At 62.5% G+C, this 55,741-nt stretch carries 53 protein-coding genes and 1 pseudogene (2 of these 54 running past the window's edge); 24 read left to right on the top strand and 30 right to left on the bottom strand.

The window, feature by feature from the left end:
• Nucleotides 1-1,265, top strand: the 3' portion of a protein-coding gene (locus ACN9MO_RS07960) for an ATP-binding protein (RefSeq protein WP_057248930.1). It extends 253 nt beyond the left edge of the window; 1,265 of the gene's 1,518 nt are visible here — the last part of the coding sequence; its start codon lies off the left edge, out of view; its stop codon occupies nucleotides 1,263-1,265.
• 62 nt (nucleotides 1,266-1,327) lie between these two features.
• On the opposite strand, the gene ACN9MO_RS07955 is transcribed toward ACN9MO_RS07960, so the two are convergent.
• Nucleotides 1,328-1,501, bottom strand: a complete 174-nt coding sequence (locus ACN9MO_RS07955; protein ID WP_425987041.1) for a cupin domain-containing protein — start codon at nucleotides 1,499-1,501, stop codon at nucleotides 1,328-1,330.
• 276 nt (nucleotides 1,502-1,777) lie between these two features.
• Here ACN9MO_RS07955 and ACN9MO_RS07950 point away from each other — a divergent pair, with 276 nt between their 5' ends.
• The 5 genes from ACN9MO_RS07950 (at nucleotide 1,778) to ACN9MO_RS07930 (ending at nucleotide 6,071) form a co-directional block, all read left to right on the top strand.
• On the top strand, nucleotides 1,778-2,305 hold the full coding sequence (locus tag ACN9MO_RS07950; protein ID WP_057248931.1) for a MarR family winged helix-turn-helix transcriptional regulator: 528 nt from the start codon (nucleotides 1,778-1,780) through the stop codon (nucleotides 2,303-2,305).
• A gap of 227 nt (nucleotides 2,306-2,532) precedes the next feature.
• Complete coding sequence (gene rpsD, locus ACN9MO_RS07945) at nucleotides 2,533-3,150, top strand: 30S ribosomal protein S4 (protein WP_057248932.1); 618 nt, start codon at nucleotides 2,533-2,535, stop codon at nucleotides 3,148-3,150.
• A 136-nt stretch (nucleotides 3,151-3,286) separates the two neighbouring features.
• A complete protein-coding gene (locus ACN9MO_RS07940) occupies nucleotides 3,287-4,234 on the top strand; it encodes a glutaminase (RefSeq protein ID WP_057248933.1) in 948 nt (315 codons plus the stop codon).
• Between the two features lie 131 nt (nucleotides 4,235-4,365).
• A complete protein-coding gene (ttcA, locus tag ACN9MO_RS07935; RefSeq protein ID WP_057248934.1) occupies nucleotides 4,366-5,250 on the top strand; it encodes a tRNA 2-thiocytidine(32) synthetase TtcA in 885 nt (294 codons plus the stop codon).
• Nucleotides 5,247-6,071 (top strand): inositol monophosphatase family protein, encoded by an 825-nt coding sequence (locus ACN9MO_RS07930; RefSeq protein ID WP_057248935.1) that lies wholly within the window; start codon nucleotides 5,247-5,249, stop codon nucleotides 6,069-6,071. Before ttcA ends, ACN9MO_RS07930 begins: the two co-directional genes overlap by 4 nt.
• 79 nt (nucleotides 6,072-6,150) lie before the next feature.
• Here ACN9MO_RS07930 and ACN9MO_RS07925 read toward each other — a convergent pair whose 3' ends face one another.
• From ACN9MO_RS07925 to ACN9MO_RS07890, 8 genes are all read right to left on the bottom strand, one after another.
• Nucleotides 6,151-7,443, bottom strand: coding sequence for a multidrug effflux MFS transporter (locus tag ACN9MO_RS07925; RefSeq protein ID WP_057248936.1), 1,293 nt, complete (start codon nucleotides 7,441-7,443; stop codon nucleotides 6,151-6,153).
• A gap of 49 nt (nucleotides 7,444-7,492) precedes the next feature.
• Nucleotides 7,493-8,731 carry a multidrug effflux MFS transporter gene (locus tag ACN9MO_RS07920; RefSeq protein ID WP_057248937.1) on the bottom strand — a complete coding sequence of 413 codons (1,239 nt, stop codon included), beginning with the start codon at nucleotides 8,729-8,731 and terminating at the stop codon, nucleotides 7,493-7,495.
• A 461-nt stretch (nucleotides 8,732-9,192) separates the two neighbouring features.
• Nucleotides 9,193-9,531, bottom strand: coding sequence for a Grx4 family monothiol glutaredoxin (gene grxD / locus ACN9MO_RS07915; protein ID WP_057248938.1), 339 nt, complete (start codon nucleotides 9,529-9,531; stop codon nucleotides 9,193-9,195).
• A gap of 234 nt (nucleotides 9,532-9,765) precedes the next feature.
• Entirely contained in the window at nucleotides 9,766-10,011 is a 246-nt protein-coding gene (locus tag ACN9MO_RS07910; protein ID WP_057248939.1) for a hypothetical protein, read from the bottom strand.
• Nucleotides 10,012-10,017: 6 nt separating this feature from the next.
• Complete coding sequence (locus tag ACN9MO_RS07905) at nucleotides 10,018-10,251, bottom strand: BolA family protein (protein ID WP_057248940.1); 234 nt, start codon at nucleotides 10,249-10,251, stop codon at nucleotides 10,018-10,020.
• A gap of 234 nt (nucleotides 10,252-10,485) precedes the next feature.
• A complete protein-coding gene (gene purL / locus ACN9MO_RS07900; RefSeq protein ID WP_113132888.1) occupies nucleotides 10,486-12,717 on the bottom strand; it encodes a phosphoribosylformylglycinamidine synthase subunit PurL in 2,232 nt (743 codons plus the stop codon).
• Nucleotides 12,718-12,912: 195 nt separating this feature from the next.
• Nucleotides 12,913-13,494, bottom strand: coding sequence for an acyloxyacyl hydrolase (locus ACN9MO_RS07895; RefSeq protein WP_057248942.1), 582 nt, complete (start codon nucleotides 13,492-13,494; stop codon nucleotides 12,913-12,915).
• A 91-nt stretch (nucleotides 13,495-13,585) separates the two neighbouring features.
• Entirely contained in the window at nucleotides 13,586-15,004 is a 1,419-nt protein-coding gene (locus tag ACN9MO_RS07890; protein WP_113132887.1) for a PLP-dependent aminotransferase family protein, read from the bottom strand.
• 82 nt (nucleotides 15,005-15,086) lie between these two features.
• Between ACN9MO_RS07890 and ACN9MO_RS07885 the strand changes: the two genes are divergently transcribed.
• The gene (locus ACN9MO_RS07885) at nucleotides 15,087-15,341 is read left to right on the top strand and encodes a DUF1127 domain-containing protein (RefSeq protein ID WP_192494708.1); all 255 of its coding nucleotides are present in this window, start codon (nucleotides 15,087-15,089) and stop codon (nucleotides 15,339-15,341) included.
• A gap of 90 nt (nucleotides 15,342-15,431) precedes the next feature.
• Here the strand turns inward: ACN9MO_RS07885 and ACN9MO_RS07880 are convergent, their stop codons facing one another.
• The 4 genes from ACN9MO_RS07880 to purC form a co-directional block, all read right to left on the bottom strand.
• On the bottom strand, nucleotides 15,432-15,839 hold the full coding sequence (locus ACN9MO_RS07880; protein ID WP_057248958.1) for a hypothetical protein: 408 nt from the start codon (nucleotides 15,837-15,839) through the stop codon (nucleotides 15,432-15,434).
• A 56-nt stretch (nucleotides 15,840-15,895) separates the two neighbouring features.
• Nucleotides 15,896-16,567 (bottom strand): phosphoribosylformylglycinamidine synthase subunit PurQ, encoded by a 672-nt coding sequence (purQ, locus tag ACN9MO_RS07875; protein ID WP_043614510.1) that lies wholly within the window; start codon nucleotides 16,565-16,567, stop codon nucleotides 15,896-15,898.
• A gap of 165 nt (nucleotides 16,568-16,732) precedes the next feature.
• On the bottom strand, nucleotides 16,733-16,975 hold the full coding sequence (purS, locus tag ACN9MO_RS07870; RefSeq protein ID WP_057248959.1) for a phosphoribosylformylglycinamidine synthase subunit PurS: 243 nt from the start codon (nucleotides 16,973-16,975) through the stop codon (nucleotides 16,733-16,735).
• A gap of 18 nt (nucleotides 16,976-16,993) precedes the next feature.
• Nucleotides 16,994-17,758: a phosphoribosylaminoimidazolesuccinocarboxamide synthase gene (purC, locus tag ACN9MO_RS07865; RefSeq protein WP_057248960.1), complete on the bottom strand. Its 765-nt coding sequence runs from the start codon at nucleotides 17,756-17,758 to the stop codon at nucleotides 16,994-16,996.
• A 336-nt stretch (nucleotides 17,759-18,094) separates the two neighbouring features.
• On the opposite strand from purC, the gene ACN9MO_RS07860 reads away from it, so the two are divergent.
• Nucleotides 18,095-18,409: a DUF1476 domain-containing protein gene (locus ACN9MO_RS07860; RefSeq protein ID WP_057248961.1), complete on the top strand. Its 315-nt coding sequence runs from the start codon at nucleotides 18,095-18,097 to the stop codon at nucleotides 18,407-18,409.
• A gap of 53 nt (nucleotides 18,410-18,462) precedes the next feature.
• Here the strand turns inward: ACN9MO_RS07860 and ACN9MO_RS07855 are convergent, their stop codons facing one another.
• Both ACN9MO_RS07855 and ACN9MO_RS07850 read right to left on the bottom strand, forming a co-directional pair.
• A complete protein-coding gene (locus ACN9MO_RS07855) occupies nucleotides 18,463-20,997 on the bottom strand; it encodes an EAL domain-containing protein (RefSeq protein WP_057248962.1) in 2,535 nt (844 codons plus the stop codon).
• Nucleotides 20,998-21,191: 194 nt separating this feature from the next.
• The gene (locus ACN9MO_RS07850) at nucleotides 21,192-21,746 is read right to left on the bottom strand and encodes an RBBP9/YdeN family alpha/beta hydrolase (RefSeq protein ID WP_057248963.1); all 555 of its coding nucleotides are present in this window, start codon (nucleotides 21,744-21,746) and stop codon (nucleotides 21,192-21,194) included.
• A 257-nt stretch (nucleotides 21,747-22,003) separates the two neighbouring features.
• Between ACN9MO_RS07850 and ACN9MO_RS07845 the strand changes: the two genes are divergently transcribed.
• Together ACN9MO_RS07845 and ACN9MO_RS07840 are read left to right on the top strand one after the other, a co-directional pair.
• The gene (locus tag ACN9MO_RS07845; RefSeq protein WP_057248964.1) at nucleotides 22,004-22,819 is read left to right on the top strand and encodes a DUF2189 domain-containing protein; all 816 of its coding nucleotides are present in this window, start codon (nucleotides 22,004-22,006) and stop codon (nucleotides 22,817-22,819) included.
• Nucleotides 22,820-23,219: 400 nt separating this feature from the next.
• Nucleotides 23,220-24,157, top strand: a pseudogene (locus ACN9MO_RS07840) (IS110 family transposase).
• A gap of 14 nt (nucleotides 24,158-24,171) precedes the next feature.
• Here ACN9MO_RS07840 and ACN9MO_RS07835 read toward each other — a convergent pair.
• From ACN9MO_RS07835 to ACN9MO_RS07805, 7 genes are all read right to left on the bottom strand, one after another.
• Nucleotides 24,172-24,477 carry a PilZ domain-containing protein gene (locus tag ACN9MO_RS07835; protein ID WP_057250168.1) on the bottom strand — a complete coding sequence of 102 codons (306 nt, stop codon included), beginning with the start codon at nucleotides 24,475-24,477 and terminating at the stop codon, nucleotides 24,172-24,174.
• A 152-nt stretch (nucleotides 24,478-24,629) separates the two neighbouring features.
• A complete protein-coding gene (purB, locus tag ACN9MO_RS07830; RefSeq protein WP_057250170.1) occupies nucleotides 24,630-25,931 on the bottom strand; it encodes an adenylosuccinate lyase in 1,302 nt (433 codons plus the stop codon).
• Between the two features lie 62 nt (nucleotides 25,932-25,993).
• Nucleotides 25,994-26,554 carry a hypothetical protein gene (locus tag ACN9MO_RS07825; RefSeq protein ID WP_425987031.1) on the bottom strand — a complete coding sequence of 187 codons (561 nt, stop codon included), beginning with the start codon at nucleotides 26,552-26,554 and terminating at the stop codon, nucleotides 25,994-25,996.
• On the bottom strand, nucleotides 26,551-27,294 hold the full coding sequence (locus tag ACN9MO_RS07820; protein ID WP_113479912.1) for a DUF2259 domain-containing protein: 744 nt from the start codon (nucleotides 27,292-27,294) through the stop codon (nucleotides 26,551-26,553). Before ACN9MO_RS07820 ends, ACN9MO_RS07825 begins: the two co-directional genes overlap by 4 nt.
• Nucleotides 27,291-27,968: a ribulose-phosphate 3-epimerase gene (gene rpe, locus ACN9MO_RS07815; protein WP_057250174.1), complete on the bottom strand. Its 678-nt coding sequence runs from the start codon at nucleotides 27,966-27,968 to the stop codon at nucleotides 27,291-27,293. Before rpe ends, ACN9MO_RS07820 begins: the two co-directional genes overlap by 4 nt.
• A 75-nt stretch (nucleotides 27,969-28,043) precedes the next feature.
• The gene (locus ACN9MO_RS07810) at nucleotides 28,044-29,051 is read right to left on the bottom strand and encodes a P1 family peptidase (protein WP_057250176.1); all 1,008 of its coding nucleotides are present in this window, start codon (nucleotides 29,049-29,051) and stop codon (nucleotides 28,044-28,046) included.
• Nucleotides 29,048-30,136, bottom strand: coding sequence for a branched-chain amino acid ABC transporter substrate-binding protein (locus tag ACN9MO_RS07805; RefSeq protein WP_057250178.1), 1,089 nt, complete (start codon nucleotides 30,134-30,136; stop codon nucleotides 29,048-29,050). The genes ACN9MO_RS07810 and ACN9MO_RS07805 overlap by 4 nt, the downstream gene beginning before the upstream one ends.
• Before the next feature lie 331 nt (nucleotides 30,137-30,467).
• Here ACN9MO_RS07805 and ACN9MO_RS07800 point away from each other — a divergent pair, with 331 nt between their 5' ends.
• From ACN9MO_RS07800 to ACN9MO_RS07770, 7 genes are all read left to right on the top strand, one after another.
• Nucleotides 30,468-30,917, top strand: a complete 450-nt coding sequence (locus ACN9MO_RS07800) for a flavin reductase family protein (protein ID WP_082615818.1) — start codon at nucleotides 30,468-30,470, stop codon at nucleotides 30,915-30,917.
• A gap of 126 nt (nucleotides 30,918-31,043) precedes the next feature.
• On the top strand, nucleotides 31,044-31,973 hold the full coding sequence (locus tag ACN9MO_RS07795; RefSeq protein ID WP_057250181.1) for an AAA family ATPase: 930 nt from the start codon (nucleotides 31,044-31,046) through the stop codon (nucleotides 31,971-31,973).
• A gap of 2 nt (nucleotides 31,974-31,975) precedes the next feature.
• Nucleotides 31,976-33,229, top strand: a complete 1,254-nt coding sequence (locus ACN9MO_RS07790; RefSeq protein ID WP_057250183.1) for a vWA domain-containing protein — start codon at nucleotides 31,976-31,978, stop codon at nucleotides 33,227-33,229.
• A 24-nt stretch (nucleotides 33,230-33,253) separates the two neighbouring features.
• Nucleotides 33,254-33,586 (top strand): XdhC family protein, encoded by a 333-nt coding sequence (locus tag ACN9MO_RS07785; protein ID WP_057250185.1) that lies wholly within the window; start codon nucleotides 33,254-33,256, stop codon nucleotides 33,584-33,586.
• 2 nt (nucleotides 33,587-33,588) lie between these two features.
• On the top strand, nucleotides 33,589-34,296 hold the full coding sequence (locus ACN9MO_RS07780) for an XdhC family protein (RefSeq protein ID WP_057250188.1): 708 nt from the start codon (nucleotides 33,589-33,591) through the stop codon (nucleotides 34,294-34,296).
• Nucleotides 34,293-35,909: an NTP transferase domain-containing protein gene (locus ACN9MO_RS07775; RefSeq protein WP_057250190.1), complete on the top strand. Its 1,617-nt coding sequence runs from the start codon at nucleotides 34,293-34,295 to the stop codon at nucleotides 35,907-35,909. Before ACN9MO_RS07780 ends, ACN9MO_RS07775 begins: the two co-directional genes overlap by 4 nt.
• A 4-nt stretch (nucleotides 35,910-35,913) precedes the next feature.
• A complete protein-coding gene (locus tag ACN9MO_RS07770; protein ID WP_057250192.1) occupies nucleotides 35,914-36,231 on the top strand; it encodes a TfoX/Sxy family protein in 318 nt (105 codons plus the stop codon).
• A gap of 97 nt (nucleotides 36,232-36,328) precedes the next feature.
• Here ACN9MO_RS07770 and ACN9MO_RS07765 read toward each other — a convergent pair whose 3' ends face one another.
• From ACN9MO_RS07765 to ACN9MO_RS07745, 5 genes are all read right to left on the bottom strand, one after another.
• Nucleotides 36,329-36,796: an NUDIX domain-containing protein gene (locus ACN9MO_RS07765; protein ID WP_057250194.1), complete on the bottom strand. Its 468-nt coding sequence runs from the start codon at nucleotides 36,794-36,796 to the stop codon at nucleotides 36,329-36,331.
• 8 nt (nucleotides 36,797-36,804) lie between these two features.
• Entirely contained in the window at nucleotides 36,805-38,319 is a 1,515-nt protein-coding gene (locus ACN9MO_RS07760; protein ID WP_057250195.1) for a DEAD/DEAH box helicase, read from the bottom strand.
• Nucleotides 38,320-38,518: 199 nt separating this feature from the next.
• Entirely contained in the window at nucleotides 38,519-39,850 is a 1,332-nt protein-coding gene (locus ACN9MO_RS07755) for a M23 family metallopeptidase (RefSeq protein WP_057250197.1), read from the bottom strand.
• Nucleotides 39,851-39,953: 103 nt separating this feature from the next.
• The gene (locus ACN9MO_RS07750; RefSeq protein ID WP_057250198.1) at nucleotides 39,954-40,781 is read right to left on the bottom strand and encodes a ferritin-like domain-containing protein; all 828 of its coding nucleotides are present in this window, start codon (nucleotides 40,779-40,781) and stop codon (nucleotides 39,954-39,956) included.
• Nucleotides 40,782-40,789: 8 nt separating this feature from the next.
• Nucleotides 40,790-41,257: a peroxiredoxin gene (locus tag ACN9MO_RS07745; protein WP_057250200.1), complete on the bottom strand. Its 468-nt coding sequence runs from the start codon at nucleotides 41,255-41,257 to the stop codon at nucleotides 40,790-40,792.
• Nucleotides 41,258-41,669: 412 nt separating this feature from the next.
• Here ACN9MO_RS07745 and ACN9MO_RS07740 point away from each other — a divergent pair, with 412 nt between their 5' ends.
• On the top strand, nucleotides 41,670-45,062 hold the full coding sequence (locus ACN9MO_RS07740) for a DUF3971 domain-containing protein (RefSeq protein WP_057250202.1): 3,393 nt from the start codon (nucleotides 41,670-41,672) through the stop codon (nucleotides 45,060-45,062).
• Nucleotides 45,063-45,113: 51 nt separating this feature from the next.
• On the opposite strand, the gene tyrS is transcribed toward ACN9MO_RS07740, so the two are convergent.
• Complete coding sequence (gene tyrS, locus ACN9MO_RS07735) at nucleotides 45,114-46,367, bottom strand: tyrosine--tRNA ligase (RefSeq protein WP_057250204.1); 1,254 nt, start codon at nucleotides 46,365-46,367, stop codon at nucleotides 45,114-45,116.
• Between the two features lie 98 nt (nucleotides 46,368-46,465).
• Between tyrS and ACN9MO_RS07730 the strand changes: the two genes are divergently transcribed.
• The gene (locus tag ACN9MO_RS07730) at nucleotides 46,466-47,593 is read left to right on the top strand and encodes an anhydro-N-acetylmuramic acid kinase (RefSeq protein ID WP_057250206.1); all 1,128 of its coding nucleotides are present in this window, start codon (nucleotides 46,466-46,468) and stop codon (nucleotides 47,591-47,593) included.
• A 135-nt stretch (nucleotides 47,594-47,728) separates the two neighbouring features.
• Complete coding sequence (locus ACN9MO_RS07725; RefSeq protein WP_057250208.1) at nucleotides 47,729-48,928, top strand: GGDEF domain-containing protein; 1,200 nt, start codon at nucleotides 47,729-47,731, stop codon at nucleotides 48,926-48,928.
• 11 nt (nucleotides 48,929-48,939) lie between these two features.
• Here ACN9MO_RS07725 and ACN9MO_RS07720 read toward each other — a convergent pair whose 3' ends face one another.
• A complete protein-coding gene (locus tag ACN9MO_RS07720; RefSeq protein WP_425987023.1) occupies nucleotides 48,940-49,863 on the bottom strand; it encodes an alpha/beta fold hydrolase in 924 nt (307 codons plus the stop codon).
• Nucleotides 49,864-50,080: 217 nt separating this feature from the next.
• Complete coding sequence (locus ACN9MO_RS07715; RefSeq protein ID WP_057250211.1) at nucleotides 50,081-50,758, bottom strand: alpha/beta hydrolase; 678 nt, start codon at nucleotides 50,756-50,758, stop codon at nucleotides 50,081-50,083.
• Nucleotides 50,759-50,982: 224 nt separating this feature from the next.
• On the opposite strand from ACN9MO_RS07715, the gene ACN9MO_RS07710 reads away from it, so the two are divergent.
• The 4 genes from ACN9MO_RS07710 to sufD form a co-directional block, all read left to right on the top strand.
• A complete protein-coding gene (locus ACN9MO_RS07710; protein ID WP_113132342.1) occupies nucleotides 50,983-52,149 on the top strand; it encodes a cysteine desulfurase family protein in 1,167 nt (388 codons plus the stop codon).
• A 150-nt stretch (nucleotides 52,150-52,299) separates the two neighbouring features.
• The gene (sufB, locus tag ACN9MO_RS07705) at nucleotides 52,300-53,769 is read left to right on the top strand and encodes a Fe-S cluster assembly protein SufB (RefSeq protein ID WP_057250215.1); all 1,470 of its coding nucleotides are present in this window, start codon (nucleotides 52,300-52,302) and stop codon (nucleotides 53,767-53,769) included.
• Nucleotides 53,770-53,849: 80 nt separating this feature from the next.
• Nucleotides 53,850-54,605 (top strand): Fe-S cluster assembly ATPase SufC, encoded by a 756-nt coding sequence (gene sufC, locus ACN9MO_RS07700; RefSeq protein WP_057250217.1) that lies wholly within the window; start codon nucleotides 53,850-53,852, stop codon nucleotides 54,603-54,605.
• A gap of 22 nt (nucleotides 54,606-54,627) precedes the next feature.
• Nucleotides 54,628-55,741, top strand: the 5' portion of a protein-coding gene (gene sufD / locus ACN9MO_RS07695) for a Fe-S cluster assembly protein SufD (RefSeq protein WP_057250220.1). 167 nt of this gene lie beyond the right edge of the window; 1,114 of the gene's 1,281 nt are visible here — the first part of the coding sequence; the start codon lies at nucleotides 54,628-54,630; the stop codon falls past the right edge of the window.

Raw genomic sequence — 55,741 nt, 5'->3', positions numbered from 1 at the left:
TGATTGGCATCGCCAACCGCATTCGCCAGCACCGCGTCTCCTGCGTGCTCTCGCTCGAAGGCCTCGATATCGAGCAGCAGATGCGCAACGCCGGCGTGTTCCTCAACGCCATGTTCGATGCCGACCGCGAGTTCTGGTATCCGGTGCTCGTCGTGGTCGACGAAGCACAGATGTTTGCGCCGTCCGTTGCCGGCGACGTCACCGAAGAGGTGCGCAAGATTTCGCTCGGCGCCATGACCAACCTGATGTGCCGCGGCCGCAAGCGCGGACTTGCCGGCGTGATTGCCACGCAGCGTCTGGCGAAACTTGCCAAGAACGTGGCGGCCGAAGCCTCCAACTTCCTGATGGGTCGTACCTTCCTCGACATCGACATGCTGCGTGCGGCCGATCTGCTCGGCATGGACCGGCGCACGGCGGAAATGTTCCGTGACCTGAAGCGCGGCTCCTTCGTCGCACTCGGCCCGGCGCTGTCGCGCAGACCGCTGAAGGTGACGATCGGCACGGTCGAGACATCGGCCCGTTCGACGAGCCCGAAGCTCATGCCGCTGCCGGAGGCGCCGCAGGACGTCGAGGATTTGATCTTCACGCCGGACCCGGACGAGTTGACCCGGCCGATCATGCGCCGCGCGGTCGCGCCGCCGCGCCCGACAACGGACATCCTCGCCGAACTATCACGCCCGCGGCCGGAAGCAGCAGCGCCAATCGAGGCGAGGCCGGTTCAGCCGGAGATGACCGCTGACGAGAAAGAAAGCCTGCTCGACAGCGTCTTCGCGGAAATCCTCACCAATCCGGAGGCGGCCTTCCGTCCCGATGCAGAACTGTTCCAGGACTTCCTGGTGCGTTGCCGCATTCGCCGCCTGCCGTCAGGTGCAGCACTTTCCCTCAGTGCCTTCCGCCGCAAGATGGCGGTTGCCCGTTCCGGTGTCGACGCCGAGACGGCGGCGACCGAGACCTGGGCGCAGGCCTTGCAGCTTGCCGATCGTGTGACCGAGGATCTTCAGGCCGTGTTCCTGATGATGGCGCAAGCAGCCGTCCGCCGCCTGCCGTGTCCTTCGGACGCGATGATTGCGCGCGCCTATGGCACGCATTCGGCCCGTCGTGCGCGCCGCCTGCTCGGATATTTCGAGGAACACGGGCTGATCGTCATCCATGCGGACTTCTCCGGTAAGCGCATCGTCGCCTTTCCGGACCTTGGCAGCGAAACCGCGCCGGGGGATGCGAACGGACCGGATATGGGCAACACGACGGCCACGGCGGCCGAGTAAGCCGCCTCCATTCCCGATTCCCGCGCCTTTGGGCTACTGTCACAGCCAAAAGCGCACGAATGCTAGAGCCAGGTCTGAACCACCCGATCCGACGCGTGGATGCAAGTCATCTGCAGCCGGCTGGTGCCAGTGTTGACGAAACGGTGCGGCGTCTCGGGATCGACGACGATGATGTCGCCGGCCTTGCCCATGATCTTTTGCTCACCGACAGTGAACTCCGCTTCGCCGGAATGCACGATCCAGGTCTCCGGATAGGGATGGATGTGAAGGGCGGCCCCTGGCCGGGCTCGGCATCCATCAGGAACAGCGAGATGGGTGCGCCGTATTGCCCGCCTTCAAACAGGATGGTTCGGTTGGGGCTCTGCTTCTGCTCTGCACGCGGAATGACATGAAACATGCTGGCCTCCATCTCCGGTCGGGTTGGCTTCCCGTTGCGGATGAATTATCTTCACGAGAAGATATTATCCGAAACTATCTTCTCGTCAAGATATATTGATGAAATGAGGTGAGCAATGCAGAATGAGAACGAGGCGAGGGATCACGTCGACCGGCTGCAGGCGCAGTGGGCGGCAGAACTGCCCGACCTCAATACCGAGCCGATGACCATCCTTGGGCGCGCCTACCGCCTTTCCAACCTTGTGCGCCCGTCGATCGAGGAGACGTTCGCCTCCTTCGGCCTCGACCGCGGCGAGTTCGATGTGATCTCGACGCTTAGGCGTTCAGGTTCGCCTTATCGCCTGACGCCGACCGACCTTTATACATTGCTGATGATCTCGTCGGGCGGGCTCACGCACCGGCTCGATCGACTGCAAAAGGCTGGGCTAATCGTGCGCGAGCGCTCGGCCTCCGATGGCCGAAGCAGCGTCGTCGGACTGACCGAGAAAGGAATAGCGCTTGCGGAAACGGCGATTCGCGCGGATATGACCAGCGAGGCGCAGTACCTCGAAGGGCTGAGCAAGGAGGATCGCGCCGCATTGGCGGCGCTCCTCAGGAAACTGCTCGTCTCGCTGGAACGGGCCGAAGCCGTTGATCCGGCTTGAACGGATGCCGGTTTGTCACAATTTCGTTGACAATAGGGGCCGGACGCACTAAAGCCGCCCCAACGCCGGGCAGAAATGTCCGGTGTTTCATTTGACATGTCCCGTGGCTTCTCCGTCAGCGTGATCGTGAGAAACCTGTCAGAATCCCGAAAATGGGTTCAGAGGAGGGCGTGTTTCCTTGATCCGGTTTGGAAACAGACCGGTGTAACTGTTTGAAAGGAAATGCGATGAGCAAGCGCGAATCGTCCAAGTACAAAATTGACCGCCGTATGGGCGAAAACATCTGGGGCCGTCCGAAGTCCCCGGTAAACCGCCGCGAATACGGCCCGGGCCAGCACGGCCAGCGCCGCAAGTCCAAGCTCTCGGACTTCGGTGTACAGCTGCGCGCCAAGCAGAAGCTCAAGGGCTACTACGGCGACATCCGCGAGAAGCAGTTCCGCGCGATCTTCGCTGAAGCTTCCCGCCGCAAGGGCGACACCCCGGAAAACCTGATCGGCCTGCTCGAGTCGCGTCTCGACGCGATCGTCTACCGCGCCAAGTTCGTTCCGACGGTCTTCGCAGCCCGTCAGTTCGTCAACCACGGCCACGTCAAGGTCAACGGCGTCCGCGTCAACATCGGTTCCTACCGTTGCAAGCCGGGCGACGTTATCGAAGTCAAGGAAAAGTCCAAGCAGCTCGTAACCGTTCTGGAATCGGTTTCGCTCGCTGAGCGTGACGTTCCGGACTACATCGAAGCCGACCACAACAAGATGGTTGCGACCTTCGTCCGCGTTCCGGGCCTCTCTGACGTTCCGTACCCGGTCGTCATGGAACCGCACCTGGTCGTCGAATTCTATTCGCGTTAATCCGGGGCTCACGCCTTGTGACGTATCGAAAACCGCCCGGAAACGGGCGGTTTTTTTTTTCGGTAGCGATTACCTTGCGCTGCCGTCCATGGCGCGATTTCATCCCTTCGACAGGCGATGAGTGAGAGGGAAGCCGATGCCCGAGCAGAACGCTGCGCAGGACCTGCAGGCGATTATCGACGATATCCACCGGGAGCTGAGCCCAAGGTTCGGCCAGGGCAAGGTCGCCGACTACATTCCGCAACTCGCGCGCGTCGATCCCAAACATTTCGGCATGGCGATCGTGACCACCGACGGCAAGATCTACCGGGTCGGCGATGCCGAAGTGCCGTTTTCGATCCAGAGCGTCTCCAAGGTATTCACACTGACGCTGGCACTCGGCAAACACGGCGAAAACATCTGGCACCGTGTCGGCCGCGAGCCATCCGGCTCGGCCTTCAACTCCATCGTCCAGTTGGAGCAGGAAGGCGGAAAGCCGCGCAATCCCTTTATCAATGCCGGCGCCATCACCATCAGCGACCTGATCCTCGCCGGCCATACGCCGCGGGAACTGATCGGCGAAATCGTGCAGTTCATCCGTTACCTTGCCGACGACGACGAGATCGTCATCGACCACGAAGTTGCGCGTTCGGAGACGGCCACCGGCTACAGGAACTTCGCCCTTGCCAATTTCATGCGCTCCTTCGGCAAGCTCGACCATCCGGTGGAGCATGTACTCGGCGTCTATTTCCACCATTGCGCCTTGGCGATGACCTGCAGCCAGCTGGCCAAGGCCGGGCTGTTTCTGGCCGCTGGCGGCAGCAATCCGCTGACGGGCCATAACGTCGTCTCGCGCCAGCGGGCGCGACGCATCAACGCGCTGATGCTGACCTGCGGCCACTATGACGGCTCGGGCGATTTCGCCTACCGCGTTGGCCTGCCGGGCAAGAGCGGCGTGGGTGGCGGAATTCTGGCGGTGGCGCCGGGCAGGGCGTCGGTTGCCGTCTGGTCTCCTGGTCTCAACGAAAACGGCAACTCGCTGCTCGGCTCGCTGGCGCTTGAGATGCTGGCAGCGCGCACCGGCTGGTCGGTCTTCGGGTCCTAGGACCTTCTGCGGCATCGCAACCAGCACAATCCGGCCGATTTCCCTTGATCTTGACGGCCGGAGCGGGCAAGTGCAGGCCAAGATTTGCCGGGCGCGGGTTGCGCCCGTGCCTACCGCACAGGATCCCCGCCATGGACCTTTCGCTTAACGTGTCGCAAGACCAGGCCGAAATCACTTTCGATGAGGGCGAGATCGACGCCGGCACGCATCCGCTGTTCAGCCGCATGCCGTCCTCCGTCTCGTTCAACAAGCTGCGCAAGCGCCTTCTGCGCCAGACCCGCCAGGCGCTCGACGACTTCGGTATGCTGAAGGGCGCGAAGCGCTGGCTGATCGGCCTTTCCGGCGGCAAGGACAGCTACAGCCTGCTTGCGCTCTTGATGGACCTGCAATGGCGCGGGCTCTTGCCGGTGGAGCTCATCGCCTGCAATCTCGACCAGGGCCAGCCGAACTTCCCGAAGCACATCCTGCCGGAATACCTTGCATCGATCGGCGTCAAGCATCGCATCGAGTATCGCGACACCTATTCGATCGTGAAGGAAAAGGTGCCGACGGGGGCGACCTACTGTTCGCTCTGTTCGCGGCTGCGCCGCGGCAACCTCTATCGCATCGCGCGCGAAGAGAGGTGTGACGCGCTGGTGCTCGGCCACCACCGAGAAGACATCCTCGAAACCTTCTTCATGAACTTCTTCCATGGCGGAAGGCTCGCCTCGATGCCGGCGAAGCTGCTGAACGATGAAGGCGATCTGATGTTGCTTCGCCCGCTCGCCTATGCGGCCGAGGACGATCTCGCCAAGTTTGCCTCCGCGATGGAGTTTCCGATCATCCCCTGCGACCTCTGCGGCTCGCAGGATGGTCTCGAGCGCAATGCGATGAAGGCGATGCTGGCCGATATCGAGCGGCGCATGCCCGGCCGCAAGGACACGATGCTGCGCGCGCTCGGTCACGTGAACCCGTCGCATCTGCTCGATCCCAAGCTGTTCGATTTCCTGTCCCTCACACCGGAGCCCAAAGAATGAGCCATTCCGTTGACATCGCCGGCCTTGCCAACCTCCTGCAGGAAGCGGCGGTCAAAGAGATCCTGCCGCGGTTCCGCAATCTTGATGCAGGCGATGTCCGGATGAAGTCCGAAGCGATCGATCTCGTGACCGAAGGCGACGAGGCGGCCGAACGGCTGATCAAGTCACGTATCGAAGAGGTGGCACCGGGCGCTCTGTTCGTCGGCGAAGAATCGGTAGCAGCCGATCCGACCCTTCTCGACAAGCTCAACGAGACCGATCTCGCCGTCGTCGTCGACCCGATCGACGGCACCTTCAACTTCGCCGCTGGCCTGCCGCTCTTCGGCGTGATGGCGAGCGTGGTCTCCAAGGGTGAGACGGTCGCTGGCATCATCTACGATCCGCTCGGCAACGACTGGGTGATCGCGGAGAAGGGCTCGGGCGCCTGGATGTGCCGCCCTGACGGCTCGCAGGAGCGTATGTCGGTGACGGCGGGCGTGCCGCTGGAAACCATGGTCGGCGGTGCCTCGACTGGCTTTTACCAGCAGGAAGCACGGCGCGAAGTCATGGCCAATATGGCCAAGGTGCGTATGGCCACCAGCTACCGCTGTGCGGCGCACGAGTATCGCATCTTCGCGGCTGGGCATCTGCACTTCCTGATGTACCAGAAGTTGATGCCCTGGGATCACTTGGCGGGAACGCTGATTTCGCAGGAAGCCGGTGCCTATGCGGCCCGCTTCGACGGTTCGCCCTATCTGCCTGCCCATCTCAACGGCGGCCTGCTGCTCGCGACCGACAAGGAGAGCTGGGAGACGCTTCGCCGCGAGGTCTTCACGGTCTAAGCCGTTTGAAGCCGACTGCAAATGAAAAGCCCGCCCGGATCGCTCCGGGCGGGTTTTGTTTTTGCCATGCGGCTGCCAATCACATATGGCCGCCACCGTGATCCATGGTGACGTCCTTGTCGCCAGGATGGGTGAAGAGCTTCCCCTTCTCGGCCCAGAGCGTCGCCAGAACCGTCAGAATGCCGAAGAGGGCAAAGCCGCCAAAGAGCGGCTGCAGCGTACCGTTGAAGAGCTGGCCGACGGTGCCGCCGATCAAGGCGCCACCGGTGGTCGAGACAAAGCCGGTGATCGCCGTCGCCGTGCCGGCAAGGTGCCCCATCGGCTCAAGGCTGATCGCGGTGAAGTTCGTCGCGATCACCGCAAAGAACATCAGGAGCACCGAGAACATCAGGTAGCTGACGACGAAGGCCGGCGTGCCGGAGAGCGACATCACGAAGCCGACGACCGAAAGCAGCGTGAACAGGATCATCGAGACGTGCGAGATCCGGCGCATGCCGAAGCTGCGGACGAAGAAGCCGTTGGCGAAGTTCGCGACCGCGATGCCGCCGGCCGTGCCGGCAAAGGCGATCGGCAGCCAGTCACCGAGGCCATAGACCTCGCCGAAGATCTGCTGAACCGTGACGATGTAGGCGCAGATGACCGCGGTGAAGAGCGTCATGCCGATCATGTAGCCGCAGGTGATGCGGTTGGTGAGAACGGTCTTGAAGCCCGAGGCAACCGCCCCGACGGAGAGCGGCATGCGCTCCTCGCGCGGCAGGGACTCCTTCATGCGGGAAAAGGCCCAGACGAACAGGATCGCGCCGATGACGCCGATCAGGATGAAGATCCAGTGCCAGTTGGCATAAAGGATCACGAGCTGGCCGATCGAGGGTGCAACGATCGGAACGATCATGAAGACGATCATGACATAGGACATGACGCGCGCCATCTCGCGGCCGCCGAAGCAATCGCGCACGATCGCCATGGTGGTGATGCGGATCGCGGCCGCGCCGATGCCCTGAATGAAACGCAGGATGAGCAGCGTCTCGAAGCTCTGGGTGAGAGCGGCGGCGAACATCGACACGGTAAAGAAGGCGAGGCCGCCGAGCAGCACGCGGCGTCGGCCGAAGGCATCGGAGAGGCTGCCGAAGAAGATCTGCGAAATGCCGAAGCCGAGGAAGAAGACGCCGATCACCAACTGGCTATCATTGGTGTTGGCGACGTTCAGAGACTGGCCGATCGCCGGCAACGCCGGCAACATGCTGTCGATGGCGATGGCGACACTCGCCGTCATGACGGCGATGGTGATGATGAACTCGACGATGCCCATGTTGAGGCGCTGAGCCCCGGAAACCCCGTCGATATGTTCGGATTGATTGGTGATGGTGGTCATTGGGTGAGCCCGTAAATTCTTCAAAAATGAGGACTGGCCGGTTCTGGGATCAACCGGCCGGCTGATGGTGCGGTTTGAAGAGCTTGCCGCGTTCGGCAATCAGAACGAAAACGAGACCGATTGCGGCGACAGTGAAGTAGCCAGTGGCGAGCGGCGTGGCTGTGCCGTCGAAGGACTGGCCGATGAAGGCTCCGATCACGCTGCCGCCGATCGTCTGCATGAAGCCGAGTACGGACGACGCTGTACCGGCAACGTGGCCGAGCGGCTCCATGGCCATGGCGTTGAAGTTCGGCGCGATCAGCCCGAACTGGAACATCGTGGCGCAGTAGAGGACCACGAAGACCGGGAAGGGCAGCGGCGCATAGAGCGAGGCCGACATCCAGACGAAGCTCGCCAGCGTGAAGCCGATGAGTGCCGCATGGGATAGCGGCCGCATGCCGAAGCGGCGGACGAGGCGGGAATTGGTGAAGGAAGCGACCGCCATCATACTGGCAAAGGCGGCGAAGACAAGCGGAAACCACACGCCGAGGTCGTAGACGCCGACGAGCACCTGCTGCGCCGAGTTGATGAAGCCGAACAGTGCACCAAGGATCACCGAGGTCGCGAGCGTGTAAAGCAGCGACACCCGGTTCGTGAGCACGATGCGGAAACCGCTGAGGATGACCGCCGGCGTGAAGGCGCGGCGATGGGCCGGATCGAGCGTCTCTCCGAGTTTCGACACGACGATTGCAATGTTCATCACGGCATAGAGTGCGACGACGACAAAGATCATGTGCCAATCGGCAAGGCTGATGATGAGCTGGCCGATCGAAGGCGCCACAACTGGCACGATCATGAACACCATCATGACCAGAGACATGACCTCAGCCATCTGTCGGCCGCCATAGACGTCGCGGACGATCGAGATGGTGATGACGCGCGTCGCCGCAGCACCGGCGCCCTGCACGAAGCGCAGCGCCAGCATGAGGCCGAAGCTCGGTACGATCGCGATCGCCAGCGCGCAGAGCGCATAGAGGGCAAGGCCGGCAATCAGCGGTGGCTTACGCCCGAAGCGATCCGAAAGCGGGCCGAAGAACAGCTGTGCCACCCCCATGCCGAGCAGATAGGCGGTGATGATGTACTGCCGCTCATTTTCAGAGGCGACGCCGAGGCTGGCTCCGATCTGCTGCAGACCTGGCAACATGATGTCAATCGAGATGGCGTTGGTTGCCATCAGCATGGCCATCAGCGCGATGAACTGGAATTTCGTGACCCCGGGCCGGGCGTCTTCGTTGGTCGTGCTGGTCATTTGCAAAAAGTCCTAGCGGCGCACCGGGCGCAAGCGAAACAGGTTGGTCCGGAGCAAATCCGGAAAAGAAGGGTGTCGGCTGACGCCATGCCAGCAGACATATCGAAATTGAGCGGGGGCAGCCGGGGCGATTGGAAACCAACCGCATGGACCGGGCCGGCATGAAGCGTAGGAAGCGTCGAGCGGCAGGGACCGGACTTTCCGGGCGCCAAGGGGCGAGGCGAGACCCTCTACAGGCAGCTTATGCCGAACGATCGCAACCGATTCATGACAGGCCGGACATCCGGCCCTTCGCTCCCCGAAGGAAGCACGCTCTGAACGTATCTTGGCGGCACCTGCGCGAATCGCACGCGCAAGTCCTTCTGAAGGACAACGAAAATTAGGCGATGCGGAATTACGGCCAGAATCAAAAAAGGCGGTTGCCCGCCTTCTCCGAAAGATCGGGACGAGGCGTCCTTAGATCAGGCGGCGGCGCCCTTGACGGCAACGCCCTGCGCCTCAAGGTGAGACTGCAGTTCTCCGGCCTGGAACATTTCACGCACGATGTCGCAACCGCCGACGAATTCGCCCTTGACGTAGAGCTGCGGGATCGTCGGCCAGTTGGAGTAATCCTTGATGCCCTGGCGCAGGTCAGCATCGGCGAGCACGTTGACGCCCTTGTAGTCGACACCGATGTAGTCGAGAATCTGGACAACCTGACCGGAGAAGCCGCACTGCGGGAACTGCGGCGTACCCTTCATGAAGAGCACCACATCGTTTGTCTTGACTTCGTTGTCGATGAATTCGTGAATTCCGCTCATCTCGTCTTCCTTCCTGCGCCGGCTTCAAGGGCCGGATATCGATTGGGTTCTAGATAGCATGCATATTGGTGATTTTCACCACCCAATCGCAACAAATATTGATGGGCCTCAAGATGTGGTTTTATTACCACTACAGCGCCGCGCGTCTTCTCAGGCGCGCAAAGGTCGCTGTAGCACTTTGATTTTCTGCATGTTTTCGTCCATAAATCCGCGACGAGTTAAGGAAACATGCAGTCAAGCGGTGCGGCGCCGGGTCTTGCTGCGCGCCGCAGCCGTTTTGCGACGGCTGACCTGCTTCTTGGCCGGCTTGCGAATGGCCGCTTCGAGGATATCCGCGAGGATGCCGCCGCCGGACGAAGTCGTCCGCGTCCGGCGCTTTGTCCGCTTGGTCGAGGTTCGCTTGACGCCGGTCTTCTTGAGGATTTCCTTCAATGCACTGTCAACGACGCCGCTGACGAGTTCCTTGATCAGGTCAGCCATTCCGGCTTACTCCGGCGCGCTCGTCTGCAGGGCGAGGGCGTGTAGAACACCGCCCATGTTGCCCTTGAGTGCGTTGTAGACCATCTGGTGCTGCTGCACGCGGGTCTTGCCACGAAACGCCTCGGCCACGACTTCGGCGGCATAGTGGTCGCCGTCACCGGCCAGATCGCGGATCGTGACCTTGGCACCGGGAATCCCTGCCTTGATCATGTCTTCGATGTCGCCTGGTGTCATGGGCATGATACGCCAACTCCCTTTTTATTCTGCAACGTCAGCAGCCTGCCGACGCCATCCATGAAATTAGGGAACCACGATTCAGGGGCGGAACGCAATTGCTGAATTGGGTGAGGGCGGCCAGTTGCTGGCGCCGGTACGATCAGATGATCACGCTTGATCGCGTCCCCAGATGACACCTTTCGAGGCATGCGAAGAGCCAGACGGGAGCCGCCGATCAGCGGTTCCCGTCGTCGTTTCTCAGTTCTCGGGAGCGAGATCGCCCTGCATGAATTCCGGGAACCAGCCTTCGTGGGTCGAGCGCAGCTCAGCGACCGAAACCGCCCTGGCATCGCCGAGCTTGACGGCATCGCCAGCGGTCTTGCCGATGACGGGCAGGGCAACGCCTGCGGCCTTAGCGCGGGCGGTAACCGCGTCGAGTGCGCCAGCGGCAACAGTTACGACGTAGCGGCCCTGATCTTCGCCATAGAAGGTCGCGATCGGGTCGTGACCGGCGACGGCATCAACCGTGGCGCCAATGCCCGAGGCCATCGCCATTTCGGCGACCGCAAGCGCCAGGCCACCCGACGAGCAATCGTGAACGGCCGTCACGAGGCCATCGACGATGAGGCCGCGGACGAAATCGCCCACCTTGCGTTCATGCGCCAGATCGACATGCGGCGCCGGACCGTCGGTGCGGCCGTGAACGTCTCGCATGTAGACCGACTGGGCGATGTGGGTGCCCAGGCCAACAGGTGCACCGGCAAGCAGGATCGTTTCGCCTTCCGCAGCAAAGCGGATGCGCGCCATCTTCGACCAGTCCTTGATCAGGCCAACGCCGCCGATCGTTGGGGTCGGCAGGATCCCTTGGCCATTGGTCTCGTTGTAGAGCGAGACGTTGCCGGAAACGATCGGAAAGTCGAGCGCGGTGCATGCTTCGCCGATGCCCTTGATGGCATGGACCAGCTGGCTCATGATTTCCGGGCGTTCCGGGTTGCCGAAGTTGAGGTTGTCGGTGGCTGCCAGCGGCAGCGCGCCGGTTGCCGTCAGGTTGCGCCAGCATTCGGCGACCGCCTGCTTGCCGCCTTCGAACGGATCGGCTTCGACGTAACGCGGCGTTACGTCGGAGGAGAAGGCCAGCGCCTTGGAGACGTGACCCTCGACGCGCACGACGCCAGCGTCACCGCCCGGAAGCTGCAGCGAGTTGCCCTGGATCAGGGTGTCGTACTGTTCGTAGACCCAGCGGCGCGAGGAGTTGTTGGCCGAACCGACGAGCTTCACGAGTGCGTCGGCGACGTTAGCAGCCGGGATGTCGTTGGTTGCCAGCGGAGTCGAGGTCTTGGCAGGGGTCCAGGGACGATCATATTCCGGCGCTTCGTCGCCCAGTTCCTTGATCGGCAGGTTCGCGACTTCTTCGCCCTGGTGCAGGATGCGGAAGCGCAGGTCGTCCGTGGTCTTGCCGACGATCGCGAAATCGAGGCCCCACTTGACGAAGATCGCCTTGGCGACTTCTTCCTTGGCGGGCTCCAACACCATGAGCATGCGCTCCTGGCTTTCCGACAGCATCATCTCGTAAGCGGTCATGCGTTCTTCGCGAACGGGAACGCTATCAAGGTTGAGCTCGATGCCGAGGTCGCCCTTGGCGCCCATTTCGACGGCCGAGCAGGTGAGGCCGGCCGCACCCATGTCCTGGATGGCGATGACGGCGCCGGTCTGCATCAGCTCGAGGCAGGCTTCCAGCAGGCATTTTTCGGTGAAGGGATCGCCGACCTGCACGGTCGGGCGCTTCTCTTCGATCGACTCGTCGAACTCGGCCGAGGCCATGGTCGCGCCGCCGACGCCATCGCGGCCGGTCTTGGCGCCGAGATAGACGACGGGCAAGCCGACGCCTTCGGCCTTGGAGTAGAAGATCGCATCGCTCTTGGCGAGACCGGCAGCAAAGGCGTTGACGAGGATGTTGCCGTTGTAGCGGGCATCGAACTCGACTTCGCCGCCGACGGTCGGAACACCGAAGGAATTGCCGTAGCCGCCGACACCGGCAACGACGCCGGAAACGAGGTGGCGGGTCTTCGGATGATCCGGCGCGCCGAAGCGCAGCGCGTTCATGGCAGCAACCGGACGGGCGCCCATGGTGAAGACGTCGCGCAGGATGCCGCCGACGCCGGTCGCCGCGCCCTGGTAGGGCTCGATGTAAGAGGGGTGGTTATGGCTCTCCATCTTGAAGACGACGCAGTCGCCATCATCGATATCCACCACACCGGCGTTTTCGCCCGGCCCCTGGATGACGCGCGGGCCCTTGGTCGGCAGCGTGCGCAGCCACTTCTTCGAGGACTTGTAGGAGCAGTGCTCGTTCCACATCGCCGAAAAGATGCCGAGCTCGGTGAAAGTCGGCTCGCGCCCGATCAGGCTCAGGATGCGCTCGTATTCGTCGGGCTTCAGCCCGTGCGATGCGATGAGGTCCGGGGTGATGGGGCGGGTGTTCGAAATCGTCATCGTCGACCGTCAAATCCTTCGGGCGGCGCGCAATCCACTTAAGAGGAATATGGCGCGTGCGAACCGCAACAGACACAGGGAGCGCTTTGCGGCTTCTTTAGCCTATGCTGCGGCGCGGCGCGACAGAAAAATACGGGCGATCAACAGCGGTTGACGCCCGTATAAGCTTTGCAGAAGGCAGTGCGGCGACCAGCGTCAGAACTTGTAGCCGAGCGCAAGGCCGGCGCGTGTCAGGCCGTTGTTCGGACCGTCGCACAGATTGGCATGCGAAGCATGTTCCACGGTCGCCGAGACGTTCCAGTGCTCGTCGAGGCGGACGCCGGCAGCGGCGTATTCGCGGAAGAGGACGCGGCAGCCGAGTTGGGGACCGGAACCATTGGGTTCATCGAGGTCGCCGTCATGAATCGTGCCGCCGGCGCCGAACTCGACGAAGAGGCGCTGGGTCATGTCGAAGGTCCAGCTCAAACCGCCATAGGCCTGATTGACCCCATTAGACGACGTCGCAACCGCCGCGCCGGTATAGACCCGTGGGCGCAGCAGTTTTTCGCCGAGGTCGGTCGCCCCATCGGCGTCGAACGGGTCGAAATACACGGTGAACGACGGGAAGACCCCGTCTTCCTGCTTGTCGCCGGCGGCGATCGACGTCGTCACGCCGAAGCGCATTTCGTCGAAAACACCGTCCGCGGCAAGGGCCGGGGCGGCGGCGGTCAACGTGGTCGTGGCGAGAAGAAGATAGGCAATGCGACGCGATGAGGCGGGGCTGAACGGTAGCGGCATGCGGAATCCTTAGAGGCGAATCATGTGCGCAAACTGCTAAAGTAGTATGTTGCTCAACCTTGCCCGAAAGTCACCCCGTGGATTTCTATAGTCACTCAAAACTGTCGTAGCCCGCCCGCCCGCTGTCGAGAAGCCGCTTCAGCGCCTGAAAACCTGCTCTTACCTGGGCTCGGTCCGGCGGCGAGGAAAAACCGATGCGAATGCGATGGAAAACGCGGTCGGTTCGTCCGGCCTTGAACTCGTCCTCGTCGTCGACAAGCACACCCTCCTGCAAAGCCGCCTGCTTGAAGGTACCTGAAAGCCAGGGGTCGGGCAGCTTCATCCAGAGGAACGGAATACAGGGGTGCGAGGTGAACTCGATGCCTTCGAAAATTTCGCGGGCCATCGCCTCGCGGGCGCGCACCTCTTCAATGCCCTTGCTGCGCAGGATTGCAGCCGAACCGGAAAGCACGAGGCGCGCGCAGAGCTCAGCGAGAATGAACGGCAAGCCGCCGCTCACCATTTTGTGGGCAATGCGAATACGCTGGCTGAAATGCGGAGGGCAGGCGACCCAGCCGCCACGGACACCGGCAGCGACCGACTTCGAAAGACCGCCAACCAGGAAGGTGCGTTCCGGCGCAAGCTCGGCCAAGAGCGGCGTCTGATCACCGGTCATTGCGCCATAGAGATCGTCCTCAACAAGCCAGACACCGTATTTGCGGGCGATGTCGGCGATCGCCTGGCGGCGCGCAAGCGGCATGACGGCAACCGTCGGGTTTTGTGCGCTCGGCATCAGGAACGCGAGCTTCGGATGCTGCTGCGCGCAGACGCGCTCGAAATCCTCGGGGATCATCCCGAACTCGTCGCTTTCGACCAGCGTCGTCCGGCGACCGACCAGGCCGGCGCTGCGGCTCACCTGCGAATAGGTGAGCGTCTCGAAGGCGATACGGTCGCCAGGCGCGGTAACCGCAGTGATGACGGCAACCACACCCGCATGGGCACCGAGCGTCGGCACGATGTTTTCCGGCTTCGGGCGGAAGCCGCCGCGCGCCAGCCATAGGCAACCCGCCTCGAACCAGTGATCCGGGAAGTTGCGGGCGTAGCTTGCGATGTCCGCATGGTGGTCGTGACTGATCTCGCCAAGCACCTCGCTCAAGACCGTGCCCTGGCCGATATCGGGCGCCGCTGTGCTGTCGAACCTCAACTTGCCGGCAGGCGCCACAAGCGGCCGGGTGCCGGCGAGCGAAGTCGTCAGCGGATCCGCCTGCTCCGGCGAACGGCTTTCGGGATGATCTAGTACATAGGTGCCGCGACCGACTTCACCGCTCACAAGTCCGCGTTCGCGGACGACGTTATAGGCGCGTCCAATCGTGCCGATTGTCACGCCGATGTCGTAGGCGAGGTTGCGCTGCGGTGGCAATTTGGCGCCGACGGGCAGGGCGCCGTTGCCAATTGCCTGTTCGATCTGGTCAGCAATCCGCGCATAGAGCGGACCGTGACCCTGCTGAATGTCTGGGAGCCAACTTGTCATAGTGACAATTCTTTAGATTACAGCGCGAAATATGTCAATTATCACCGATACAACGATAGCAATCGCTGCATTGAGGTTATCAATGAGTACAATCGATACAATTTGTTTGTCCCGCGCGGAAGCGAAGTCCGTCGAGCGCACCAGCACATTGCTGGGCGGCGACTATTCGGACGAACGCGAAGGCCTGTTGAAGCGGTTTTGGGGGCTCTATCGCGAACTGGCGGCGAAGCGACGCGGTCGCATGGCGCTCGGGGAAATGAGCGATTGGCAGCTTAGGGATATCGGTGTTTCCGAGAAGGACGCGCGCCAGGAATCGACTGTCCCGTTCTGGCGCTAGCTCGGATTAGAACGACTGTCCGACAATGCACAATGGCCGGCGCCCTTTGAGGTCGGCGGCCATTGGTCAATTCGCCAATTTGACTGGGGTCTACTTGCAGCCCTGTCCGCCGGCAGCCCAGCGCTTGATATCGGCGGCCATCCGCGTGCCGACGGGTTCGCTCATCAACGGTCCGAAGGCCTGCAGGCGTGCCGGGTTGCCCTCGGCCTGAACGACGGCGAGCGGGCGTGCTTCCGGCGATTTGCGCGGCACGATCAGTATGCGCGGGCGGCCCGAGAAGGAATTAAGCTCCGGCGCCAGGCGATAGGACTTGAACTCGGAATCGCCCGATTTGAACCAGCAGCCGTTGGCGCCAAGCGCCACGCGCTCCATGGTCGGCAGTGCGGCCGTGTTCGGGCTCGGCGCCGGCGGCTTCGGCGATTGGCACGAAGCGAGAAGGGCCAGGCCAAACGTTGCGCAGGCAAGGCCGGCCAGGCGTGCAGGGACAAATGAAGGCATCGACGGTCTCGCTCGCATTTCAGGGATGGATCGGATGCCTTCTATCAGCCGGATGGTTAAGCGGCGATTACTTCGAGCGCAGACGCAAAGAGGCCGCGGCCGTCGGAGCCGCCATGAGCCGCTTCGATCAGGTTTTCCGGATGCGGCATCATACCGAGCACGTTACCCTCGGCATTCATCACGCCGGCGATATCGTTCATCGAACCGTTCGGGTTGGTGCCTTCGGCATAGCGGAACACCACCTGGCCATTGCCTTCGATCGTCTTCAGCGTCTCGGCATCGGCGAAGTAGTTGCCGTCGTGGTGGGCGACCGGCGAGCGGATGATCTGGCCCTTCGAGTAGGCGCGGGTGAAGTCGGTGTCGGCATTGACCACTTCGAGCTTGATCTCGCGGCAGACGAACTTCAGCGAGGCATTGCGCATCAGCGCGCCCGGCAGGAGGCCGGCCTCGACGAGGATCTGGAAGCCGTTGCAGACGCCGAGAACCTTGACGCCCTTTTCCGCCTTGGCCTTGATCGCCTGCATGACCGGCATGCGCGCTGCGATCGCGCCACAGCGCAGATAGTCGCCATAGGAGAAGCCGCCCGGGATGACGATCAGATCGACATCGGGGATATCCGTTTCCGTCTGCCAGACGGTGACCGGAGCCTTGCCGGAAATCTTGGTGAGGGCCGCGATCATGTCGCGGTCGCGGTTGAGGCCCGGAAGCTGAACGACGGCTGACTTCATATCTCTGTCTCCGTTAGCGGCGAGATCAAATCTTGATGCCCCACCCCGACGAGCCAGGCATCTCCCGATCGCAGCACCGCTCCGTTGGGCGTTCGTGCTGCTTCGGCGTTTCTTAACGTCTGGATCCGCGCCCGAAGGCACGGACCGATCTTCATGCCTGATCGATCAGGCGAACGAGATGCTGTAGTTCTCGATCACCGTGTTGGCGAGCAGCTTTTCGCACATCGCCTTGAGGTCTTCTTCGGCCTTGGCCTTGTCTGTGGATTCGATCTGCAGATCGAAAACCTTGCCCTGACGGACCTGGCCGATGCCGTCGAAGCCGAGTGCGCCGAGCGCACCTTCGATTGCCTTGCCCTGCGGATCGAGAACGCCGTTCTTCAGCGTCACGGTTACACGTGCCTTGATCACTTTGATTTTCCCCGAAAGTTATTTCACCAGAACCGGACCGGTGCCGCGCACGGGTTCGTTCTCGTTCATGATGCCAAGACGGCGGGCGACTTCCTGGTAGGCCTCGACGAGGCCGCCAAGGTCGCGGCGGAAGCGGTCCTTGTCGAGCTTCTCGCGGGTCTCGATGTCCCAGAGACGGCAGCTATCCGGCGAAATCTCGTCGGCGAGCACGATGCGCATCATGTCGCCCTCGAACAGACGGCCGCACTCGATCTTGAAGTCGACGAGCTGGATGCCGACGCCCAGGAACAGGCCCGAAAGGAAGTCGTTGATGCGGATGGCGAGCGCCATGATGTCGTCGAGTTCCTGGGGGCTTGCCCAGCCGAAGGCGGTGATGTGCTCTTCGGAGACCATCGGGTCTTCCAGCGCATCGGCCTTGTAGTAGAACTCGATGATCGAACGGGGGAGAACGGTGCCTTCCTCGATGCCGAGGCGCTTGGACAGCGAGCCGGCGGCAACGTTGCGCACGACGATCTCGAGCGGGATGATCTCGACTTCCTTGATCAACTGCTCGCGCATGTTGAGGCGGCGGATGAAGTGTGTGGGGATGCCGATCTTGTTGAGATGCGTGAAGATGTACTCGGAAATACGGTTGTTCAGCACGCCTTTGCCGTCGATGACGTCATGCTTTTTCTTGTTGAAGGCGGTCGCGTCGTCCTTGAAAAATTGGATGAGCGTACCTGGCTCCGGACCCTCATAGAGGATCTTGGCCTTGCCCTCGTAGATACGGCGGCGACGATTCATGGATTCTGTCTCTGTGGTTGTTGGCGCTCTTGGGTCGCGCGCGTGGAATATCTCTCGGGGTCCATAACCGAAAAGAACGGATTTCACAATCGGCGTATCTTCCCGTCCCCTGATTTGCATAGGGCGCCCGCGCGTCTCTACCTGGACGCATCAAGGTCGCCGTGTCACTTTGGGCGCTGCGACGTATGTAGTCCCTGAATCGAAGGCGATTTCAGGAACCATACGGAGGGTAACATGAAAGTCATCAAACCGGAAAACTACGCATTGCAGTTTGACCTCCGTTTTGGTTTATGGCGATAACTGTTTCCGGCATGGAATTTTCAGGGAGATCGATTGATGACGACGATGCAGGATCGCGAAAAGGCCTTCGAGGCGAAGTTTGCGCTGGACGAAGAACTGAAGTTCAAGGCTGAAGCGCGCCGCAACAAGCTTGTCGGTCTCTGGGCTGCCGGTCTGCTCGGCAAGGCCGACGCCGACGCCTACGCCAACGAAGTGGTGGTTGCCGACTTCGAAGAGGCCGGCCACGAAGACGTCGTCCGCAAGATCAAGGCCGACTTTGACGCTGCAGGCGTTGCCCAGACGGAAGATCAGATCCGCTTGCGGATGCTCGAGCTTCTCGGCGAAGCCGTCCAGCAGATCCAGAACAAGTAAGTTTTCAGGCACCAATGCCGACCGTTCACGCCCGGCCATGAAGCCGGGCGTTTTTATTTGTCCTCCGTGCCGAAGACCGGCTTCCATCCGCGCCGCAGGCGCCGTTCAAGCTCCAGACGATCCATCGGGCGGGCCAGCGCGTAGCCCTGCAGCACATCGCAGCCGAGATCGCGCAGCATCGCCGCATGCTCCCAGGTCTCGACGCCTTCGCCGACGACCTCGATGTTGAGCGAATGGCCGATGTCGATGATCGCGCGGACCAGCTTAGCCTGTTTCGGGCTCTCCGTGATCGGTCCGACCAGCGCCCGGTCGATCTTCAGCCGCGCCGGATTGAGATTGAGCAGGCCGATGATCGAGGCGTGCCCGGTGCCGAAGTCGTCGATCTCCACCTCGATCCCAAGCGCGCCGAGGGCCGAGATGGTTTCGGCGATTTCATCTTCCGGATCGTCGAGGAAGATGGATTCGAGCAATTCGAACGAGAGGACGCCAGGGGCGATCTGCAGATCACGCAGGTCGGCGATCAGGCCGGGATCACGCAGGCGCGGCGACGACATGTTGACCGAGATCTTGGGAATGGCGAAGCCGGACTGCCGCCAGGACTGAAAGTCGGCATAGGCGAGCTCCACGACCTTTCGGTCGATGGCCGGCAGGACATTGATCTCCTCCGCGACCTTCAGGAAATGGAAGGGGGCAAGCACCCCGCGCTCAGGATGGTTCCAGCGAACCAGAGCCTCGACACCGGTTATCTCGAGTGAACGCGCATCGAACTGCGGCTGATAGTAAACCGTGAACTGCCCTTCCTCGATCGCCTGGCGAATATCGTCGCCGATCCGTTTGGCTGTCAGAATTTGTGTCTGGATCTGCTCAGAAAAGGCTTCGACCCGGTCCCGGCCGAGGCTCTTTGCCCGGTAGAGCGCGATGTCGGCATTCATCAACAACTGCTTCGCATCGAAATCGTCAGGCCCTTTCCAGGCAATGCCGATGCTCGCGCCCAGGCGGCAGAGCTGGCCCTCGTAGGGAATGGGGCGACGGAAGGCGTGCACGATACGCTCGGCAAGCTCGGAGAGCTGCGGCAGGTTGCGACCGCGGCGGCAGAGAATGACGAATTCGTCGCCGCCGATGCGGGCAATGAAATCGTCATGTCGCGCGTGCGCGCGAAGGATGGCAGCGGCATGGGTCAGCATGGCATCACCAGCCTGGTGCCCAAGCGTGTCGTTGATCTGTTTGAAACGATCAAGGTCGATATGCAGGATGGCGTTGACCGCGACGTTTTCCGCCAGCATCTGGTCGAGGTAGCGCCGGTTGGGCAGATCCGTCAGGTAGTCGTGCAGGGCGTTGTATTCGATCCTTATCCGCGCCAGCTCGAGCTCGCGGTTGCGCGCTTCGGCGGAAGCCTGGGCCTGGCGCAAGTCCTCCTGCAAAGCGATGTCTTCGGTGACGTCCCAGTTCGCCCCGATGAGCTTTCGCGTCCCGAGATGATCGATATAGGTCGCCGCATTGGAGCGGATATGCCGGATCGTGCCGTCCGGGCGCACGATCCGAAAGGCATTGCTGTAGGGCTTGCCGGAAGCGATGCCTTCGTTGGTCCGAGCGATGACCTTGTCGCGGTCGTCGGGATGCAGCGTGCTCTCCCAGGCTTCGGAGCTCGGCGGCCCATCACTTGGGTCGAGGCCGTAGATCTCGAACATGCGCTCGTCCCAGTCGTCCCTCTGGGCGTCGAGGTTGAAGTCGAACACGCCGATCTTCGAAACGCCGAGAGCGAGCCTCAGGCGGCGAGAGACCTCTTCGAGACGGGCCTCCGCCTCCTTGCGCGCCGTGATGTCCGTGTCCGTCCCGATGATGCGGGAGGGTCTGCCATCCGGCCAATAGGCAACGGACGCGCCACGGCTCTCGATCCAGACCCAATGCCCGTCCGCATGGCGCTCGCGGTACTCGAAGGTGTTGAACACAGCCTCGCCGGAATCCTGACGCTCGATTGCGGCACGCACATGCGCGTGGTCGTCGGGGTGGACGTTCTGGATCCAGGTCTCAAGACTACCGTCGACTTCGGCATCGTCGGGCAGGCCACGAAGCCGCTTCCAGGTGGTGGAGTAAAACAGGTTCCCGGTTTCGAAGTCGTGATCCCACACGCCTTCAAGTGCGCTGTCGAGCGCATATTTCCAGCGGGTTTCGTCGTTGCGCAGACCGGCGATTTCGTCGACGAGCTCATGGGCGGGGAGCATCAACAGGAGAAAGGCGTCCTGGTCGGCAAAAAGCACGGGTGACCAGGAGACAAGCATCGGCAGCGGACCGGAGAGGCTTTCGAAACGGAGCGTCGTGGACGCGGTCGTCGTGGGCGCCAAGGTGTTCCGCGCCGGCAACAGCGGCCGGTCCTCATCCAGCACGAGATCTGCGAGAAGGGCTTTGCGGAGCGAAGCGGGTGTCCTTAGCAGCAGTTCGCCGGCGCGCGCGTTGGTCGTTATGATCCGTCCCAGATCATTGGCAATGATTGCTCCGGCCGGCAAGCGCTCCAGAGCGGCCTGCGTGAGAACATCCGAATTCGCTGGCGCACCACGCGCACCTTTGGTGAGACCTTCGTTGACGGCCACTTATCCCATGTCCAGCGTTTGCGGCCGCATTTCCAAGGCACGGGAGCCGGAAATCAGGCTGCAAATCAAGATTCGACAGCGCTCAACGCCCTTTGACGACGAGTCACGTTGCCATGCCGACCGATGATGACCGCGGACAATGAACGTCGGATTAATGGGAAGTCGCAGCAGCCGTCAACCGGGGCGGCGAAGCATCAGGGCTTCAGGCGGCTCAGGAACTGAGCGAACACCATCGTTCCCTCCGGCCAGGGGCCATGCCCGGACTCGGTGTTGATATGGCCCGATTCGCCGGCGTCGACGAGCAGCGAACCCCAGGCCTTGGCGATATCGTCTGCGTGTTCGTAGGAACCGAAAGGATCGTTGCGGCTTGCAACCATCAGCGACGGGAACGGCAGGGGATCACGCGGATAGGGGCCGAATGTCATCAGATGCTTCGGGCGGATCGTCGGATTGGCCACATCCGGAGGTGCTACCAGGAAGGCGCCAGCGATCGGCTTGTTGAAGTGGGGCAGGGCGTGCACCGCAGTCGCGACGCCAAGCGAATGGGCGACGATGACGACCGGCTTTTCCGCCGCATTGACCTCTTCGATCATGCGCGCCACCCAATCTTCACGCACGGGCTTTGCCCACTCCGCCTGCTCGACGCGGCGCGCGGTGGACATCTTGCGCTCCCAGCGGGTCTGCCAGTGCTCCGGTCCGGAGTTGGTGTAGCCAGGGACAATGAGGATATGGGCGTCGGATACTTTCATAGTGGCCGCGATGTGGCGCTGAAAGCGGCCGAAGTCAAGACCTGCAACGCCGTGCGCTATTTGAGAGGCGCCATGGTCGCCGCAACACTTCGAAGGACTGTTGTTTTCATCCCTGGATCGGTAACGACCTGGAGAAACAGGCGGCAGGCGACAGCGCCTTCATTTTCTGTATAATCGCCATGACGGTCGCGGTTGGTGCGACTTTGTTTCGTCGCATCTCTGTTCCGCGGCCGCTCTAGTTCGTTGAGGAGTGAGCCATGACAACATTCCATGTTCTGTCGGGGGCGGATGCGAGTGTCGCCCACCCCGGGATAAAGAAGATTGGTGTCTCGGATGTGTTCGACGCCTTGCGTCTCGGATTTGAAGATTTTCGCGAAAAGCCGTCGCACTACGTCTTTCTATGCCTGATCTACCCGATTGCCGGCGCCGTGCTGATTACCTGGAGCGCAGGCGCAAACATGCTGCCGCTGCTTTATCCGCTGGTCTCGGGCTTTGCCCTGATCGGCCCTGTCGCGGCGATCGGTCTTTACGAAATCAGTCGACGGCGTGAACTCGGCATGGACTATTCATGGCCGCATGCGCTTCGCCTGCATCGCTCTCCAGCCTTGCCATCGATCATGGCCGTTGCCGCCATGCTTTTCGTGGTCTTCATTGTTTGGCTGCTGGTGGCCCAGGCGCTCTACGTACAAATCTTCGGGGCCGAACCGCCGGCTTCGATCGCTGCCTTCTGGAACGGCATCATCGGTACCGAACAGGGCTGGAACCTGATCCTCGTCGGCAACGCCGTCGGCTTCGTCTTCGCGGTCATCGTGCTCGCGACAACGGTCGTATCCTTCCCCTTGCTGATCGATCGCGATGTCGGCGCCGTCGCGGCGGTGGAAACGTCGATCCGCGCGACCCTCGTCAATCCGGTACCCGTCGCGCTCTGGGGCTTCATCATCGCGGCTGGCTTGGTGATCGGCTCGATCCCGGTCTTCGTCGGTCTTGCCGTCATCATGCCGATCTTCGGCCACGCCACATGGCATATCTATCGCAAGATGGTGGAGCCAGGTCCGCGCGCCGGTTCACGATAGGCGAGTCACGGCGCAACCTATCAACGCGAAAAGCGCCGCAGGTCAATCGACTTGCGGCGCTTTCAAGCGTGAGCGAAGACCGGTCTTACGGCCTAGCTCACTTCATTGTTTCATCGAAACAATGAAGTGATCTAGATCTTTGAAATTACGCAATTCCGGACGGAAAACCGTTTCGCACTTTTCCTGGAATTGCTTGTCTTATGACATTGGCTGCCGAACAGGTCAGAAAGGAACCGCTGCGGGAGGGTCGCCGCCCTCCCGCAGCGGCGAGGGTCGGATCGTTGGAATTGCGGACCTTTTGATGGGTCGAGCTAGAGTCGGATCGCCCTCGTCTTTCCCTTGAGGCCTGAACGGATACCCGGAGTTCGGCTCCGGATGACAAGCACAGGACAAGCGAAAGATGATGAACGATAGCATCGGGGTCGACATCTCGAAAGACCATCTCGACGTCCACAGGCTGAGCGACGGTGTGAGCCGGCGCTTCGCCAACGACAGCCGTGGCCATAGGACATTGATCGGCTGGCTGGAGCGGCCTGAGCTGCGTATCGTCTACGAGCCGACAGGCCCCTATCATCGGGCCCTTGAGCACAGGCTGGCAGAGGCGGGCTTCGCGCTGGTCAAGGTCAATCCGCGTCAGGCGCGGCGATTTGCCGAGGCCACCGGCAGGCTCGCCAAGACCGACCGGCTGGATGCTGCGATGCTCGCCCGCATGGGGGCGTTGCTCGAACTTCAGGCGCGGCCGGCGCGAGGCCCGACCCTCAACGATCTCAAGGACCTGCACATGGCCCGCGAGGCATTGGTGAAGAACCGAACGGCCGCCAGGAACAGGGCGAAAAACCTGACCTTGCCGATCCTCAAGCGCCACAACGCCGAACAGCTCAGGCAGATCGAGCGCCAGATCGCGGCCCTCGAAAACGAGATCATGGCGCTCATCAAGGTCGATCCCGACCTCGCACGACGCTTCGACATCCTCGTCTCGATCCCGGGCGTGTCAGCAATCACCGCCTTCGCGCTTCTCATCGACATGCCCGAACTCGGTACACTCGACCAGGCCCAGGTCGCTTCCCTCGCCGGCCTCGCTCCGGTCGCTCGCCAGTCCGGACAGTGGATCGGCCGCGCCTTCATCCGCGGCGGCCGGGCCAATGTCCGACGAGCACTCTACATGCCCGCGCTCGTCGCCATCCGCTTCAATCCCGACCTCAAGGCCAAGTACGACCGGCTCAAGGCCGCCGGAAAAGCCTCAAAACTCTCGCCATTACCGCCGTCATGCGAAAGCTCATCATCATCGCAAACGCATTGCTCAGGGATGGCCGCATATGGGAACCAACCCGTACTTGACCAACACGGATACTCTAGCGAAAGTGCTTGTAGTAGGAGGAAATCTGCGCCGCCGTGTTGGACGACAGATTGAGCTTGATGCCGATCTTGTCGCCGCGGTACCAGCGTACCATGCCGGTCAGGAAGCCCAGTTCCTCGCTCCTGATCGTCACTTCCTGCCCCGTCTTGGCGCCGATGTCGAAATAGAGCTGGAAACAGATGCCTTCGTCCGAAAGGTCCTTGACGACGCCGTTGCTGGACCCGGTCTTGCAGGTGACCATGCCAGTGATCTTCGTCTGTGTGCGTGCTCCCGCACGCTCCGTGCTGTCCTTGTAGGCCATGTGATCCTCGAACCTGAATTGACAGGCCCGGATCGTCACACACGATCACTGAATATCGCGCTAAAAGAAATGCCCGCATTTGAGCGATGTGCGCCAAATGCGGGCATATTCATGAGGTGCAACGCGGGCGTGTGACCCGCGCACTGTCAGGCTCAGCCGAAGACGCGCTTGAAAATCGTGTCGACGTGCTTGGTGTGGTAGCCAAGATCGAACTTCTCGCGGATGTCTTCCTCGGAAAGCGCCGCACGGACTTCCGTATCGGCCAGCAGTTCCTCAAGGAAGTCCTTGCCCTGTTCCCAGACCTTCATGGCGTTGCGCTGCACGAGGCGGTAGGCATCCTCACGCGATACCCCTGCCTGGGTCAGCGCCAGCAGCACGCGCTGCGAATGAACCAGACCGCGGAACTTGTTCATGTTCTTGATCATGTTCTCGGGGTAGACGAGCAACTTGTCGATCACGCCGGTCAGGCGGGCAAGCGCGAAGTCGAGCGTCACCGTCGCATCCGGTCCGATCATGCGCTCGACAGAGGAGTGCGAGATGTCGCGCTCGTGCCAGAGGGCAACGTTTTCCATTGCCGGTACCGAGAAGGCGCGGACCATGCGGGCGAGACCCGTCAGGTTCTCGGTCAGAACAGGGTTGCGCTTGTGCGGCATTGCCGACGAGCCCTTCTGGCCCGGCGAGAAATACTCTTCGGCTTCGAGCACTTCGGTGCGCTGCAGGTGACGGATTTCCGTCGCCAGGCGCTCGATCGACGAGGCGATGACGCCGAGGGTGGCGAAGTACATGGCATGACGGTCGCGCGGGATGACCTGTGTCGAAACCGGTTCCGGCTTCAGGCCAAGCGCCTTGGCGACATGTTCTTCCACGCGCGGATCGATGTTGGCGAAGGTGCCGACGGCGCCGGAGATCGCGCAGGTGGCGACTTCCTCACGTGCGGCCAGCAGGCGTTGCTTGCAGCGGTCGAACTCGGCATAGGCAAGCGCCAGCTTGACGCCGAACGTCGTCGGTTCGGCGTGGATACCGTGCGAACGGCCGATCGTCACCGTGTCCTTGTGTTCAAAAGCGCGGCGCTTCAGAGCTTCGAGCAGATGGTCGAGATCCGCGAGCAGCAGATCGGTCGCGCGGACGAGCTGGACGTTGAAGCAGGTGTCGAGCACGTCGGACGAGGTCATGCCCTGGTGGATGAAGCGGCTGTCCGGGCCGACGAATTCGGCAAGATGCGTCAGGAAGGCGATGACGTCATGCTTGGTGACGGCTTCGATCTCATCGATGCGCGCGACGTCGAAGGTGGCAGCGCCGCCCTTCTCCCAGATCGTGCGGGCCGCATCCTTCGGGATCACACCGATTTCGGCAAGCGCATCGCAGGCATGAGCCTCGATCTCGAACCAGATGCGGAACTTGGTTTCCGGCGACCAGATGGCCACCATTTCCGGACGGGAGTAGCGCGGGATCATGGGCTTTAGCTTTCGTCGTCAGTGGAGGATGGCCGTGCCTCTAGCAAAGATAGCCGTGAAGCTCAACGCGTTTGGCTCGTGCGCTCGCTCGCCAGCCACAGGCTGACGCCGACGAGTATAGCACCACCGAGGGGCAGATAGAGGCGAAGCCCCATCACCAGAAACTGGTAGAACGCGATGAGCGAGGTGAAGGCGAGCTGGAAAAACCAGGTCCTGGTGCCGGCAGGCGCGTGCCATTGGGCGTAAAACTGCCGGTAGTCGAGAGCATAGAGCATCGCCGTCATCGCGACGGTGCCTAGCGAAAGGAAGAAGAAGTAAGCCGCAAAACGCGTTTCCGGCCGACGCCCCGAGGCTGCAAGTCGAGCCAGGAACAGCGATGGCGCCCAGGCCAGAAGCGCCCCGAAGCCGAAGATCAGAAGCAGCTCGGACAGATGAAAGGTGAGAGCACGCTCGCGAAGCCAGAGGCCACACCAGGCCGAAAGCACCATCGCGCCGCCCCAGAGCGGCGCACCGATGACAAGCGCCCGCATCGTCGGAAGGGATCGGGCGAACCGTCGTCGATGCAGGGCGCCTACTGGCGCCAGATCTGCTTTTGCCTCGACGCCGGCCGCCGCGTCGTTCATTTCGCGATCCGGGTCGGGATCGCGATCCAGCATCCATCGGTTGTGCCTTCGAAGCCGAGCGACTTGACGAGAACCATGATGACGTGGGTTTCGGAGCCGTCGTCATTCCGATGGGTGACGGCGCCACCGACCTGATAGCCGGTGGGGCAGCGGCGGCTCTCGGGCAAGCGGCTATCGTCCTGCAGGATGTCTGTTGCCGGCTTGCCGGCCTTCATCGTCATCGACAGACGAAAGCCTTTGACCTCCTTCAGGAAGTCCTTGCAGATGCCTTCCGGCTCGAAGGTTTTCTCTTCGAGCGTTACCGAATAGGTCTCGCGGAACCCTTCGTCGGCCGCAAAGGAATCGTAGGTCAGCGCCAGCGGCTTGGCGTTCGCCTCGGTGATCGGATTATAGGCGGCAAGCAGCCCGGGCGCATCAGCCAGGCGATAGGCGTCGATCAAGGGTGCCGCACGGCGGCGTGCCTCGTGACGCGCCTTGGAGAGCGGGCTGCCATCCTCGCGGCTGACGGCGCGCACCGGCGCGCCGGGCAAGAAACTGTCATTGCGCGTATCGATCACATAGATGGTCGAATAGGGAAAGCCGGAGCCATCCTGAACGCCGTATTCCTCGAAGGCGAAGACATTGCCGTCGGCCGAAAAGCCGATCGGCTGGAGCGCGGCATAGTCGCCCGCCGAGGCCGGCGCTGCGGCTGCCGCAGCGCCCAGCAAAAGCACGCCGGGCAGTGCCGCGCGCGGCGTCATCGATAGGCCTTCTCTGCCGGCGTGCGGATCGCCTCGATCGCCGTGCGATAGGCTTCGACGGAGCCGCCCTTGAAGATCGCCGAACCGGCGACGAGAACGTTGGCGCCGGCGCCGGTTGCGAAAGCCGCCGTGTCGGGCGTAATGCCGCCGTCGACTTCGATCTCGATCGGACGATCGCCGATCATCGCCTTGATGCGGCGAATCTTTTCCGCCGTAGCTTCGATGAACTTCTGTCCGCCAAAGCCCGGGTTCACGGTCATGACCAGGATGAGATCAACCTGATCGAGCACGTATTCGATGGCGCTTTCCGGCGTTGCCGGGTTGAGCGAGACACCGGCCTTCTTGCCGAGCGACCGGACGGTCTGCAGCGAACGGTGAAGGTGCGGACCGGCTTCGGCATGCACGGTGAGGATATCGCAGCCGGCTTTCGCAAAGGCTTCGAGGAACGGATCGGCGGGCGAAATCATCAGGTGGCAATCGAACGTCGCATCGGTGTAGCGGCGCAACGACTTGATCACGTCGGGGCCGAAGGTGATGTTCGGCACGAAGTGCCCGTCCATGACATCGAGATGGATCCAGTCGGCGCCGGCATCGACGACGTCGCGGACTTCCTGTCCGAGCTTGGAGAAATCGGCCGCCAGGATCGACGGAGCAATGCGGATAGGATGGGTCATGGCGCACTCCAGCGTGTTTTCCGCGCAATAGCACCGGCTGGCCGCGCAAACAACATGCCTGCGATCAAAGCTGCGTCAGCTGAGCTGCGACCAACACGGCATGAGGTCGTTTTCGGCCGGGGCCGCGTCATGAACGCCACGGGCGATGGCGCGTGCCATCGTCGATGCCGCCACCGCGCCGAGGTCGATGAAATCCTCAAGTGTGGGGGTCTTGCCGCTGGCGCCGGTGGCAAGCGCAAAGATGAGATCGCCGTCGAGCGGCGTGTGCGCCGGCCAGAGCGCTCGGGAAAAACCGTCATGGGCGGCGATTGCCAGGCGCTTCGCTTCGGCCTTTGTGAGCACTGCATCCGTCGCGATGACGGCGATCGTCGTGTTGGCGGCTGCGGACTGCCGGTCGCGGAACTTGATGCGGATATCGGCGGCGTCAGCGGGCAGGGGATGCGGCAGGCCGAGCGCACCGAACTCGCCATCAAGCTCGAAGGGTGCGGACCAGAAATGCCTGCTATCTCCAACGGTCGCCGAGCCGAGCGCGTTGACCGCGACGAGCGCGCCGATGGTGATGCCGCTTGGCAGAACGGTCGATGCCGAGCCGAGGCCGCCCTTGAAGGCGGCGGTCAGAGCGCCGGTACCGGCGCCGGCGGTTCCGGTCGCGAACGACGGGCCGGCGCGACGAACCGCCTCGAAGCCGAGTTCGCGATAGGGCGGGTAACGTCCCCAGTCCTTGTCGCCGCCGTTGATCAGGTCGAACAGGATGGCGGTGGGCACGATCGGTATCCGGTGCGGACCGACGGCAAAGCCGCGGCCCATTTCTCTTAGCGCGGCCTGGGCTCCGGACGCAGCATCGAGGCCAAAGGCCGAACCGCCGGAAAGCACCAGGGCGTCGACTGTCTGCACCGTATTGTGCGGGTCGAGCAGATCGGTTTCCCGCGTTCCGGGCGCGCCGCCCAGCACCTGAACCGCAGCGGTTGCCGGGGGATCGCAGAGGATGGCGGTGACGCCGGATTTCAGCCGGTGATCCTCGGCATTGCCGACCGTCAGGCCCTCAACGTCGGTAATCAGGTTCAGCGGTCCGGTGCGCATCATTGGGCGGTTCCTTCGGCAGGCGCGGGCACGAAGCGGCTGCCTTGCCACTGCATCAGGCGATAGGGATTTTCGGCGCGCTCGTGCTGCGCGTTGAAGGCAATGGGGCCGAGCACGGTCGGATAGGGTCCTTTGGCGAATGCGTCGAGAAGGGGCTTGTCGTCCTTTTCCGCCTGGTCCTTGGCTTGCTCGAGCAGGGAGACCGCCGCAAAGGCGGACAATACGTAGCCATCCGGTTCGGTTCCGGCGGCGCGCAAGGCATCCGCGACCGGTTTGCCCTCGGGCGATTGCGATGCGTCCGGCAAGGTGACCGCGAAAACGCCATCGGCGAGCGGCACGGTGAGATCGGCGGCATTCAGCGCATCGCCGCCGAGCAAGGCGAGGCTCGCGCCTTCGCCTTGCGCATCGCGCGCGATCACCGCCGTGTCCTGCCTGTCGCCGCCGGTAAAGACATGGGTCGCGCCGCTCTTCACCAGTCGCCGCACCAGGTTGACCTGCTGCTCCTGGGCGGGCCGATAGGTGTCGGTGAAGACCGGTGTCAGCCCAATTTCGCCGAGGGCGGAGCGTACGCTTTCAACCAGTTCCCGGCTGTGGATGGTTCCATCGTCGATCAACGCGATCGGCTTGTCCTTCCAGCGCTGGACGATGGTGTCGACGATGCTGGCAGCCTCGGCGTTACCGCTCGGCGCAAGACGGAAGAGCGGCCACTTCTTCTTCAGCGCATCTTCCATCAGGACATCGGAACGCACACTGAGGGTGATGGCGGGAAGGCCCGCTTCGGCAAGTGCCGGAAGTGTGGCGTCCAGGCTTTCGGTGCAGAGAAACCCGATCGCTGCCTCGGCGCCGGCCGCAAGCAGCGCCTTGGTCAGCGCTTCATTGCCGGCCGTATCGCAACTCTCTGGAATGACGACGATCTCACTGCCGCGATCGCCGGCCTGGAACGCGGCGCCATCGATGATCTGCTTGCCGAGAGGTGCAAACGGGCCTTCGACCGGCGCGACGACGGCCACCTTGATGCCGGCTGCCGCGGCGGGTGCGGCCTGTACCAGTCCGGCCACGACAAGGCTGGCGACGATCGATCGAAGCATTCATTTTCTCCGCTGCCGCATTTTCCCCGGATCAGGAGGGATCCTGACCCTGCGGCGAGCCCAAACATTGCCTTATCCGTGCCGGTCGCGACGGGCGCGCGGCACGGTAGTGGCCGCATGTTTTAAGGATGTGCCCTGCCGCGTCAAAGGAAAAGATGTGACTTCGGCCGCGGATGGTTCTATCCGCGTCGCTGCCGTGTCGCAGATCTGCAAGATTCTCCTTGCAGCGGGTTTCATATTTCCCGGTACTGTCTATGTATGTGGCTGACTTCGCTCGGAGAAAGAATTGTTGGACAAGAGCCGGCTGGACCCCATCAGTTACCGCGACGCCATGAGTCGCCTGGCCGGTCACGTGCAGATCATCACCGTGGCCGATGGTGTCGAGCGGCGCGGTGTCACGGTCACCGCATCCTGCTCCGTGTCCGACAGTCCGCCGACGATTCTGGCCTGCCTCAACGGCGCCAATCCGCGCAATGAGATCTTCACGCGCAGCGACAGTTTCGCGCTCAATCTGCTTGGCGATGAACATCGCGCCATGGCACACGCTTTTTCCGGCCGCGATCAGCTCGACATGGATCTGCGCTTTGCCCTTGGCAAGTGGACCAAGCTGACGACAGGCTCTCCGATCCTCACCAACGCGATCGCTTCGTTCGATTGCCGGCTCATCGAGGTGAAGACGATCGCCACGCATCTGGTGCTTTTCGGCGAAGTCGTCGATGTCGCCATCGGACCGGCGCGGCCGCCACTCATTTATGTGGACCGCGGATACCACTCGCTATAAGTTTTACGTGGCGAGATTTCGTGCCCATCGAGACATGAGAAGATCGCCGTAAGCCTTTGAGTTGGAAGGGTGAGTTCATTCGCTTTTCAACATCAAGTTATCGATTCGAGCCGTGGCGGAGGAGACATGGCGACACAGGCGACCACAGCCCTGCCGCAGTCCATCGAGGAGACGATGGCGCTGCTGGAGGCGCATGACTATCTCGCGGGAACGGCGCTGGCGACGGTGCTGTTTCTGGCGCTCAGGATGAAGCGCCCGCTCTTTCTCGAGGGCGAAGCAGGCGTCGGCAAGACCGAGATCGCCAAGGTTCTGGCAAAGGCGCTCGATCGGCCTCTGATCCGGCTGCAATGTTATGAGGGCCTCGACGTCGCCTCGGCCGTCTACGAATGGAACTATCCGGCACAGATGCTGGAAATCCGCCTATCGGAAGCAGCCGGCAAGGTCGATCGCAAACGGATCGAAAGCGATATCTTTTCCGAACGCTTCCTGATCCGCCGCCCGGTCCTGCAGGCAATTTCTTCCAGTGCGGGCCGCGCGCCTGTCTTCCTGATCGACGAGCTGGACCGGACAGATGAGGCCTTCGAGGCGTTCCTGCTCGAAGTTTTGTCCGATTTTCAGGTCACGATACCGGAACTTGGAACAATCCGGGCGGACGAACCGCCAATCGTCATCATCACCACCAACCGCACCCGTGAGATCCATGACGCGCTCAAGCGACGCTGCCTCTATCACTGGGTCGATTATCCCAAGGCGGCGCAGGAGCTGGAAATTATCCGCCGCAAGGTGCCCGGCTGCAACGCGACGCTGTCGCGCGAGGTCATCGCCTATGTGCAGCGGCTGCGGACGGTCGACCTCTTCAAGAACCCGGGCGTTGCCGAAACGATCGACTGGGCAACGGCGCTGACGGAACTCGACCGACTGGCGCTCGATCCGGAAACGATCGCCGATACGCTCGGAACATTGCTCAAGTACCAAGACGACATCGCCAGGATAGAGGGTGCCGAGGGGCGCAAGCTGCTCGCCGAAGTCAAGGCGGAACTGCTGGCAGCGGGCTGACGATGGAGGTGCGGGAGCAGCACAGGGATGGTGCCATTGTCCCGCCGCCAGGGGAAAGCGACGGCCGGCTTGCCGACAACATCGTCTTCTTCGCACGCGCCCTGCGTCGCGCCGGCATCAAGATCGGGCCCGGGGCGATTGCCGATGCCATCGATGCGGTGGCGCTGATCGGGATCGGCGGCCGGGATGCGTTTTACGCCGCACTGCAATGCGTCTTCGTGAAGCGCCATGAGGACCAGCCGGTGTTCGACGAAGCTTTTCGGCTGTTCTGGCGCTCGCGCGGCCTCGTCGAGAAGATGATCGCGATGATGTCGCCGCTGGCGCCGGAGCGCGAAAGCGAGCGGCAACAGCGGCGGGCCGGCGAGACACGCGTCAGCGATGCGTTGCTTTCCGGGCACGAAGCGGATCGACCGCCACGTGAGGAACCCGAGATCGATATCGATGCGCGCTTCACGGTTTCGGGCCGCGAGCTCCTGCGTCGGGCCGATTTCGCGCAGATGAGTGCTGCCGAACTTGCCGAGGCGAAACGCGCCCTTGCCGCGCTGACGCTGCCGATGGACCGTGTCGTAACCCGTCGCTTCCGCCCATCGAAGAGGCAGATCCGCATCGACCCGCGCGCCACCGTGCGTGACGCGATGCGTTTCGGCGGGGAACTGATCCTGCCGCGGTTCCGGGAGCGGCGTGTGGTGCATCCGCCGCTCGTCGTGCTTGCCGACATCTCGGGCTCGATGAGCCAGTACACCCGCATCTTTCTGCATTTCCTGCATGCGTTGACCGAGGAGCGGCGGCGCGTGCACACCTTCCTGTTCGGCACACGGCTGACCAATGTCTCCCGCCAGTTGCGCAATCGCGATCCGGATGCCGCGATCGACGACTGCGTGGCTGCAGTGAAGGACTGGTCCGGCGGTACGCGCATTGGCGAAACGCTGCATGAATTCAACAGACGCTGGTCGCGGCGCGTGCTCGGACAAGGCGCCATCGTGCTGATGATCACCGATGGCCTGGAGCGTGACGATGTGGGCGATCTTGAAATCGAAATCGATCGACTGCACCGGTCCTGCCGCCGGCTGATCTGGCTCAACCCGCTGCTGCGCTTCGACGGCTTCGAGGCGCGTGCGCGCGGCGTCAGAGCGATGCTGCCGCATGTTGACGAATTCCGGGCGGTGCACAATCTTGAATCGATTGGGGAACTGGTGAAGGCGCTTTCCGGGCAGGGATCCCGGCAGGCTGACCCGCGGCGGTTCCTCGGATCTTGATCTGTCCGGCGGGAGGGTGGCAACATGCTGGAAGCTGCAAATGTTCTGGATCCGCTCGACATCGCCCAAGCCTGGATGAAGGAAGGGCGTAAGGTGGCGATTGCCACTGTGATCGAAACCTGGGGCTCGGCGCCGCGCCCCGTCGGCAGCCATCTGGTGATCGACGGCGACGGCAATTTTCAGGGCTCGGTTTCCGGCGGCTGCGTCGAAGGCGCCGTCATCACCGAAGCGGCAGATGTCATCGCTTCGGGCGCGCCAAGGATCCTCGATTTCGGCGTTGCGGACGAAACCGCCTGGCGCGTCGGGCTTTCCTGCGGCGGCAGGATTCGGGTCTTTGTTGAACGGGTCGAAGGCTAGCGATGGAACGGAGCATTCTTGAAGCACTCAATGCGGCGCGTTCGGCGCGTCGGGCGGTTGTCACTGTCAGCGCTCTCGCCGGCAGCAGCAGCCAGCTCTATTTTGAGGGCGATGACTGTCCCGACGCCTGGCGCGTTCCGGTCGCGCGAGCCCTGCAATCCGGCAAGGCCGGGATCGTGGAGACGGAGCAGGGCGCTTTCTTCCTCAATGTCTACTTGCCGCCGCCACGCATTCTCGTCATCGGCGCCGTGCATATTTCACAGGCTTTGGCCCAGCTGGCGCCCGTTGCCGGTTTCGACATGACGATCATCGATCCGCGTACGGCCTTCGCAACGCTGGAACGTTTCGCTGGCGTCGAGCTCATCGCCGAATGGCCCGAGGATGCCTTGAAACAAAGGCCGCTCGATCGCTTCACCGCCGTGGTGGCCGTCACCCATGATCCGAAGATCGACGACGAACCGATCCGCGTCGCCCTTGCAGCTGGCTGTTTCTACGTCGGCGCGCTCGGCAGCCGGAAAACCCATGCGACACGGGTCGAGCGGTTGCGACAGGCCGGTGTTTCCGATGCCGACATAGCCCGAATCCGCGCGCCGATCGGCCTCGATATCGGTGCGGCGAGCCCGGCCGAGATCGCCGTCGCCATCCTGGCCGAAATCATCGAGGCGCTACGGCGCCGCGATACCAGCCATGTCAAAGGAGTGATTGCGTGAGGTTCGGTCCAGTCAAGACCAGCGAAGCGGAGGGCGCCATGCTGGCGCATGCGGTCAAGACGGATGAGTTCCGGCTGCCGAAGGGTCACCGGCTTTCGCCCGCCGATATCGCCGCCTTGATCGCCTGCGGCACGCTGGAGGTGGTTGTTGCGCGCCTTGACCCCGGCGATCTCATGGAAGACGAGGCCGCAACGCGCATTGCTGCGGCAATCGCACCCGATCACCTGCGCTTCTCCCAGGCAGCAACCGGCCGGGTGAACGTCTATTCTCGGGTTGCCGGTCTCTTCGTCGCGACGCGCGACACTGTCAACCGATTGAACCGCATCGATCCGGCGATCACGCTCGCCTGCCTTGCCGACCATGTGCCTGTGCAGGCCGGCGACATGGTCGCAACGATCAAGATCATTCCACTTGCCGTGGCCGGTCAATTCGTCGAGGAAGCACAGAAGCTGCTCCGGAGCCATGCCGCCTTCGAAGTGAAACCCTTTTCCGCGCGACGCGCAGCGCTAATAGCAACTCAGTTGCCGACACTGAAGCCCCAGGTCATGGACAAGACGAGAACCATCCTGGCGGCCCGCCTGCGGCAGTCGGGAAGCGAGCTTGTGACCGAGCGACGCGTCGCACACACGGAAGGCGCGGTCGCCGCAGCAATCGACGACCTCCAAGCCGCCCATGACCTGCTGGTGGTCTTCGGGGCTTCCGCTGTCGCCGATCCGGATGATGTCATTCCTGCGGCTGTCCGGCGGGCGGGCGGCGTCGTCGATCATGTCGGCATGCCTGTCGATCCCGGCAATCTCCTCGTTCTTGGCCGTGTCGGCGAGATCCCCGTGATCGGGGCTCCCGGATGCGCCCGCAGCCCGCGCGAGAACGGATTCGACTGGATCCTCGACCGTATCCTCGCCGGCGAGTGGCCGAGCTTCGACGATATAACCGGCCTTGGCGTCGGCGGTTTGCTCGGTGAAATCCCGACCCGGCCGCAGCCGCGCGAAAAAGCAACGGCGTTGCCGTCGGGCCCGGTGGAGATCGTGGTTCTGGCCGCCGGCCGCGCCAGCCGGATGGGACCGGACGGCGGACACAAGCTGCTGGCGACCTTTGACGGCGTGCCGCTGGTTCGCCGCAGCGTCGAGGCGGCGATCGCAGCAGCGCCCGGCAGGGTTGTCGTGGTCACCGGCCACCGCGAGACCGATATCCGCGCTGCGCTGGAGGGCCTGCCGGCGGAGCTCGTCTCGAATCCAGACTACATGTCCGGAATGGCCTCATCTCTGACGACTGGACTTTCGGCCATCAACGAGCGATCCGCGGGCATGTTGGTCATGCTCGCCGACATGCCGGGCGTCAGCAGCGGCGATCTGCGCAGGTTGCTCGATCGTTTTGCGGCCGAAGGCGGCCGCGCCGTCATTCGGGCAACCGCCGATGGGCAACGCGGCAATCCGGTCATCCTGCCGCGGCAAACCTTTTCCGCTGTCCGTCTTTTGGTTGGAGACGTTGGCGCAAGGCACATCATCGAGAAGTGCGGACTGCCGGTCATCGATGTCGAGCTTGGTTCGGCGGCGCGGCTTGATCTCGACACGCCGGAGCAGATTGTGGCTGCCGGCGGTATCCTGGAGGAATGAACGCGTGGACAATGCTGCCATCGAGGAGATGTTCGAGACGCTGGGGCCGGTGACCATCAAGCGGATGTTCGGCGGCAAGGGGATCTATTGCCAGGGCATCATCTTCGCACTCGAGGTCGACGGAGAAATCCTCCTGAAGGGGGACGAGCAGACGGCGCCGACCTTCGAGGCGGCCGGCTCCCGGCAATGGGCCTATGATGGCAAGGGCAAGCCGGTGAAGATGCCCTATTGGAGCATACCGGACGACGCCTTTGACGACCCCGACGAGATGGCGCGCTGGGTGCGGCTTGCCTATCAAGCAGCGTTACGATCGAGAAAATAGAGGATAAACCCGCCAGCGGAGGCAATCCGCGACGACTGCGCCGCTAGAGCATCCCGCTCTCAAGTGGAATCACTGGAGGCGGAAAGATGCTCTATAATCAAAGTGCTAGAGCGTCCTTTGTGCCTTCGCTTGAACGCACGGCGCTCTTGTGCTCCAGCCTGCGCAACGCATCGACTGCGTCGGTCGTAAAACGTGACAGCGGCTGGGGCAGGGCATCGAGATCGAACCAGCCGAGAGCGGAAAGCTTGTCCGGCTCGGTGAGTTCAGGCTCACCGATAAAGTCCCGGGTCACATAGATCATCGAGATCCAGTGCTGGCGGTCAGCCTCGATCACCTGTTCGCTGAGGCAGAGGAACTCGCTCGAACGGATCTGGAGGCCGCTTTCCTCTTCGGCCTCGCGCCGCGCTGCGGCTTCCGAGCGTTCCATATGATCGACCTTGCCGCCGACGATGTTCCAGTGCTCGGCTTCAGGCGCGTTAACGCGCTTGTAGAGCAGGATCTTGCCGTCGCGCACGATTGCAAGTCCGCAGCCGAGACCCGGAAAATCGATGCCCGGCAGGCCCATAGGTTTAATCAGGCCTTGCCGGCAATCAGCATGAAAGCGGGGATTTCGTCGCCGAAGCCAACGGGCGTCGGGCCGTCATCATAGTCGCGGCGGTGACGGTTGCGGCGATCGCGATTGTCATCGTTGGCCGGGTTCGATGCGCGCACCGGACGATCGGCGCGGTTGTTCTGTCCCTGCTTGTTTTCTGCGCTGCGTGCCGGTTTCACCGATTCCGCCCTTTCCACGACTGTTTCAACTTCGGCCTCACTATCGACACGCACGGTATCGGATTTATGATCGGCGCGAGCCCTCGGGCCGCGTTCCCCATCTTTTTTCCGGTCCTTGCGGCCATCGCGATCGCGACCGCGATCGCGGCGACCGCTGTCGTGGCTTTCCATCGGCTCGGGCAAATTGGAAAGGTCGCCGTTCAGCCATTCGACCTTCTGGCCGATCAGCTTCTCGATCGCATCGGAGAACTTCGTGTCGCGCTTGGTCACAAGCGTGAAGGAGGCGCCAGAGCGACCGGCACGGCCGGTGCGGCCGATCCGGTGAACATAGTCTTCCGCATGGATCGGAACGTCGAAGTTGAAGACATGGCTGACATCGGGGATGTCGAGGCCGCGGGCAGCAACATCGGATGCAACGAGCAGCGTGATATTGTTGTCCTTGAAGCCGGCAAGCATGGCCATGCGCGAGCGCTGGTCCATGTCACCATGCAGGGCGCCGACCGAGAAGCCATGACGCTCGAGCGACCGAAAGAGGTCGGCGACATCCTTCTTGCGGTTGCAGAAGATGATGGCGTTCTTCAGATCGTCCTGGGCGCGAATCAGATCGCGCAGCACCGCGCGCTTTTCGTAATCCTTGGCGTGCGCCGCGACGAAGCGCTGTGTCACCGTCTGTGCCGTGGAGGCCGGGCGGGCGACTTCGACGCGCTCCGGGTTCTGCAGGAAGCGATCAGCGAGCTTCTGGATTTCCGGCGGCATGGTCGCCGAGAAGAACAGAGTCTGACGCGTGAACGGGATCATCTTGGCGATGCGTTCGATGTCGGGAATGAAGCCCATGTCGAGCATGCGGTCGGCTTCGTCGATGACCAGGATCTCGACGCCGGTCATCAGCAGCTTGCCGCGCTCGAAGTGATCAAGCAGGCGGCCGGGCGTGCAGATCAGAACGTCTGCGCCGCGCTCGAGCTTGCGATCCTGCTCATCGAACGAAACGCCGCCGATCAGAAGCGCGATGTTGAGCTTGTGGTTCTTGCCGTACTTGTCGAAGTTCTCCGCGACCTGGGCGGCGAGTTCGCGCGTCGGCTCCAGGATGAGCGTGCGCGGCATGCGGGCGCGGGCGCGGCCCTTTTCCAGCAGCGTCAACATCGGCAGCACGAACGAAGCTGTCTTGCCCGTACCTGTCTGGGCGATGCCCAGAATGTCACGACGCTGCAGGGCCGGCGGAATGGCGCCAGCCTGGATCGGGGTCGGGATTGTGTAGCCCGCATCGGTGACAGCGGAGAGAACTTTTTGGCTCAGGCCAAGGTCAGCAAAATTGGTCAAAGGGAAATCTGTTTCCGTTCCGGTTCAATAGAACACTGATCGATCGATGGAAAACGCACGAGACGTGGCCGCGCTCATAAGCTGAACGTCGCTGAAAGTCAAGAAATCCAGCACGTTGAAGCAGCAAAAGGTAAATAGTGGCGAATCTGTCGCATTTCTTGTCAAGCCGCGCAAGACCTGGAGACAACGAAACGACCCGTCAGTTCATGTAGGAGGCGAGCTTCCGGCTGGCATCGAGAAAGCGCATGGGATCCACCGCCTCGCCATTCAGGCGGATTTCATAATGAAGGTGCGGACCGGTGGAACGACCCGTATTGCCGGACTTGGCAATGACTTCACCATCCGTCACCTGGTCGCCGACCTTCACCAGAACGGCGGAGAGGTGGGCGTATCGGCTCGACACGCCGTTTCCGTGGTCGATTTCGACCATGTTCCCGTAGCCGCCGGTCAAGCCGGCATTCGTCACGGTGCCGGGAGCGGCCGCGCGAATGCGCGTGCCGACCGTCGCGCGGAAGTCGATGCCGGCATGGAGCGCCAGGCGACCGAGGAAGGGATCGAGACGGTTGCCGAAGTCGCTGGTGATGTCGCTCGCCGGAGACGGGTTGCCGAACGGTAGCGCGCGGACCTGCGCCCGCGTCCGTTCGAGTTCCAGAAGAGCCGAATCGAGAGCTGCCAGCGACTGGCCGAACTCGTCATCATTCGCCGGTTCGACGAACGGGCCGCCAATCGCGCTATCGGCAGAGTCCGAAGTCGCGGCGGGGACCATTGCTGCGACATCGCCGACCGACAGATCGACGCCGGTCCGACCGACGATCGAGCGAATCGCACCCGACGTCTTTGCAGCACCATCCGTCAGTTGCTTCAGTCGCGCCATTTGTTCGAGTTCGACGTCCTTCAGCGACAGCGTCACTTTGGAGAATATCCGGTCGGCACGGTCCGAGGTCGATTCGGCCGCATCGGGTGCGGCATAGGCGAGGGGAGCGGGACGAATTGCACCGGTGACCGACGCGCCGCTCAGGCCCATCAATTTCTCGATCGCCTTTACGCCGCCGCTGCTGGCGTCGGCCCGTTTCTCAAAGGCGAGGGGTTCAATCTCCGGGGTCCCGTTGCTTTCCGTCGTCAGGCCGGAACTTTCGGCCCTTTCGACCAGGGCGCCGAGCTTTCCGTTGCGCGAGGTCAGCGCCATCTGCTGGCGCAGCAGCTTCTCGACCTTTTCTTCGACCACCTGCTGGTCGAGCAGTTGCCGGCTGGTGACGCGATCGACCTGCGCTCTCAATGCCGTGATTCGATCCTCGTATTCGTGCTGCATTCGCGCCTGGCGGGCGATCGTGCCGCCGATGAGATCGTCGCGCAGGACCAGATAGGATGTGGCCGCGAGATAGCCGATGCTGCAGACGCCGGCGAAGGATACGGCGATTGCCGCCATCCAGGGACGAACCGTCATGTGTCGAACCTTGTCGCCACTTGCCAGTATCAGAACGTGATTTTCCTTACGTTTTCCGAAGGCACGATTTGCCGAACGTCCAGACACCCGTTCTCTCCCGCCATGTGCGCGTTGCCTCGCATCACCTGCGGATCATTACACTTCGTTAGGGTTAACAATTGGTAAGGATGATTGCGGTTGCGTGATGCGGCTATCGGTTGGTCGAGGCAGTCATCGAGCGATAGAAGGACGGCGTCAGTCCGGCCTCGGCGCGGGCAATGTCGTTGAACGGTGCCTTCAATGGTCCGCGAAAATTGGCGCGCACCAGCGCCTGGAAGGTCGCTGCGGGATCCTTCTTCTCGCGGGCGCAGAGAAAACGGAACCATTTGGCGCCGACGGCAACATGGCCTTTCTCGTCTTCGTAGATCACATCCAGAACGGCGGCGCTCTCGACGTCGCCGGTTTCGCGCATCTTGGCCTGAAGGGCCGGCGTCACATCGAGACCGCGCGCTTCGAGAATGAGCGGCACCACGGCAAGGCGGGCCGTCAGGTCGTTGCGGGTATCGTGCGCCGCCTGCCAGAGCCCGTCATGGGCAGGCAGGTCGCCATAGTCTGCACCGAGATCGTTCAGCCGCTGCCGGACCAGCCGGAAGTGCTTGGCCTCCTCGAAGGCGACACGCATCCAGCCGTCGAAGAAGGAATTGGGCACCGGCTCGGTCGCAAAGCGGGCGACGATATCGAGGGCCAGGTCGACGGCGTTCAACTCGATATGGGCGATCGAGTGCAGCAAGGCGATGCGTCCCTTGAGGGAACCGAGCGACCGCCGCTTCACGTGCGTCGGCGGTGTCAGTACCGGCTTGTCCGGCCGCCCGGGGCGAACCGGAACGGGTCGGTCGAGCGGCGAGCGCAGCGACAGCGTGCGGCGCTGCCAGCGCCTTGCCGTTTCTTGCGCAAGCGCCGTCTTGACCTCGAGGTCGGCGGCGCGAATCGCTTCGACTGCGCCGCCCCGCAGGCTGTGAAACACGGGCAATTCGGTCATGGGGTTCCTCAGAGGGCCTTCGCGGCGGCCAGGACCTCCTGGGCATGACCGTCGACCTTCACCTTTTCCCATACCCTGACGACGACGCCGTCGGCGCCGATCAGGAAGGTGCTGCGTTCGACGCCCATGTACTTGCGGCCGTACATCATTTTCTCGACCCAGACGCCGTAGGCAGTCACCACAGCCTTTTCCTCGTCGGCGGCGAGCGTCACTGTGAGGTTGTGCTTCTTGGCGAAGCGATCGTGTTTCTTCACTGAATCGGGTGACAGGCCGATCAGCGTTATGCCGGCTGCGACAAACTCTTCGGCAAGTTCGGAGAACGAGATCGCCTCCAGCGTGCAGGCCTGCGTATCGTCCTTCGGATAGAAAAACAGCACGACGGGGCGGCCGCGAAAGGCGGAAAGCGAGATCGTGCCGCCGCCATCGCGCGGCAGCGTGAAATCGGGAGCGACATCTCCGGGAACGGGTCTTGCCATGATTAAACCTTCCTTCTGCCAAGTTTTGCAGACAATCGGACGCTACTGCATGTCGCCCTTGATCGTTGCCGATCAATGCGAAATCTGCGGCAACTCAAAGTTCTACAGCGACTTTTGCGCGCCTCTAAAGGCACGCGGCGCTGTAGGGCATATCGAAATTCGTCGACTGCCGTCCAGCGCATTTGTGCTAGATTCGACAGGTTTCGGACGGCGTCAGCCGCTACGAAGCGTTGCAGTCGCTCGCCCGCGCGATTCCCGTTGAGGGTGGTGGCTTTCCACAGCATGGTCCAGCGTCTCATGGTGACTCTGCACGACGACATGTGGTCTACAGGAAACGAGAAACAGCCGTCCGCAACGATTGAAAAGAAGGCGCGGCGAAAGAGCTCGTATCGAACGGAGGACGTCCGCGCTGATGAGTGAGATCCGCGGCGAAAAAGTCGGCTTTCGCAAGAAAGACATCGTCGCGCTGCATGCGTTGCCTTCGGCGCAGGCTCACGATCCCATGATCGTGCACGCACCACGCAAGCGCGCCCTGCTGCGTCTCTGTGCCAAGATTGCCCTGTCCATATCCCTGCTCGCCCTCATCATAGGGGCGATCCTCGTGACCGTGATCGAAAGCGGCATGATGGACAGCACGCTGAACGCGCGTGCCCGGACGGCCCTCAATGCTGCGCTCGGAGACGCCTACCGCGCCGACGTCGGCAGCACGGTCGTGCGCGTGACGGCAAGCGGCGCGATTGCGCTCAAGGCCCGCGAGGTGGCGCTCAGCGAAGCGGCATCCGGCCAACCCGTCGCGAAGCTTCGCTCGATCTCGATCGCACTCGACCCATTGGCGCTGATGACCGGCCGCATCGCCGTCTCCAGCCTTGAAGCGGAAGGCGGCGATTTCGATACCGGGCTCCTTCCTCGGGGCGAGCCGCTCGATCTCACCAAGATCCGTATCGCCGATGTCGGCGATGCGCTCGAGGCCCTGTTCTCCCATGTCGACCGCATGTCGCAGATGGCGGCCGGGCGGGGCAGCCAGACCGTAACACTCTCCGACTTCAGTTTTTCCGTCGTCGGCGCCCGCAACCGCGTCGTTCCGGTCGTCGCCTCCGCACTCGAATTCAACCGGGATGCCAGCGGTTCGATGAGCGTCAAGGGCAGCGCCACCGTCGATGGTGTCGAGGTCGATATCACCGCCGACGCGCTTGGCCAGAGAGGGCACGTGACCGGCTTTGATGCGGCGATCACCAATCTGCCTCTCGCGCCGTTCTTCTACCACGGCAAGTCGGGTGCGGAGCAGGCCTTTGGCATCGACGCGACGGCAGGGCTGACGTTGAACGCGACGCGGGCAGTCGGGGAGGCGAAGCCGGATCTGCGCGTGGCAGTGCGCACCTCCAAGGGCACCTTCCATGCCGGCGGCCTCGTCTCGACGCTCAATCCGTCGCAAATGGACATCGCCTATGATTTCGGGCGCTCCGCGGTCGAGATCCTGCCATCGGTCGTCAAGATCGGCCGCTCGACCTTTCCGTTCACCGGCGCGGTCATCGACCTCGACAAACTTGCCGGCGCCACGGACAATGGCTTCGCGATCGATCTCCTCCTGAAGAACGCAAGCTCGGCCCCGGAAGACGTCACCGATCAGCCGCTGACCTTCGATGCCAAGGCAAGCGGCCGGTTCACCGCAGACACCCACCGGTTGATCTTCGATCAGCTCGCCGTGTCGAGCCCGCTTGGCTCGATGTATGGCTCGCTTTCGGTCGCCTTCGGCAAGACCTCGCCGCAGATCAGCTTTGCCGCCGTCAGCGACCGCATGGAGGCGACGGCCGTCAAGCAGTTGTGGCCGTGGTGGATCGCCAAGGGCGCTCGCCGTTGGGCGATCGGCAACCTCTTCGGCGGCATAGTCACCAATGCGCGCATCGAAGTGTCAGTTGCCGAAGGCCGGATTGCCAACAACGAAGGGGAGTTGAAGCTCAACGAACAGGAGCTCAACATCAACTTCGACATCGACGACACCCGCATCAACATAACCGGCGAGATACCGCCGCTGCGCGACACCTCCGGCAAGTTCAAGCTGAGCGGCCAGCGCATGACGGTTGAGATCGGGCAGGGCACCGCCTATTTCCCGTCGGGACGGTCCGTGGCGCTCAACGGCGGCGACTTCATCCTCCCCGATGTCTACACCAAGCCGCTGATGGCGGAGATGAAGATCGAGGTTGGAGGTGCTGCGGATGCGATTGCCGAACTCGTCACCTACAAACCGATCCAGGCACTGCAAAAGACGTCGCTGCTGCCGGAGGACTTCAGCGGTCCTCTCACCGCGCTTGTCGGTGCGCGCTTCGGCCTGATCTCGGACCAGCGCCCGCCCAAGCCGCTGTGGCAGGTGGAGATGCAACTGGACAAGGTCAGCGTCAACAGGGCGTTCTATGGCCGGCCGGTATCCGACCTCGTCGGAACGTTCCGGGTCGACAATCAGCAGGCCGTGCTCGATGCCGACGCGCAACTGGAGGGCGCCAAGGTCAGCATTGCGTTGACGGAACCGGTCGATAGCGATTCGAAGGTCAAGCGCTCGCGTGAGATTTCAGGCACCTTGGACCAGGGTGTCTGGCAGAAGCTGGCGCCGGGCCTGTCGAAGATCGTCTCCGGACCGATCAGTGCCGACGTGACGATTGGCGATCAGGATCGGGTAGAGGCGAAGATCGGGCTCGCAAAGGCCGCTCTGTCCTTGCCGTGGATCGGCTGGAGCAAAGGAGCCGGCATTCCGGCGGAGGCGCGTTTCACGGCGAGCAAGTCTAATGACACCGTCGTCATCTCCGATTTTGCCGTCGCCGGAGACGGTTTCGGTGCACGGGGTGATCTGCAGGTGGACGGTGGCGGACTGGTCTCCGCCCGCCTCGACAACGTCCGACTGGCCCAGGGCGACGACTTCAAGGTTTCGGTCGACCGCGGCAAGGGGGGCTATACGGCCACGCTCAGCGGCGCCGCTGCAGACATCAGGCCGATCCTCGCGCAGATGAAGGCGGGAAGCGACCAGAGCCAGGGCGGCGGCGACGACATCACCATCAAGGCACAGCTCGATCGCGTCACTGGCTTCAACGGCGAATCCCTGTCGAATGTGAACCTGGTCTATGCCGAACGCGGCAGCCAGATCGAGGACGTCAATCTTTCGGCTGTCACCGGCAGCGGTCAGGCACTTGTCGCCCGGATTGCCAAGGCCGGCGCCGATAATACGCTTGAGCTGACCACAGGCGACGCCGGCGCGCTGGCACGCTTTGCCGATATCTACCAGAACATGCGCGGCGGCCTGCTCAATCTCAAACTGCGCGATCGTGGCGGGCGTTCCTGGCGCGGGAGCGTCGACATCCGCAAGTTCCAGCTCGTCGGCGAACAACGCCTGCAATCGATGGTGTCGACGCCAACAGGCGCCGACGGGCGAAGCCTCAACCAGGCCGTCCGCCGCGACATCGACGTGAGCTCGGCCCGCTTCGAGCGCGGTTTCGCCCAGCTCGCGCTCGACCGCGGCGCGATCCGCGTCGATGGCGGCGTGTTGCGCGGCACCGACGTCGGCGCGACCTTCCAGGGGACGGTGCGCGATAACAACGGCATCATGGATATGACCGGCACCTTCATGCCGGCCTATGGCTTGAACCGTATCTTTGGCGAACTGCCGCTGATCGGCGTTCTGCTCGGCAATGGCCGCGACCGCGGCCTGCTCGGCATCACTTTCAAGCTCAACGGTCCCTTCAATCAGCCGAAGTTGACGGTCAATCCCCTGTCGATCATCGCGCCGGGCGTCTTCCGCAGCATCTTCGAGTTCCAATGAAAAAGGCCGGCGTGGTGGCCGGCCTCAGTCATCTATTCGTTGTGGCTCGGCTCAAGCCGGGCGCACGAGGATGTGCTTCTTCTTGCCGAGCGACAGCTTGACGACATTATCGGCGGTGACGTCACCGGTGCCGATCAGACGACGCTCGTCGCTGACCGCCTCGTCGTTGATCCTGACGGCACCGCCTTGCACGTGGCGACGGGCTTCGCCGTTGGAGACGGCGAGGCCGGCGCGCACGATCAGCGTCAAAAGCCCGAGGCCGGCTTCGAGCTCGGCGGTCGGGATTTCGACCGAAGGCAGGTTGTCGGCGAGCGCGCCTTCCTCGAAGGTCTTGCGCGCGGTTTCCGCCGCCTGCTCGGCGGCCGATCGGCCGTGCAGCATGGCGGTGATTTCCGTCGCCAGGATCTTCTTGACCTCGTTGATCTCCGATCCGCCGAGCTTTGACAACCGCTCGATCTCCGCCATCGGCAGCGTCGTATAGAGCTTCAGGAAGCGGGTGACGTCGGCGTCCTCGGTGTTGCGCCAGTACTGCCAGAAGTCATAGGCCGACAGCATATCCGGGTTGAGCCAGATCGCGCCGTTGACCGACTTGCCCATCTTGGCGCCCGACGCCGTCGTCAAAAGCGGCGAGGTCAGCGCGTAAAGTTGCGGCGTGCCCATGCGGTGGCCGAGGTCGATGCCGTTGATGATGTTGCCCCACTGGTCCGATCCGCCCATCTGCAGGCGGCAGCCGGTGCGCTTGTGCAGTTCCACGAAGTCGTAGGCCTGCAGGATCATGTAGTTGAACTCAAGGAACGACAGCGATTGCTCGCGATCGAGCCGCGTCTTGACGCTGTCGAAGGACAGCATGCGGTTGACCGAGAAGTGACGGCCGACGTCGCGCAGGAACTCGAGGTAGTTGATGCCGAGCAGCCAGTCGGCGTTGTTGATCATCAACGCGTCCTTGGGGCCGTCGCCATAGGTGAGATAGTTGGAGAAGACCGTCTTGATGCTGGCGATATTGGCTTCGATCGTCGCCGGCGTCATCAGTTGGCGCGCCTCGTCCTTGAAGGACGGATCGCCCACCATGCCGGTGCCGCCGCCCATCAGCGAGATCGGCTGATGGCCGGTCGCCTGCATCCAGTGCAGCATCATGATCTGAATGAGACCGCCGGCATGCAGGCTCGGTGCGGTCGGGTCGAAGCCGATATAGGCCGTCACGATTTCCTTCCGGAACAGTTCATCCAGGCCAGACTCGTCGGAGATCTGGTGGATGAAACCACGCTCGCTGAGGGTGTGAAGGAAATCGGACTTGAAACCGGACATGATCTGTCTCTCTTGCGGGGAAGTTTTTGAACGAACGGGCGTTTAGCACTGTTTCCGCGCATAATCACTTCAAAAGTGATTCTGGAAATGTTGACGGCATGACACGGACAAGAACGGCAATCGGCCTGATGAGCGGCACGAGCATGGACGGCATCGACGTCGCCATGCTGAGGACCGACGGCGAAGACATCGTCGAGCGCGGCCCCTCCGCCGGCTTTGCCTATGACGCCCGCTTTCGCGACCGGCTGAAGCAGGGACTGGTCGACGCAAAGACGATCACGCAACGGGATCAAAGGCCCGGCGCGCTGTCGCAGCTTGAGCGCGACCTGACGCTGCGGCATGCCGAAGCAGTCAAAGCCTTCCTGCAGCAAAACGACCTGTCGCCGACGGCTATCGACGTGATCGGCTTCCACGGGCAGACCGTGCTGCACCGTCCCGACGAGGCCTTGACGGTGCAGATCGGCGACGGCCCGCTGCTTGCCGGCGAAACGGACATCGACGTCGTCTACGACATGCGCGCCAACGACATGGTGCATGGCGGGCAGGGTGCACCGCTGATCCCCGCCTATCACGCCGCTCTGGCGCGGGGCGCCGCCGGCCTTTCGGCGCCGGTCGTCTTCGTCAATATCGGCGGCATCTCCAACCTGACCTTCATCGGCGCGGGCGAAACGCTCGTTGCCTATGACAGCGGCCCGGGCAATACGCTGATCGATCAATGGGTCGAGGCGCATGCCGGCATTCCCTTTGACCAGGGCGGCATGATCGCCAGCGAGGGCGCCGTTCTTCCCGATCTCGCGGAGCGCTACCTCGCCAATCCCTTCTTCACTGCGAAGCAGCGCCGGTCGCTCGACCGAAACGATTTCGCGCCGCCGACGGGGAGTGACGCCGGTCTTGCCGACGGCGCCCGCACGCTTGCGCATGTGTCCGCGGCAGCAATCCTCAAGTCGGCCGGACACCTGCCGCAGCGGCCATCGACCTACATCATCTGCGGCGGCGGCCGCCTCAATCCGGTGATCATGCGCGACCTCGCGGCGCTCGCCAAGGAAGAGGGTGCAGCGGTGCTGCCGGCGGAGGACGCCGGCTTTAACGGCGATTCCATGGAGGCCGAGGCCTGGGCCTATCTCGCCGTAAGATCGCTGCAGGGCTTGCCGCTGACCTATCCGGGAACGACCGGGGTCCGGCGGCCTGTCACGGGCGGAAAACAAGCCGCCAGACCTGCTCGCTGATAGGCCCGAAACGGTATATGCTATCCACCGAATGGATTAATCAATTTTTCGCATCGGCCAATTAGGATCGGCCTCCGCGACCACCGGAGGTGGCGAAAGGCGGCTAGCCGCAGGACGAAGGTTTCGGGTTCTTCGATGGGTGGTGCGATCTCTCTGCTGGCTGTGAACTTTATCATTGCGCAGATTTTCACGGTCGCATTCCTCACCATTGCCGTAAAGAGCCGACAGCGCCGCGCGGCGCTGTGGTGCGCGGCCGGTTTTACCGTCGCGTCGCTTGCTGCCGTTTGCGAAGCGATCGTTCCCTTCTCGTCGACACCGCGGCTCTTTGCCATCGGCGCCTTCGCCTGCGTGCTCGGCGGCTTCTGTCTCCTGCGGTTTGGCCTCGGCCTCTTCTATCAGGTTCCGGTGCGTTGGCCGGTGCTTGCCGCGTGTTTCGTCGTGGGCGTTGCGCTCGACATGGAGATCTACGATTTGCCGCGCGGCACCTGGCAGCACGCCATCCCTTACCAGATGCCTTTCTTCCTGATCCAGGTGTGGACCGCGTCCGTGGTGCTGCGCTCGGGGCGACGCTCGTTCTCCGACTGGCTGCTTTTCGGTCTTCTGGCGCTCTGCTCGCTCTATTATCTCGTGAAAATCTATGCCGCCGTTGCGGCCGGCTCGGGCGTCACCGCCCAGGACTACGTCTCGAGCCCATTCGCGCTCATTTCCCAGGCACTCGGCGCGATGCTGATCGTCGGGGCAGGGCTTGCCATGCTCGGCGTGATGGTGAAGGACATCGTTGACGATGTGCAGGCCCGTTCGGAAATCGACCTGCTTTCGGGGCTCTACAATCGCCGTGGCTTCATGGATCGCGTCATGCCGCTCTTGCATGCGCGTGCGACCCAGACGCCGGGCACGCTTGTCCTCGCCGACCTCGATCGCTTCAAGTTGGTCAACGACACCTATGGCCACCTCGCCGGCGACGAGGTGATCCGTCGTTTTGCGCGGGTGCTGATGGACGTCATGCCAAACCGTGCTGTGGCAGGCCGCCTTGGCGGTGAGGAATTCGCGGTGTTTCTGCCCTGCACGGACTTGTCAGAAGCGCGCGTCGTCGCGCACGGCATGCGCGCTGCCATCATGTCCCAGCAAATCGCCGGCCTGCCGGAAGCAGCGCGCGTGACGGCGAGCTTCGGCGTCACAGCCGTCGGCAGCGGCGAGGCCTTGGATCCCGTCATGCAGCGCGCCGACATGGCGCTCTACTCGGCCAAGGCAAACGGGCGCAATCGGGTCGAATGCACGGAGACGCCGACCACGGTCGTCAATCCGACCGTGCCGCAGTGGGTCGGTCGCCCCTAGGGGCCGCGGGCTCAAGCATAGATTGGACGGGCGTCCGCAAGCGCGCCGGATGTCTTGCCGATACCCTTCGCCTGCAGAAAGCGAAGAATGTCCAGAGTGAACTGGTCAGGATCCTGCAAGAGGGAGAAGTGACTGACTTCCGGTTGGATCAGCAAACCGGAGTTCGGAATGTTGTCGGCGATGAACAGTGTATCCGTTCGCTTGATGACTTCCTCGTGATCGCCATCCACGACCCAGACGGGAACCCGGATTCCCTGGAGATCGCGGTCCGTCATGTTTGGCTGTGAGGTCCACATCTTCAGCATCTGATCATAGAAGGCAGCGTATCCGCCGGGAGTGCGGGACAACCGCTCGTACTCGACGCGGGCCCGGGCCTCGTATGCGTTGAACATGGCGCTATTGGTTAGATCGAAGGTTCCGGACGGGTTGCTGTTTGCCCCGAAGGCGAATACGCCGCTGACCCGCTCGGGATGCAGCATCGCCAGCTTGAGGCCGGTAATGGCACCGTCGCTCCAGCCGACAATGGCACTTCTGGGTATGTTCAGCTGTTCCATCACCCCGACGACGTCGGAAACCATGAGGTCGTAACCGACAAGGTTGTCCCAGGTGCTGCGGCCGTGGCCGCGGCTGTCGAGAACGATGACTTGGTAGAACTTGGCGAGTTCAGGAACCTGGCGCCCCCAATAGTCGGAATTGGCCAGGCCTCCATGCAACATGATGATGGGCTCGCCTGTGCCGTAGACCGAGTACCAGATTTCCGCACCCGATACCGGTACGAACCCGTTCTGCGTGGCCGCTGGAAGCGCCGGAGTGTCCGGAAGGGTCTGCCATTTCGGTTCGCCAAATGAAACGCCCAACATTCCCGTCATCGCGATCCCCCAAAAAAGCGCCTGGCGTGACGCGCACGCCAGCACGGACAAACGGATCAACTCCAAATAACCCTGCCGTCCTTTAAACAGCTCAGACTTGCACCATACGCCGTTTGCGCGGCTCTGAAATCACCCCACCGGGTGAAGGACGACCGGACTTCGGAGTTAAATGAGGGTAACAGCGACGCGGCGCAGCGCTCAAACGTACGCAAAGCTCGCCGCAAACGAAAAGAGCCGTGCGGTCCGAAGAACGCACGGCTCTACTGCTCAATCTACCAAACGGTCAGCGAATGCGCTTGGCGGCCGGCTCCGGCGTCAGTTCGCCGTTCAGGCGACGGTCGAGATAGTCCTCGCATTCGCCCATCAGTCCGTCGACCTGACCATTGAAGAAGTGGTTGGCGCCGGGCACCGTGCGGTGGGTGATGAGAATGCCCTTCTGCGCCTTCAGCTTCTCGACGAGACCGTTCACGTCCTTCTCCGGCGCGACCTTGTCGGAATCTCCGTTGATGATCAGGCCGGAGGACGGGCAGGGCGCCAGGAACGAAAAGTCGTAGATGTTCGGCTGCGGTGCCACGGCCATGAAGCCTTCGATCTCCGGACGGCGCATCAGGAGCTGCATGCCGATCCAGGCGCCGAAGGAATAGCCGGCAACCCAGCAGCTCTTGGAATCCGGATGCAGGCTCTGCACCCAATCGAGCGCGGACGCCGCATCCGACAATTCGCCGGCGCCGTGGTCGAACTCACCCTGGCTGCGACCGATGCCACGGAAATTGAAACGGAGCGTGGTGAAGCCGCGCTTCTGGAACATATAGAAGAGCTGGTAGACAATCTGATTGTTCATCGTGCCGCCGAACTGCGGATGCGGGTGCAGGATGATGGCGATCGGGGCGCTCTTCTGCTTCGAAGGCTGATAACGGCCTTCGAGGCGGCCGGCGGGTCCGTTGAAAATGATTTCGGGCATTGGCTCTCCGGGAGTGTTCCTGGTTCGAATCTTGGGTTCAGATCGCGATCAGTCTTGACGAAAGCAGTCAGCTTTTCTAAAACCTAGTTTAGAACCGTTCAAAACTTCTGTGCGGGCATTCCGCCTTGTGCTTCGTCTCTTAAGGCAAGCGACGCGGAAAATTCAAGGAAAATGCATCGCCAGAGGTTGCCGGCTTGCGGCCTGTTGGTCTAGCGAAGGAAATCATGTCGGGTTCGCGCATCTACATGGACTGGAATGCCACGGCGCCGCTTCTGAGCGAAGCGCGCGAGGCCTGCCTGTTCGCGCTCGACCTCGTCGGCAACCCTTCTTCCGTCCACGGCGAGGGCCGTGCGCTGCGCACGCTCATCGAAAATGCCCGCCGTGATGTGGCCGCCCTTTGCGGTGCGAAAGCTGCCAGCGTCATCTTTACCAGCGGGGCGACGGAAGCGGCCAATCTGGTGCTGACGCCAGATTTCCGCATGGGCCGCACACCGCTCAAGATCAGCCGGCTATACGCGTCGGCGATCGAACACCCTGCGATACGCGAAGGCGGACGCTTTGCGCGCGAAGCCGTTTGCGAAATCCCGGTGACCTCGGCGGGTGTCGTCGATCTTCAGGTGCTTCGCGAGCTGCTCGCAGCGCATGACCGTGAACTTGGCTTGCCGATGGTCGCCGTCATGCTGGTCAACAACGAGACCGGCATCATTCAGCCAATTGCCGAGATTGCCGAAATCGTTCGCGCCAAAGGTGGTATACTTGTCGTCGACGCGGTGCAGGCCGCGGGCCGGCTGCCGCTGGCGATCGAAGAGCTGAACGCCGATTTTCTCATTCTCTCCTCGCACAAGATCGGTGGCCCGAAAGGCGCAGGCGCGCTGGTGGCGCGCGGCGAGGTGTTGATGCCCGCACCGCTGATCCGCGGCGGCGGGCAGGAGAAGGGGCATCGTTCCGGGACTGAAAATCCTGTGGCGATTGCCGGCTTTGCCGCCGCCGCCAGAAAGGTCGGCGAAGGCGTTGGCCAGCGGATGAGCGCCGTTGGAGCGTTGCGCGACAAGCTCGAAGGCGAGATGCTGAAAGCGGCAGCGGATGTGGTCATACACGGCCGCGACGTTTCGCGCGTTGGCAACACGACATTCTTCACGCTCCCTGGCCTGAAAGCCGAGACGGGACAGATCGCCTTCGATCTCGAAGGCGTCGCGCTTTCGGCCGGATCGGCCTGTTCGTCCGGCAAGGTGGGACAGAGTCACGTGCTGACGGCGATGGGCTACGATCCGCGTCAGGGTGCGCTGCGGATCTCGATCGGTGGGGGAACGACCGCAGCTGACATCGAGCGTTGCGCCGCCGCCTTCGCGAAGGTAGCAGCACGACGCCGTGCGCCGGGGCAGGCCGCCTGACGCGGGCGATGGGACGAAATTGCGGAAAAGCAATTTTCCGCTTGGCAAACAGGGTGAAAAGCGCCTTTTAGCCATTACATAAGCGGTGCGCTCAGTCGCATCGTGTTGACAAGCTACCGGACCTTGGATCCGGAAAGATTGGAGAACGACATGCCTGCCGTGCAGGAGACCATTGATCAGGTCCGTCAGATCGACGTCGACCAGTACAAATACGGCTTCGAAACGACCATTGAAGTCGAGAAGGCCCCGAAGGGCCTGTCGGAAGACATCATCCGCTTCATTTCGGCCAAGAAGAACGAGCCGGAATGGATGCTCGAGTGGCGCCTTGGCGCCTATCGCCGCTGGTTGACGCTCGACGAGCCGACCTGGGCCCGCGTCAGCTATCCGAAGATCGACTTCAACGACATCTACTACTATGCAGCGCCGAAGGGCCTCACCGGTCCGACGTCGCTCGACGAGGTCGACCCCGAAATCCTCAAGGTCTACGAAAAGCTCGGCATTCCGCTGAAGGAACAGGAAATCCTCGCCGGCGTGCAGAAGTCGAGGATCGCCGTCGATGCCGTGTTCGACAGCGTCTCGGTCGTCACCACCTTCAAGGAAGAGCTGAAGAAGGCCGGCGTGATCTTCATGTCGATCTCCGAGGCGATCCGCGAACATCCCGAGCTGGTGCAGAAGTATCTCGGCTCCGTCGTTCCGACGACCGACAACTACTATGCGACGCTGAACTCCGCGGTCTTCACCGACGGTTCCTTCGTCTACGTGCCGAAGGGCGTTCGTTGCCCGATGGAGCTTTCCACCTATTTCCGCATCAACGAGAAGAACACCGGCCAGTTCGAGCGTACGCTGATCATCGCCGAGGAGGGCGCCTACGTGTCCTATCTCGAAGGCTGCACGGCGCCGCAGCGCGACGAGAACCAGCTTCACGCTGCCGTCGTCGAGCTCGTCGCCCTCGATGAGGCAGAGATCAAGTACTCGACGGTGCAGAACTGGTATCCGGGCGACAAGGAAGGCAAGGGCGGCATCTACAACTTCGTCACCAAGCGTGGCGATTGCCGTGGCAAGAACTCCAAGATCTCCTGGACGCAGGTAGAAACCGGTTCGGCGATCACCTGGAAGTATCCATCCTGCATCCTGCGCGGCGACGGTTCGCGCGGCGAGTTCTATTCGATCGCGGTCTCGAACGGCCACCAGCAGATCGACTCGGGCACCAAGATGATCCACCTCGGCAAGAACACGTCGAGCCGCATCGTCTCCAAGGGCATCGCTGCCGGCGTTTCGGAAAACACCTATCGCGGCCAGGTCTCGGCCCACCGCAAGGCCGAGAACGCCCGCAACTTCACCCAGTGCGATTCGCTTTTGATCGGCGACAAGTGCGGCGCGCACACCGTGCCCTATATCGAGGCGAAGAACTCGACGGCGCAGTTCGAGCATGAAGCCACGACGTCCAAGATCTCCGAGGACCAGCTGTTCTACTGCCTGCAGCGCGGCATCCCGACCGAAGCGGCGATCGCGCTGATCGTCAACGGCTTCGTCAAGGAAGTCATCCAGGAACTGCCGATGGAATTCGCCGTCGAAGCGCAGAAGCTGATTGGCATCTCGCTGGAAGGCTCCGTCGGCTAAGGCGCTGAACTGAATATTGAATGGCGCGCACGTCGTGTTTGCGCGCGAACAAACGTTCGTTTCCCAAGAGGACGATAGAAATGCTTGAAATCAAGAACCTGCATGCCCGCATCGCCGAAGATGGCACCGAAATCATCCGTGGCCTGAACCTCACGGTGAAGGCAGGCGAAGTTGCTGCCATCATGGGCCCGAACGGCTCCGGCAAGTCGACGCTCTCCTACATCCTCTCGGGCCGTGAAGACTACGAAGTCACCGAAGGCGACATCCTCTACAACGGCGAGAGCATCCTGGAGCTCGACGCTTCCGAGCGTGCGGCCAAGGGCATCTTCCTCGCCTTCCAGTATCCGGTCGAAATCCCCGGCGTCGCCACGATGCAGTTCCTGAAGGTGGCAATGAACGAGCAGCGCAAGTATCGCGGCGAAGACGAACTGACGACGCCGGAATTCATGCGCCGCGTCAAGGAAGCTGCAGCCGAGCTGAAGATCGCTCCGGAAATGCTGCGTCGCCCGCTGAACGTCGGCTTCTCCGGCGGTGAGAAGAAGCGCGCCGAAATCCTGCAGATGTCGCTGCTCCAGCCGAAGCTGTGCGTGCTCGACGAGACAGACTCGGGCCTCGACATCGACGCGCTGAAGATCGTTGCAGACGGCGTCAACGCGCTGCGCTCGCCGGACCGCGCCGTCGTCGTCATCACCCACTACCAGCGCCTGCTCGATTATATCGTTCCGGACACGGTGCACGTCCTCTACAAGGGCCAAGTGATCAAGTCGGGCGACAAGATGCTGGCGCACGAACTCGAAGCCAACGGCTACGCCGACATCATCGATGCCGCGGCTTGACGCCTGTTGAAGGAGTGTTCGAATGAATATGCAACAGGCAATCAAGATGACGGCCGCCGAGACGGCGCTCGTCGATGCCTATACCGCGCAGATCGGCGATTTGCCGGGTGATGGTTCGGTTCTCTCGGTCCGCGACACGCTGGTGCACGAACTGAAGACGGCTGGCCTGCCGACCCGCCGCGTCGAATCCTGGCACTATACCGACCTGCGCACCCTGCTGCGCGCAGTGCCGGCCGCCGACCCGACGGCCTTTGCCGATCGCGTCGATGCGCTGGTTCCGGGCTCGACAGTACTTTCCGTCCGCAACGGCCAGGCTGAGGTCAAGGCCAGCCTGCCTGATGGCGTGACCGTCCGTTCCTATGTCGACAGCCTGCTCGACGGTTCGGCGGCCGCCGGCCTCGCCGTGCTCGGCTTTGACGACGCGATCGGCCGCATCAATGGCGGTCTTGTCCGCGGCGGTCTCGAAATCGACGTGGCTGCTGAAACTGCTCTGGAAGATCCGCTGGAAATCCAGCTGGTGCAGAGCCTCGGCCAGGCGCATACGCGCTTCCCGGTCGCCTTCGGCGCCAACACCAAGGCAACCGTGATCGAGCGGCATCTTTCGACCGATGCCGGCGAGAGCTTCGTCTCGTCTGTCAGCGACGTGACGCTTGCGGAAGGTTCCGAGATCATCTGGATCATCCTGCAGCAGCAGGGCATTTCCGATACCCATCTCGGCCAGCTCCGCTTCGACCTCGGCAAGAACGCCAAGCTGCATCTCTTCGTGATCAATGCCGGCGGCAAGCTGGTGCGCCAGGAGATCCACGGCAAGACGAGCGGCGAGGGCGCGGATTTCAAGCTGCGCGGCATCAACCTGCTCGGTGGTGAAAGCCACACGGACGTGACCTTCACGCTCGGCCACAACGTGCCGCACACGACCTCGACGGAGGTCATCCGCAACGTCGTGTTCGACCGCGCCAAGGGCGTCTTCCAGGGCAAGATCCTGGTCGCCAAGGACGCCCAGAAGACCGACGCGAAGATGGCGTGCAACACGCTGCTCTTGTCCGACGATGCCGACCTGTCGGCGAAACCGGAACTGGAGATCTTCGCGGACGACGTGCAGTGCGGTCACGGTGCGACAGTTACCGACATCGACC

The sequence above is a fragment of the Ensifer sp. R-19 genome (genome assembly GCF_049905105.1).
Classification (GTDB): domain Bacteria; phylum Pseudomonadota; class Alphaproteobacteria; order Rhizobiales; family Rhizobiaceae; genus Ensifer.
Note: the sequence above shows the minus strand (reverse complement) of the source record. Positions and strands in the feature narration are given on the sequence as shown.

Bases quoted from the DNA above. Each gene is read 5' to 3' on its own strand.
- ACN9MO_RS07950 (WP_057248931.1), top strand. From the start codon at position 1,778: ATGCAGAATGAGAACGAGGCGAGGGATCACGTCGACCGGCTGCAGGCG.
- rpsD (WP_057248932.1), top strand. From the start codon at position 2,533: ATGAGCAAGCGCGAATCGTCCAAGTACAAAATTGACCGCCGTATGGGC.
- ACN9MO_RS07940 (WP_057248933.1), top strand. From the start codon at position 3,287: ATGCCCGAGCAGAACGCTGCGCAGGACCTGCAGGCGATTATCGACGAT.
- ttcA (WP_057248934.1), top strand. From the start codon at position 4,366: ATGGACCTTTCGCTTAACGTGTCGCAAGACCAGGCCGAAATCACTTTC.
- ACN9MO_RS07930 (WP_057248935.1), top strand. From the start codon at position 5,247: ATGAGCCATTCCGTTGACATCGCCGGCCTTGCCAACCTCCTGCAGGAA.
- ACN9MO_RS07925 (WP_057248936.1), bottom strand. From the start codon at position 7,443: ATGACCACCATCACCAATCAATCCGAACATATCGACGGGGTTTCCGGG.
- ACN9MO_RS07920 (WP_057248937.1), bottom strand. From the start codon at position 8,731: ATGACCAGCACGACCAACGAAGACGCCCGGCCCGGGGTCACGAAATTC.
- grxD (WP_057248938.1), bottom strand. From the start codon at position 9,531: ATGAGCGGAATTCACGAATTCATCGACAACGAAGTCAAGACAAACGAT.
- ACN9MO_RS07910 (WP_057248939.1), bottom strand. From the start codon at position 10,011: ATGGCTGACCTGATCAAGGAACTCGTCAGCGGCGTCGTTGACAGTGCA.
- ACN9MO_RS07905 (WP_057248940.1), bottom strand. From the start codon at position 10,251: ATGCCCATGACACCAGGCGACATCGAAGACATGATCAAGGCAGGGATT.
- purL (WP_113132888.1), bottom strand. From the start codon at position 12,717: ATGACGATTTCGAACACCCGCCCCATCACCCCGGACCTCATCGCATCG.
- ACN9MO_RS07895 (WP_057248942.1), bottom strand. From the start codon at position 13,494: ATGCCGCTACCGTTCAGCCCCGCCTCATCGCGTCGCATTGCCTATCTT.
- ACN9MO_RS07890 (WP_113132887.1), bottom strand. From the start codon at position 15,004: ATGACAAGTTGGCTCCCAGACATTCAGCAGGGTCACGGTCCGCTCTAT.
- ACN9MO_RS07885 (WP_192494708.1), top strand. From the start codon at position 15,087: ATGAGTACAATCGATACAATTTGTTTGTCCCGCGCGGAAGCGAAGTCC.
- ACN9MO_RS07880 (WP_057248958.1), bottom strand. From the start codon at position 15,839: ATGCCTTCATTTGTCCCTGCACGCCTGGCCGGCCTTGCCTGCGCAACG.
- purQ (WP_043614510.1), bottom strand. From the start codon at position 16,567: ATGAAGTCAGCCGTCGTTCAGCTTCCGGGCCTCAACCGCGACCGCGAC.
- purC (WP_057248960.1), bottom strand. From the start codon at position 17,758: ATGAATCGTCGCCGCCGTATCTACGAGGGCAAGGCCAAGATCCTCTAT.
- ACN9MO_RS07860 (WP_057248961.1), top strand. From the start codon at position 18,095: ATGACGACGATGCAGGATCGCGAAAAGGCCTTCGAGGCGAAGTTTGCG.
- ACN9MO_RS07850 (WP_057248963.1), bottom strand. From the start codon at position 21,746: ATGAAAGTATCCGACGCCCATATCCTCATTGTCCCTGGCTACACCAAC.
- ACN9MO_RS07845 (WP_057248964.1), top strand. From the start codon at position 22,004: ATGACAACATTCCATGTTCTGTCGGGGGCGGATGCGAGTGTCGCCCAC.
- ACN9MO_RS07835 (WP_057250168.1), bottom strand. From the start codon at position 24,477: ATGGCCTACAAGGACAGCACGGAGCGTGCGGGAGCACGCACACAGACG.
- purB (WP_057250170.1), bottom strand. From the start codon at position 25,931: ATGATCCCGCGCTACTCCCGTCCGGAAATGGTGGCCATCTGGTCGCCG.
- ACN9MO_RS07825 (WP_425987031.1), bottom strand. From the start codon at position 26,554: ATGAACGACGCGGCGGCCGGCGTCGAGGCAAAAGCAGATCTGGCGCCA.
- ACN9MO_RS07820 (WP_113479912.1), bottom strand. From the start codon at position 27,294: ATGACGCCGCGCGCGGCACTGCCCGGCGTGCTTTTGCTGGGCGCTGCG.
- rpe (WP_057250174.1), bottom strand. From the start codon at position 27,968: ATGACCCATCCTATCCGCATTGCTCCGTCGATCCTGGCGGCCGATTTC.
- ACN9MO_RS07810 (WP_057250176.1), bottom strand. From the start codon at position 29,051: ATGATGCGCACCGGACCGCTGAACCTGATTACCGACGTTGAGGGCCTG.
- ACN9MO_RS07805 (WP_057250178.1), bottom strand. From the start codon at position 30,136: ATGCTTCGATCGATCGTCGCCAGCCTTGTCGTGGCCGGACTGGTACAG.
- ACN9MO_RS07800 (WP_082615818.1), top strand. From the start codon at position 30,468: ATGAGTCGCCTGGCCGGTCACGTGCAGATCATCACCGTGGCCGATGGT.
- ACN9MO_RS07795 (WP_057250181.1), top strand. From the start codon at position 31,044: ATGGCGACACAGGCGACCACAGCCCTGCCGCAGTCCATCGAGGAGACG.
- ACN9MO_RS07790 (WP_057250183.1), top strand. From the start codon at position 31,976: ATGGAGGTGCGGGAGCAGCACAGGGATGGTGCCATTGTCCCGCCGCCA.
- ACN9MO_RS07785 (WP_057250185.1), top strand. From the start codon at position 33,254: ATGCTGGAAGCTGCAAATGTTCTGGATCCGCTCGACATCGCCCAAGCC.
- ACN9MO_RS07780 (WP_057250188.1), top strand. From the start codon at position 33,589: ATGGAACGGAGCATTCTTGAAGCACTCAATGCGGCGCGTTCGGCGCGT.
- ACN9MO_RS07765 (WP_057250194.1), bottom strand. From the start codon at position 36,796: ATGGGCCTGCCGGGCATCGATTTTCCGGGTCTCGGCTGCGGACTTGCA.
- ACN9MO_RS07750 (WP_057250198.1), bottom strand. From the start codon at position 40,781: ATGACCGAATTGCCCGTGTTTCACAGCCTGCGGGGCGGCGCAGTCGAA.
- ACN9MO_RS07745 (WP_057250200.1), bottom strand. From the start codon at position 41,257: ATGGCAAGACCCGTTCCCGGAGATGTCGCTCCCGATTTCACGCTGCCG.
- ACN9MO_RS07740 (WP_057250202.1), top strand. From the start codon at position 41,670: ATGAGTGAGATCCGCGGCGAAAAAGTCGGCTTTCGCAAGAAAGACATC.
- tyrS (WP_057250204.1), bottom strand. From the start codon at position 46,367: ATGTCCGGTTTCAAGTCCGATTTCCTTCACACCCTCAGCGAGCGTGGT.
- ACN9MO_RS07730 (WP_057250206.1), top strand. From the start codon at position 46,466: ATGACACGGACAAGAACGGCAATCGGCCTGATGAGCGGCACGAGCATG.
- ACN9MO_RS07725 (WP_057250208.1), top strand. From the start codon at position 47,729: ATGGGTGGTGCGATCTCTCTGCTGGCTGTGAACTTTATCATTGCGCAG.
- ACN9MO_RS07715 (WP_057250211.1), bottom strand. From the start codon at position 50,758: ATGCCCGAAATCATTTTCAACGGACCCGCCGGCCGCCTCGAAGGCCGT.
- ACN9MO_RS07710 (WP_113132342.1), top strand. From the start codon at position 50,983: ATGTCGGGTTCGCGCATCTACATGGACTGGAATGCCACGGCGCCGCTT.
- sufB (WP_057250215.1), top strand. From the start codon at position 52,300: ATGCCTGCCGTGCAGGAGACCATTGATCAGGTCCGTCAGATCGACGTC.
- sufC (WP_057250217.1), top strand. From the start codon at position 53,850: ATGCTTGAAATCAAGAACCTGCATGCCCGCATCGCCGAAGATGGCACC.